At 41.5% G+C, this 57,671-nt stretch carries 63 protein-coding genes and 2 riboswitches (2 of these 65 only partly in view); of the genes, 39 read left to right on the top strand and 24 right to left on the bottom strand.

Features of this window, described 5'->3' with window-relative positions; genetic code table 11:
* The 31 genes from AAEM60_RS12310 to AAEM60_RS12160 all read left to right on the top strand — a co-directional run.
* Window positions 1-152, top strand: partial view of an acyl-CoA dehydrogenase family protein gene (locus tag AAEM60_RS12310; RefSeq protein ID WP_341357997.1) — the 3' end only. It extends 1,078 nt beyond the left edge of the window; the window shows 152 of its 1,230 coding nt (coding positions 1,079-1,230); its start codon lies beyond the left edge, outside the window; it ends in the stop codon at window positions 150-152.
* A gap of 18 nt (window positions 153-170) precedes the next feature.
* Entirely contained in the window at window positions 171-920 is a 750-nt protein-coding gene (locus AAEM60_RS12305; RefSeq protein ID WP_299739552.1) for a glucose 1-dehydrogenase, read from the top strand.
* Between the two features lie 51 nt (window positions 921-971).
* Complete coding sequence (locus AAEM60_RS12300) at window positions 972-2,570, top strand: long-chain fatty acid--CoA ligase (RefSeq protein ID WP_341356423.1); 1,599 nt, start codon at window positions 972-974, stop codon at window positions 2,568-2,570.
* A gap of 44 nt (window positions 2,571-2,614) precedes the next feature.
* The gene (locus AAEM60_RS12295) at window positions 2,615-3,178 is read left to right on the top strand and encodes a TetR/AcrR family transcriptional regulator (RefSeq protein ID WP_299737218.1); all 564 of its coding nucleotides are present in this window, start codon (window positions 2,615-2,617) and stop codon (window positions 3,176-3,178) included.
* 81 nt (window positions 3,179-3,259) lie between these two features.
* On the top strand, window positions 3,260-3,676 hold the full coding sequence (locus AAEM60_RS12290; RefSeq protein WP_299737216.1) for a thioesterase family protein: 417 nt from the start codon (window positions 3,260-3,262) through the stop codon (window positions 3,674-3,676).
* Between the two features lie 15 nt (window positions 3,677-3,691).
* The gene (locus AAEM60_RS12285) at window positions 3,692-4,768 is read left to right on the top strand and encodes a phosphotransferase family protein (protein WP_341356422.1); all 1,077 of its coding nucleotides are present in this window, start codon (window positions 3,692-3,694) and stop codon (window positions 4,766-4,768) included.
* 22 nt (window positions 4,769-4,790) lie between these two features.
* Window positions 4,791-5,567: an enoyl-CoA hydratase gene (locus AAEM60_RS12280; protein WP_299737212.1), complete on the top strand. Its 777-nt coding sequence runs from the start codon at window positions 4,791-4,793 to the stop codon at window positions 5,565-5,567.
* Between the two features lie 11 nt (window positions 5,568-5,578).
* The gene (locus tag AAEM60_RS12275) at window positions 5,579-6,559 is read left to right on the top strand and encodes an NADPH:quinone oxidoreductase family protein (protein ID WP_299737210.1); all 981 of its coding nucleotides are present in this window, start codon (window positions 5,579-5,581) and stop codon (window positions 6,557-6,559) included.
* A gap of 22 nt (window positions 6,560-6,581) precedes the next feature.
* The gene (locus tag AAEM60_RS12270; protein ID WP_299737208.1) at window positions 6,582-7,757 is read left to right on the top strand and encodes an acyl-CoA dehydrogenase family protein; all 1,176 of its coding nucleotides are present in this window, start codon (window positions 6,582-6,584) and stop codon (window positions 7,755-7,757) included.
* A gap of 21 nt (window positions 7,758-7,778) precedes the next feature.
* The gene (fabG, locus tag AAEM60_RS12265) at window positions 7,779-8,537 is read left to right on the top strand and encodes a 3-oxoacyl-ACP reductase FabG (protein ID WP_299737206.1); all 759 of its coding nucleotides are present in this window, start codon (window positions 7,779-7,781) and stop codon (window positions 8,535-8,537) included.
* A 21-nt stretch (window positions 8,538-8,558) separates the two neighbouring features.
* Window positions 8,559-9,008 (top strand): MaoC family dehydratase N-terminal domain-containing protein, encoded by a 450-nt coding sequence (locus tag AAEM60_RS12260; RefSeq protein WP_299737204.1) that lies wholly within the window; start codon window positions 8,559-8,561, stop codon window positions 9,006-9,008.
* Window positions 9,005-9,406, top strand: coding sequence for a MaoC/PaaZ C-terminal domain-containing protein (locus tag AAEM60_RS12255; RefSeq protein ID WP_299737201.1), 402 nt, complete (start codon window positions 9,005-9,007; stop codon window positions 9,404-9,406). The genes AAEM60_RS12260 and AAEM60_RS12255 overlap by 4 nt, the downstream gene beginning before the upstream one ends.
* A gap of 164 nt (window positions 9,407-9,570) precedes the next feature.
* Window positions 9,571-9,676, top strand: a riboswitch (SAM riboswitch).
* Between the two features lie 86 nt (window positions 9,677-9,762).
* The gene (locus AAEM60_RS12250) at window positions 9,763-9,918 is read left to right on the top strand and encodes a YezD family protein (protein ID WP_299737199.1); all 156 of its coding nucleotides are present in this window, start codon (window positions 9,763-9,765) and stop codon (window positions 9,916-9,918) included.
* Between the two features lie 99 nt (window positions 9,919-10,017).
* The gene (locus tag AAEM60_RS12245; protein ID WP_299737197.1) at window positions 10,018-10,716 is read left to right on the top strand and encodes a phosphoadenylyl-sulfate reductase; all 699 of its coding nucleotides are present in this window, start codon (window positions 10,018-10,020) and stop codon (window positions 10,714-10,716) included.
* Between the two features lie 58 nt (window positions 10,717-10,774).
* Window positions 10,775-11,797, top strand: coding sequence for an inorganic phosphate transporter (locus AAEM60_RS12240; protein WP_341357996.1), 1,023 nt, complete (start codon window positions 10,775-10,777; stop codon window positions 11,795-11,797).
* Between the two features lie 41 nt (window positions 11,798-11,838).
* Window positions 11,839-12,984 (top strand): sulfate adenylyltransferase, encoded by a 1,146-nt coding sequence (gene sat, locus AAEM60_RS12235; RefSeq protein ID WP_341357995.1) that lies wholly within the window; start codon window positions 11,839-11,841, stop codon window positions 12,982-12,984.
* Window positions 12,985-12,997: 13 nt separating this feature from the next.
* Complete coding sequence (gene cysC, locus AAEM60_RS12230; protein WP_299737195.1) at window positions 12,998-13,600, top strand: adenylyl-sulfate kinase; 603 nt, start codon at window positions 12,998-13,000, stop codon at window positions 13,598-13,600.
* Between the two features lie 12 nt (window positions 13,601-13,612).
* Window positions 13,613-15,223, top strand: coding sequence for a nitrite/sulfite reductase (locus tag AAEM60_RS12225; RefSeq protein ID WP_341356421.1), 1,611 nt, complete (start codon window positions 13,613-13,615; stop codon window positions 15,221-15,223).
* 13 nt (window positions 15,224-15,236) lie between these two features.
* Window positions 15,237-15,461, top strand: a complete 225-nt coding sequence (locus tag AAEM60_RS12220; protein WP_341356420.1) for a DUF3906 family protein — start codon at window positions 15,237-15,239, stop codon at window positions 15,459-15,461.
* A 13-nt stretch (window positions 15,462-15,474) separates the two neighbouring features.
* Window positions 15,475-16,251, top strand: coding sequence for a uroporphyrinogen-III C-methyltransferase (gene cobA, locus AAEM60_RS12215; RefSeq protein ID WP_299737188.1), 777 nt, complete (start codon window positions 15,475-15,477; stop codon window positions 16,249-16,251).
* Window positions 16,252-17,007: a sirohydrochlorin chelatase gene (locus tag AAEM60_RS12210; protein ID WP_299737187.1), complete on the top strand. Its 756-nt coding sequence runs from the start codon at window positions 16,252-16,254 to the stop codon at window positions 17,005-17,007. It begins immediately after the preceding gene.
* Complete coding sequence (locus AAEM60_RS12205) at window positions 16,988-17,539, top strand: NAD(P)-dependent oxidoreductase (protein ID WP_341356419.1); 552 nt, start codon at window positions 16,988-16,990, stop codon at window positions 17,537-17,539. The genes AAEM60_RS12210 and AAEM60_RS12205 overlap by 20 nt, the downstream gene beginning before the upstream one ends.
* A gap of 118 nt (window positions 17,540-17,657) precedes the next feature.
* Window positions 17,658-17,759, top strand: a riboswitch (purine riboswitch).
* A 122-nt stretch (window positions 17,760-17,881) separates the two neighbouring features.
* Window positions 17,882-18,469, top strand: a complete 588-nt coding sequence (locus AAEM60_RS12200; protein WP_299737182.1) for a xanthine phosphoribosyltransferase — start codon at window positions 17,882-17,884, stop codon at window positions 18,467-18,469.
* Window positions 18,469-19,773: a nucleobase:cation symporter-2 family protein gene (locus AAEM60_RS12195; protein ID WP_299737180.1), complete on the top strand. Its 1,305-nt coding sequence runs from the start codon at window positions 18,469-18,471 to the stop codon at window positions 19,771-19,773. Before AAEM60_RS12200 ends, AAEM60_RS12195 begins: the two co-directional genes overlap by 1 nt.
* Before the next feature lie 175 nt (window positions 19,774-19,948).
* The gene (locus AAEM60_RS12190; RefSeq protein WP_299737178.1) at window positions 19,949-21,511 is read left to right on the top strand and encodes a fatty acid--CoA ligase; all 1,563 of its coding nucleotides are present in this window, start codon (window positions 19,949-19,951) and stop codon (window positions 21,509-21,511) included.
* A gap of 172 nt (window positions 21,512-21,683) precedes the next feature.
* Complete coding sequence (locus AAEM60_RS12185) at window positions 21,684-22,541, top strand: MurR/RpiR family transcriptional regulator (RefSeq protein ID WP_299737176.1); 858 nt, start codon at window positions 21,684-21,686, stop codon at window positions 22,539-22,541.
* A 20-nt stretch (window positions 22,542-22,561) separates the two neighbouring features.
* A complete protein-coding gene (locus AAEM60_RS12180; protein ID WP_341356418.1) occupies window positions 22,562-23,941 on the top strand; it encodes a YjiH family protein in 1,380 nt (459 codons plus the stop codon).
* A 17-nt stretch (window positions 23,942-23,958) separates the two neighbouring features.
* Window positions 23,959-25,080 (top strand): amidohydrolase, encoded by a 1,122-nt coding sequence (locus AAEM60_RS12175; protein ID WP_341356417.1) that lies wholly within the window; start codon window positions 23,959-23,961, stop codon window positions 25,078-25,080.
* 13 nt (window positions 25,081-25,093) lie between these two features.
* A complete protein-coding gene (locus AAEM60_RS12170) occupies window positions 25,094-25,936 on the top strand; it encodes a GNAT family N-acetyltransferase (protein WP_341356416.1) in 843 nt (280 codons plus the stop codon).
* Entirely contained in the window at window positions 25,911-27,020 is a 1,110-nt protein-coding gene (gene menC / locus AAEM60_RS12165) for an o-succinylbenzoate synthase (RefSeq protein WP_341356415.1), read from the top strand. Before AAEM60_RS12170 ends, menC begins: the two co-directional genes overlap by 26 nt.
* A 276-nt stretch (window positions 27,021-27,296) precedes the next feature.
* Entirely contained in the window at window positions 27,297-27,491 is a 195-nt protein-coding gene (locus AAEM60_RS12160) for a hypothetical protein (protein WP_299737166.1), read from the top strand.
* Window positions 27,492-27,856: 365 nt separating this feature from the next.
* Here AAEM60_RS12160 and AAEM60_RS12155 read toward each other — a convergent pair whose 3' ends face one another.
* Window positions 27,857-28,393 (bottom strand): ribonuclease H-like YkuK family protein, encoded by a 537-nt coding sequence (locus AAEM60_RS12155; RefSeq protein ID WP_299737165.1) that lies wholly within the window; start codon window positions 28,391-28,393, stop codon window positions 27,857-27,859.
* Between the two features lie 209 nt (window positions 28,394-28,602).
* On the opposite strand from AAEM60_RS12155, the gene AAEM60_RS12150 reads away from it, so the two are divergent.
* Window positions 28,603-28,731, top strand: coding sequence for a hypothetical protein (locus AAEM60_RS12150; protein WP_299737162.1), 129 nt, complete (start codon window positions 28,603-28,605; stop codon window positions 28,729-28,731).
* Between the two features lie 579 nt (window positions 28,732-29,310).
* On the opposite strand, the gene AAEM60_RS12145 is transcribed toward AAEM60_RS12150, so the two are convergent.
* The 10 genes from AAEM60_RS12145 to AAEM60_RS12100 form a co-directional block, all read right to left on the bottom strand.
* A complete protein-coding gene (locus tag AAEM60_RS12145; protein WP_299737161.1) occupies window positions 29,311-29,769 on the bottom strand; it encodes a staygreen family protein in 459 nt (152 codons plus the stop codon).
* A gap of 65 nt (window positions 29,770-29,834) precedes the next feature.
* A complete protein-coding gene (locus AAEM60_RS12140) occupies window positions 29,835-30,602 on the bottom strand; it encodes a hypothetical protein (RefSeq protein ID WP_299737159.1) in 768 nt (255 codons plus the stop codon).
* Between the two features lie 148 nt (window positions 30,603-30,750).
* The gene (locus AAEM60_RS12135; RefSeq protein ID WP_299737157.1) at window positions 30,751-32,178 is read right to left on the bottom strand and encodes an alanine/glycine:cation symporter family protein; all 1,428 of its coding nucleotides are present in this window, start codon (window positions 32,176-32,178) and stop codon (window positions 30,751-30,753) included.
* Window positions 32,179-32,441: 263 nt separating this feature from the next.
* A complete protein-coding gene (parC, locus tag AAEM60_RS12130) occupies window positions 32,442-34,880 on the bottom strand; it encodes a DNA topoisomerase IV subunit A (protein ID WP_299737145.1) in 2,439 nt (812 codons plus the stop codon).
* Between the two features lie 3 nt (window positions 34,881-34,883).
* A complete protein-coding gene (parE, locus tag AAEM60_RS12125) occupies window positions 34,884-36,854 on the bottom strand; it encodes a DNA topoisomerase IV subunit B (protein WP_299737143.1) in 1,971 nt (656 codons plus the stop codon).
* Between the two features lie 298 nt (window positions 36,855-37,152).
* Window positions 37,153-37,560 (bottom strand): CoA-binding protein, encoded by a 408-nt coding sequence (locus AAEM60_RS12120; RefSeq protein WP_341356414.1) that lies wholly within the window; start codon window positions 37,558-37,560, stop codon window positions 37,153-37,155.
* A gap of 185 nt (window positions 37,561-37,745) precedes the next feature.
* On the bottom strand, window positions 37,746-38,645 hold the full coding sequence (locus AAEM60_RS12115; protein WP_299737138.1) for a glycine betaine ABC transporter substrate-binding protein: 900 nt from the start codon (window positions 38,643-38,645) through the stop codon (window positions 37,746-37,748).
* Window positions 38,646-38,669: 24 nt separating this feature from the next.
* The gene (locus AAEM60_RS12110; protein ID WP_044336988.1) at window positions 38,670-39,326 is read right to left on the bottom strand and encodes an ABC transporter permease; all 657 of its coding nucleotides are present in this window, start codon (window positions 39,324-39,326) and stop codon (window positions 38,670-38,672) included.
* A complete protein-coding gene (locus tag AAEM60_RS12105) occupies window positions 39,323-40,300 on the bottom strand; it encodes a betaine/proline/choline family ABC transporter ATP-binding protein (RefSeq protein ID WP_299737133.1) in 978 nt (325 codons plus the stop codon). Before AAEM60_RS12105 ends, AAEM60_RS12110 begins: the two co-directional genes overlap by 4 nt.
* 207 nt (window positions 40,301-40,507) lie before the next feature.
* Window positions 40,508-41,806, bottom strand: a complete 1,299-nt coding sequence (locus AAEM60_RS12100) for a purine/pyrimidine permease (protein WP_299737131.1) — start codon at window positions 41,804-41,806, stop codon at window positions 40,508-40,510.
* A 199-nt stretch (window positions 41,807-42,005) separates the two neighbouring features.
* Here AAEM60_RS12100 and plsY point away from each other — a divergent pair, with 199 nt between their 5' ends.
* Together plsY and AAEM60_RS12090 are read left to right on the top strand one after the other, a co-directional pair.
* Window positions 42,006-42,587, top strand: coding sequence for a glycerol-3-phosphate 1-O-acyltransferase PlsY (gene plsY / locus AAEM60_RS12095; protein ID WP_299739546.1), 582 nt, complete (start codon window positions 42,006-42,008; stop codon window positions 42,585-42,587).
* 277 nt (window positions 42,588-42,864) lie between these two features.
* Window positions 42,865-44,031: a CapA family protein gene (locus AAEM60_RS12090; protein WP_341356413.1), complete on the top strand. Its 1,167-nt coding sequence runs from the start codon at window positions 42,865-42,867 to the stop codon at window positions 44,029-44,031.
* Window positions 44,032-44,166: 135 nt separating this feature from the next.
* On the opposite strand, the gene AAEM60_RS12085 is transcribed toward AAEM60_RS12090, so the two are convergent.
* Entirely contained in the window at window positions 44,167-44,427 is a 261-nt protein-coding gene (locus tag AAEM60_RS12085; RefSeq protein WP_341356412.1) for a hypothetical protein, read from the bottom strand.
* Between the two features lie 129 nt (window positions 44,428-44,556).
* Between AAEM60_RS12085 and AAEM60_RS12080 the strand changes: the two genes are divergently transcribed.
* The gene (locus tag AAEM60_RS12080) at window positions 44,557-44,847 is read left to right on the top strand and encodes a HesB/YadR/YfhF family protein (RefSeq protein WP_299737125.1); all 291 of its coding nucleotides are present in this window, start codon (window positions 44,557-44,559) and stop codon (window positions 44,845-44,847) included.
* Window positions 44,848-44,880: 33 nt separating this feature from the next.
* Here the strand turns inward: AAEM60_RS12080 and AAEM60_RS12075 are convergent, their stop codons facing one another.
* From AAEM60_RS12075 to acnA, 7 genes are all read right to left on the bottom strand, one after another.
* Entirely contained in the window at window positions 44,881-45,189 is a 309-nt protein-coding gene (locus AAEM60_RS12075) for a hypothetical protein (protein ID WP_299737123.1), read from the bottom strand.
* Between the two features lie 68 nt (window positions 45,190-45,257).
* On the bottom strand, window positions 45,258-45,674 hold the full coding sequence (locus tag AAEM60_RS12070) for a thioesterase family protein (protein WP_299737121.1): 417 nt from the start codon (window positions 45,672-45,674) through the stop codon (window positions 45,258-45,260).
* A 167-nt stretch (window positions 45,675-45,841) separates the two neighbouring features.
* Window positions 45,842-46,069 carry a small acid-soluble spore protein Tlp gene (gene tlp, locus AAEM60_RS12065; RefSeq protein ID WP_341356411.1) on the bottom strand — a complete coding sequence of 76 codons (228 nt, stop codon included), beginning with the start codon at window positions 46,067-46,069 and terminating at the stop codon, window positions 45,842-45,844.
* A gap of 75 nt (window positions 46,070-46,144) precedes the next feature.
* The gene (locus AAEM60_RS12060; protein WP_044336998.1) at window positions 46,145-46,288 is read right to left on the bottom strand and encodes an acid-soluble spore protein N; all 144 of its coding nucleotides are present in this window, start codon (window positions 46,286-46,288) and stop codon (window positions 46,145-46,147) included.
* A 106-nt stretch (window positions 46,289-46,394) separates the two neighbouring features.
* Window positions 46,395-46,541, bottom strand: a complete 147-nt coding sequence (locus tag AAEM60_RS12055) for an FbpB family small basic protein (RefSeq protein WP_082051111.1) — start codon at window positions 46,539-46,541, stop codon at window positions 46,395-46,397.
* 136 nt (window positions 46,542-46,677) lie between these two features.
* Window positions 46,678-47,265, bottom strand: a complete 588-nt coding sequence (locus AAEM60_RS12050) for a TlpA disulfide reductase family protein (RefSeq protein WP_299737105.1) — start codon at window positions 47,263-47,265, stop codon at window positions 46,678-46,680.
* Window positions 47,266-47,417: 152 nt separating this feature from the next.
* Window positions 47,418-50,129 carry an aconitate hydratase AcnA gene (acnA, locus tag AAEM60_RS12045; RefSeq protein ID WP_299737103.1) on the bottom strand — a complete coding sequence of 904 codons (2,712 nt, stop codon included), beginning with the start codon at window positions 50,127-50,129 and terminating at the stop codon, window positions 47,418-47,420.
* Window positions 50,130-50,453: 324 nt separating this feature from the next.
* On the opposite strand from acnA, the gene sspO reads away from it, so the two are divergent.
* Entirely contained in the window at window positions 50,454-50,603 is a 150-nt protein-coding gene (sspO, locus tag AAEM60_RS12040) for a small acid-soluble spore protein O (protein ID WP_044337000.1), read from the top strand.
* Between the two features lie 166 nt (window positions 50,604-50,769).
* Here the strand turns inward: sspO and AAEM60_RS12035 are convergent, their stop codons facing one another.
* Window positions 50,770-51,030 carry a hypothetical protein gene (locus AAEM60_RS12035; protein ID WP_299737100.1) on the bottom strand — a complete coding sequence of 87 codons (261 nt, stop codon included), beginning with the start codon at window positions 51,028-51,030 and terminating at the stop codon, window positions 50,770-50,772.
* Window positions 51,031-51,147: 117 nt separating this feature from the next.
* On the opposite strand from AAEM60_RS12035, the gene AAEM60_RS12030 reads away from it, so the two are divergent.
* Entirely contained in the window at window positions 51,148-51,285 is a 138-nt protein-coding gene (locus AAEM60_RS12030; RefSeq protein ID WP_044337002.1) for a small acid-soluble spore protein P, read from the top strand.
* 57 nt (window positions 51,286-51,342) lie between these two features.
* Here the strand turns inward: AAEM60_RS12030 and selA are convergent, their stop codons facing one another.
* Window positions 51,343-52,740: an L-seryl-tRNA(Sec) selenium transferase gene (selA, locus tag AAEM60_RS12025; RefSeq protein ID WP_341356410.1), complete on the bottom strand. Its 1,398-nt coding sequence runs from the start codon at window positions 52,738-52,740 to the stop codon at window positions 51,343-51,345.
* A 100-nt stretch (window positions 52,741-52,840) separates the two neighbouring features.
* On the opposite strand from selA, the gene AAEM60_RS12020 reads away from it, so the two are divergent.
* Window positions 52,841-53,233, top strand: coding sequence for an Hsp20/alpha crystallin family protein (locus AAEM60_RS12020; RefSeq protein WP_299737095.1), 393 nt, complete (start codon window positions 52,841-52,843; stop codon window positions 53,231-53,233).
* Window positions 53,234-53,291: 58 nt separating this feature from the next.
* Here AAEM60_RS12020 and AAEM60_RS12015 read toward each other — a convergent pair whose 3' ends face one another.
* Window positions 53,292-53,531, bottom strand: coding sequence for an Rdx family protein (locus tag AAEM60_RS12015; protein ID WP_341357994.1), 240 nt, complete (start codon window positions 53,529-53,531; stop codon window positions 53,292-53,294).
* A 179-nt stretch (window positions 53,532-53,710) separates the two neighbouring features.
* Between AAEM60_RS12015 and selD the strand changes: the two genes are divergently transcribed.
* Window positions 53,711-54,763, top strand: a complete 1,053-nt coding sequence (selD, locus tag AAEM60_RS12010) for a selenide, water dikinase SelD (RefSeq protein WP_299737093.1) — start codon at window positions 53,711-53,713, stop codon at window positions 54,761-54,763.
* A 63-nt stretch (window positions 54,764-54,826) separates the two neighbouring features.
* Here the strand turns inward: selD and AAEM60_RS12005 are convergent, their stop codons facing one another.
* Entirely contained in the window at window positions 54,827-57,052 is a 2,226-nt protein-coding gene (locus AAEM60_RS12005; RefSeq protein WP_341356409.1) for an AAA domain-containing protein, read from the bottom strand.
* Between the two features lie 214 nt (window positions 57,053-57,266).
* Window positions 57,267-57,671, bottom strand: partial view of a lytic transglycosylase domain-containing protein gene (locus AAEM60_RS12000; RefSeq protein WP_299737089.1) — the 3' portion only. It continues 237 nt past the right edge of the window; only the last 405 of its 642 coding nucleotides appear in the window; its start codon lies beyond the right edge, outside the window — the gene reads right to left on this strand; it ends in the stop codon at window positions 57,267-57,269.

Below are 57,671 nucleotides of genomic sequence, written 5' to 3'. Positions count from 1 at the left end.
CAGCAGGAGTATCGGATGACTACACGTTGGCAGCTCAATGGGCAAATGCCCGTACACTGCGCCTTGCTGATGGACCTGATGAAGTACACCGCGCCCAATTGGCAAAATTGGAATTGAGAAAACACGAAAAAGCTTCTCCTGTAGAGAGCTAGGAAGAGAGTTGGATGATGATGAGATTACAAGGGAAAGTTTCCGTTATTACAGGTGGGGGCGGAGGAATTGGGCGCGCTACAGCACTAAGGTTCTCAAAAGAAGGTGCTGCTGTTGTAGTAGCAGATCTGGATGATGCAAGTGGTGAAGAAACGGTCAGACTCATTCACGAAAAAAAAGGAAGTGCACTCTTTGTCAAGACGAATGTGCGGGAAAGTGAAAGCATTCAATCCCTCGTACAAACAACGGTAGAACATTTCGGAGGTTTCGATATCCTTATCAATAATGCAGGAATCGGACAGTCGGAAGTCAGGAGTATTGATCTGGACGAAAACGAATGGGATGCCGTATTGGATACAAACCTAAAGAGCATTTTTCTGGGAATGAAGTATGCCATACCTGAATTGATGAAAAAAGATGGTGTAATTGTGAATGTATCGAGCCTTCTCGGTTTAAAGGGCCGCAAATACGTGTCAGCCTACAATTCGGCAAAAGGTGGTGTCATCCTACTGACACAAAATGCTGCCCTGGAATATGGAAAGGATAATATTCGAGTGAATGCAGTAGCGCCTGGGGTTATTGATACGAACATCATCAATGGTTGGAAGAAAGATGAGAAGAAATGGTCGGCGATCTCTCAATCAAATGCTCTAAGACGGATTGGAAATCCAGAAGAAGTCGCATCAGCGATTCTGTTTTTAGCTTCTGATGAGGCTTCCTTTATAACCGGTGCCACACTATCTGTTGATGGTGGAGGATTAATCTTTTAAGGTACATTCAGAATTAGTATATGAGTAATCTGAAATGGAAGGAATGATTTTATGACAACTAAATCTTGGCTCAGTCATTACCCTTTAGCGTATGAGACTGAAATTCCTGCGGTGGATTTTTCAATACCAGAAATGCTTCGACATACCGTTTCTTCATTCCCGGATCATCCATGTATCAGCTTTTATCAAAAACGGATCACGTATGTTGAACTTCAAGGTGCCGTCTCCATGCTTGCTTCATCCTTTCAACATATTGGATTGAAGAAAGGAGACAGGGTGGCGATCATGCTCCCGAACTGTCCGCAATATGTGATCTCTTATTATGGAATCCTTACATTCGGGGGAATTGTCACACAGGTGAATCCGATGTCGGTTGAAAGGGAATTAATCCATCTGCTTAATGACTCGGGAGCTGAGACAATCGTCGTATTGGACCGTTTTTATCCTATGGTTAAATCTATACAACAGGAAACAGAGATCAAGACGATTATCGTAGTCAGCCTCCAGAAGGAATACAGTGCTTCGGACTACTCCTTTGATGAATTTTTAAGGGTGGGGGATGGTAAAGTATCGCCCGTGTCGATAAATCCTGAAGAAGACGTGGCAGTCCTTCAATATACAGGTGGGACAACCGGTGCATCCAAGGGAGTTATGCTCACTCATAAAAACATTCTTTCAAATGTCATTCAGAGTCAACTTTTCTTTAAAGAGAGCATCGAAAGAGGAAAAGAGAGAAGCCTGAGTGTGATTCCGTTTTTTCATGTGTTTGGGATGAATTCCTGTATGAACTTTGCGGTCTATTCGGCCAATGAAATGATCTTGCTCCCCAGGTTTGAATTGACCGAAGTATTAACAACGATTAAAAACGAACAGCCTACACTGTTCCCAGGTGTGCCGACGATGTACGTGGCAATCACCAATCATCCACAGGCAGAAGAGTACGGAATTGATTCTATAAAGATTTGTAATAGCGGAAGTGCCCCGATGCCAGTAGAGTTATTGAATCAATTCGAGAAGAAAACAGGAGCGAAAATATTAGAGGGATACGGTTTATCAGAGGCTTCACCAACGACTCATTGCAACCCAGCTTTTGCAGAAAGAAAGCCGGGAACCGTCGGAATCGGCTTTCCATCCACAGACTATAAGGTAGTCGATTTAGCGACTGGTACTAAGGAGGTTCCTTTAGGGGATGTGGGCGAACTCATAATTAAAGGCCCTCAAGTCATGAAAGGCTACTGGAATTTACCTGAAGAGACTGCCCACGCCCTTCGAGATGGCTGGCTTTACACAGGGGACATCGCCCGGATGGATGATGAAGGGTATGTATCGATAGTAGACCGAAAGAAGGATATGATCATTGCATCAGGATACAATGTGTATCCGAGGGAAGTCGAGGAAGTCATTTACGAGCACCCAAGCGTACAGGAAGCTGTTGTAATCGGAGTCCCGGACTCTTATAGAGGAGAAACCGTTAAGGCAGTGGTCGTCTTAAAGTCAGGGGAAAAGGCATCTGAAGGAGAATTGGTTCGATTCTGTCAGGAGAATATGTCTTCATTCAAGGTACCAAGAATCATCGAGTTCCGTGATGAGCTTCCTAAGACGAGTGTTGGGAAAATATTAAGAAGAGCTCTGCGTGAAAGCGTGAGGTAATATGATATAATTCAGGTGATATTTGCAGATTGAGAGGATTTCAGATGAAAGAAAAACTTACAGAACATGCTGTACGCTTATTTGATGAGAAGGGGTTTACTGTTACTTCCATCCAGGACATCGTAGAATCCATTGGTGTAACGAAAGGAACATTCTATTACTACTTTTCCAGTAAGGAAGAGCTGTTAAGGGAAATTCACATGAGCTATATTGATGGCTTATTATCTAAACAGGAAAGAGTTCTTGGGGATGACCGGAAGAGCTACATGGAAAAACTATATGATATTGTCCATCTTTCCATTCTGGACATTAAAGAGCAAGGGGGCAGTGCCAAAGTATTTTTTAGAGAAATGAGGCACTTGAGCAAGGAAAGTCTGGAGGCAATTGAGCCTAAGCGGGATATGTATCGATATAATATTGAAACTCTCCTGAAAGAAGGTAGGAAGAACGGGGACTTTCATGAGGTCTTTGACGTATCGATTGTAGCTTTTGGAATTCTCGGAATGATGAATTGGAGCTACCAATGGTATAAACCTGATGGTGCGAAATCCGATCATGAAATTGCCCGGACTTTTGTCGATATGGTATTAAAAGGGATTGAGTCATAGTAAATGGGAAATCATCTACAGGATTTCCTTTCGAATTAACATACCGACTGGTTAGTATTTATGGAAGGAGAGGGCGTGCAAATGGAAACCATCATGGTAACGAGTAGATTTTGCGAAACGGATGCATTAGGTCATATCAACAATACAACTTATTTTGTTTATTTAGAAGAAGCAAGAATTAGATTCTTTCAAGCTCTCGGATTTGATATGGATGTGAAAGACTGGCGATTTATTCTGGCTTCAACCAAATGTGACTTTATATCCCAAGGATATTTTAATCAAGAGCTGAAGATCACCACCTATCTATCAAAAATTGGATCAAAGAGCTTTCAATTAGAGCATGATATCTTATGTGCGAACACCCATCAATTGATAGCAAAGGGAAATGCGGTGATCGTTTATTTTGATTTTCTTGAGCAGCAAAGCAAAATGATCCCTGAGTTGTTAAAAGAGCAGTTAAGCATTCATCTTCAATCAGAAAAGACTGAATATTCTTAATTAGGGAGGGGTAACATGACTGAAAAAACAGGATATGAAACGGTAGCGGTGCGACAAGGAGAAGAACTGAATGTAACCAATTTAAAATACTTCTTGAATGAGCATTTCCCTAACTTCATTCAAGAAGACCTATCCATAAGGCAATTTTCTGCGGGACACTCAAATCTGACGTATTTATTAAAAATGGGTGAATGGGAAGGTGTTCTGAGACGGCCTCCCTTGGGACCCGTGGCTCCAAAAGCTCATGATATGAAAAGAGAATTTAGGATTCTTTCAGAAATTCAACCACTATTCGGGGTTACACCGGAGCCGTATGTATTCTCTGATGATGAAAGGATCGTAGGCAGCCCATTTTTTATCATGGAGCGAAAAAGGGGTGAAGTATTTGATACTTCCTTTCCCCCGCATCTCCATGTAACCCCAGATGTCTGCAGGAGAATATCGGAGGAAATGGTTTCTAAACTGGTGGAACTTCATTCCATTGATCACAGAAAAACAACTCTTAATGAAATCAGTAAGCCCGAACATTTTATGGAAAGACAAGTACACGGGTGGATCAATCGTTACGAGCGTGCCAAAACAAGTGAAATTGGTGAAGTAGATCAGCTGACACACTGGTTGATAAAGAATGTACCAGGAAATGCTGAATCGACAATCATTCATTATGATTATAAATTAAACAATGCCATGTTTTCTTCTGACATGAAATCCATGGTGGGGTTATTTGACTGGGAGATGGCGACCGTTGGCGATCCCCTTGCAGATTTAGGTGTCGCTATGGGGTATTGGATACAGAATGATGATCCCGAGTTATTAAAGTTCGGTCTTGGAAAGCCTCCGGTAACGATCATGGACGGTTTTTACAGCAGAAGGCAATTTATCGAAGAGTATGCCAGGAAAAGCGGCAGGGACGTGAACCATATCCATTTTTATTTATCTTTTGCTTACTTTAAGCTCGCAGTCATTGTGCAACAAATCTATTACCGCTTTAAGATGGGGCAAACCAGGGATCCACGATTTTCTCAATTTGATCGGTTTGCGGAATCTTTAATCACCCTTGGAAATCAAGCTGCATTCGAGCGCCAGGAATAAAGACAAGGAGATGATCGAAACGATGAAAACCTCTTTACTAATTGAAACCACTGACCGGGTGCTTACATTGACATTAAACAGACCGGATAGCTTGAATTCCTTTGATGAGAGCATGCTTACGGGAATCGTCGAAGCACTCCAGCAAGCAGAACATAATGAGGAAATTAGAGCCATTGTGATTCGCGGTGCCGGGAGGGCCTTTTCTGCAGGCGGCGACGTGAAAACAATGGGGAGCGCCACATCAACAGAAGTCTATGAACATATCGGGATATTAAATACATGCATTAAAGCGATTAAGGAAATAGATAAACCGGTCATCGCCTCGGTACACGGCTTTGCAGCAGGTGCCGGATTTAATCTGGCCCTCTCCTGCGATTTGATTATCGCTTCAGAAGATAGTCAATTTGCTTTAAGCTTCTCTAAAGTAGGTCTTATATCCGATGGCGGAGGTTCGTATTTTCTTCCACGCATCATCGGTCCTCATTTAGCGAAAGAATTCTTCTTTTCAGCAGAACCTGTGGCTGTAAGAAGAATGTATGACTTAGGTGTGGTAAACCGTATTGTCCCTTCTGAAAGACTTGAAGAGGAAACAACTGATTGGGCTCAGGAATTAGCCTTGGGTCCAAGTAAAGCATATGGAATGATGAAGAAAATGATTGATCGTTCATTCACCACATCATTGAATGAAATACTTGAACAAGAACGAATCACACAAACAATGATGATTTCAACTGAAGATCATGCTGAGGGAGTTTCAGCATTTAAAGAAAAAAGAAGACCATCTTTTTCAGGGAAATAGGAGGGATTAGGATGAAAGCCATTCAGTTTAAAGAGTTTGGAAGCCCTAATGTATTAGAGAATGTGGATATAAATGTTCCGGTGCCTCAAGGTAGAGAAGTCCTTATCGAAGTTCATGCATCTGCAGTCAATTATGCTGATACAGCAAGACGGGAAGGGCAATATGTGGTAAAAACCCCACTCCCATATATTCCGGGTTCTGAAGTGGCGGGAATCGTCACTGAAGTGGGAGAAGATGTGACGAGAGTAAGAAAGGGAGACCGGGTTGTAGCCATGATGGATTCCGGAGGTTATGCAGAATTTGCCCTGACAGATGAGCGTTCGGTGATCCCCCTCCCATATGGATTGGATTTCAAAGAAGCTGCCGCCATCCCTGTTCAGGGTTTAAGTGCCTATCATATTTTGAAAACATTGGGAAGAGTGCAACAGGGAGAAGCCGTCCTCATTCATGCAGCTGCTGGTGGCGTTGGCCTGCTTGCCGTCCAACTGGCAAAACGTTTTGGAGCAGGTAAGGTGATTGCCACGGCCAGTACAGAGGAAAAGTTACGTCTTGCTGGGGAAATGGGGGCAGACGTATTAGTCAACTACACTCAGGATGGCTGGGAAGCAGACGTCTTAGAAGCAACAAATGGAAAGGGCGTAAATCTGGCATTGGAGATGGCTGGCGGTGACATTTTCTATAAAACGTTAAAATGTCTCGACTATTTCGGAAGAATGGTCATTTACGGAGTAGCAAGCGGGGAGCAGAGCAGATTTTATCCTTCTTCATTGATGGCAAAGAATCAATCTGTTATCGGGTTCTTCCTCCCTCCTCTCATGAGAGATTCCGAACTTACCCAGAAAACCCTTCATGAAATCTTTCATTACGTCGCGTCCGGGGAATTGAAAGTAACGGTTGGTCATGTGTTTCCTTTAGAAGAAGCAGCAAAGGTTCATTCACTCATGCAGGCAAGAAAAACGGTAGGAAAGGTAATCCTGCAACCAAAATTCTAGGACTTTATAGGGGGGAACCGGTATGAACTTACGGTTATCAGATGAACAAAGGATGATTCAAAAAACCATCCGTAAATTTGTTGAGAAAGAACTTATACCTTTAGAAAATGAAGTGCTAAGAAATGAACGGGAAGGAAAACCAAGTCTTTCCCCGGAAAAAAGAAATGAGCTACAGTTAAAAGCAAAGGAAGCAGGGTTCTGGGGGATCAATACACCAGAAGAGTACGGCGGAGCGGATCTCGGGCAAATGATGATGGCCATTGTATATATGGAAATCTCCAAAACCTTTGTGCCTTTCAGTTTCGGTGGTTATGCAGACAACATCCTATACTATGCCAACGAAGAACAGAAAAAGAACTATTTGATCCCCACTATAAACGGAGAGAAAAAGTCCTGCTTCGCCATGACGGAACCGGGAGCTGGATCCGATACTCAAAACATTCGGATGACCGCAGTGAAGGATGGAAATGAGTGGGTGTTAAATGGTGAAAAAACCTTTATTACGGGCGGAAATGAAGCAGACTTTGTCATGGTCATGGCGGTGACCGATAAGGAAAAGCATCGGCGAACGGGTCGGGACGGAGTAACCTGTTTTATTGCCGATCGTAGGATGGGATGGACATCTGAATACATTCATACCATGGGGGAATGGGGACCGGCCAGTCTGTTTTTTGATGACGTGCGGGTGCCTGAAGAAAATATTCTGGGTGAAATTGATGGTGGCTACAATCTTGGCCTGGAATGGATCGGGTTCGCACGGTGGATTGTAGGGGCACAAGCGGTAGGAGCAGCGGAACGCTTACTTCAAATGGCGATTGACTATTCAAAGGAAAGGGAGACATTTGGAAAGCCAATCGCGGATAGACAAGCGATTCAATGGAAGATCGCTGACTCTGCCGTGGAAATTGAAGCTGCCAGATGGCTTGTGCTAAATGCAGCATTCACGCTGGATCAAGGAGAAGATAATCGCCATGTTGCATCGATTGCCAAGCTGTACGGATCGAATATGGGCAATCGGGTAGTGGATCGGGTCCTTCAAATTCACGGAGGGATGGGCTACACAAGAGAGCTTCCCATCGAACGCTGGTATCGTGAAGCAAGATTGTGGCGGATTTATGATGGTACTGATGAAATTCAAAAACTGATCATTTCACGGAATCTATTAAAAGGGCATGTAAAAGTGGGCCAATTTGTTTAAAGGAATAGGGAGGTAATGTGAATGGGTGATAGATTTAGAGGAAAAGTAGCTTTAGTAACAGGCGGGAGCCGGGGGATCGGTAAAGCGATTGCAAAGCTCTTTGCAGAAGAAGGGGCAATGGTTGCCATCATTGACGTGAATGAAGAGGCACTTTTGGAAATCAGCGAGGAATTGAAAAAGTATGAAATATATACAAAAGTTGCGAATGTAATAGAATCCCGGGAAGTAGAAGAGGCCATAAACGAAGTCTATGAAACTTTCGGCTCCGTTGATATTGTCATCAACAATGCAGGAGTCATCAGAGACAATTTGCTATTTAAAATGACCGATAACGATTGGCAAACGGTCATGGATGTGCATTTGAAAGGATCATTTAACGTAGCAAAGGCAGCGCAAGGTCATATGGTGAAGAACAGGTATGGCCGTATTATTAATATCTCGTCTACCTCTGCACTCGGTAACCGCGGACAGGCAAATTACGCTACCGCTAAAGCAGGTCTTCAAGGTTTAACGAAAACTCTGGCAATAGAGCTTGGACCTCTGGGCATTACGACCAATGCAGTCGCCCCCGGATTCATCGAAACGGAAATGACTAGAGAAACGGCGAAGCGGATCGGAATCCCCTTTGAACAACTGGTGGAAGCGAGTCTTCAAGGAATTCCTGTAGGAAGGAGCGGGCAGCCGGAAGATATAGCGAATGCAGTGGCGTTTTTTGCGGATGAAAGCTCGTCATTCGTTAACGGTCAAGTCCTATACGTAGCTGGCGGGCCGAAAGCCTAAAGGGAGAAAGAGGTGAAGGATATGTTTGAATCTTATATTGGTAAACGCTCAACTTCCGTAGAAAATTGTGTGGAAAAAGGAGCGGTCCGTAAGTTTGCCGAAGCCATTGGAGATCTCAATCCCATTTATGTTGATAAAGAAGCAGGAAAGAGATCCAGGTTCAGGGGGAATATCCCTCCCCCCACTTTTCCCAGAGTGTTCGACTATGGAACGATTGAAGGTTTTCATTTACCGAACGTCGGGTTAATTCATGGTGAACAATCTTTTCACTATGAAAGACCACTGAAGGTCGGGGAATGTATTCAGTGTTACACGAAAATAAAAGATTACTATGAACGGAAAGGATCGGGTGGAACACTTGGTTTTCTTGTAATAGAAGACATCGGTGAAGATTCAGGAGGGAAAAGGGTTTTCACTTCCGAAGCGATTGTCATTATCACTGAAGCGGTTAAAGAGAGGTTGGGAATATGACTAAACTATCATCCTTTAATATAGGTGAAATCCTTCCCCTTGTTGAGTTAGGTCCAGTCTCGAGAATCGACTTAATCAAATATGCAGGAGCCTCGGGGGATTATAACCCCATTCATACGATCGATGAGGAGGCGCATAAACTGGGTCTTCCAGGAGTCATTGCTCATGGCATGTGGACGATGGGCAATGTCTCCAAGCTTTTTAGTGATCTTTATGAAGAAGGATATATCAAAGAGTACACCGTCCGGTTTAAAGGGATGGTTTTATTGAACGATGTCATTACATTGATTGCAGAAGTATCAGAAAAACAGGATGATCTCATACATTTTAAAGTTTTTGCGGTCAACCAGGACCAGAAAAAAGTGATCGAGGGTAAATTAATCTTTCAATTATTTTGATCACTCAGGTGAAAATAGTGTCCTATAGCGTTAATAAAGCGAATAGAAATAAAGAGAATGAAGGCTTTGCAAGAAAAATAAGCCAAAAGACATAAATCCGATAGAGAAACTCGGGTTGACTTCCTTGTAGAATATGATATTATTTAGAATATTAAAATTAATAACTCTTATCCAGAGTGGTGGAGGGATCTGGCCCTGCGAAGCCCAGCAACCTACGTTATGTAAGGTGCTAATTCCAGCAAAATGTGAAGTCATTTTGGAAGATAAGGTATCCTTACCTGAACAACTTTCCAAAATGGAGGGTTGTTTTTTTTCATTCATGTTTTTCTGGATAAGATAAAAATTGGGGGAATCATGTGACTAAAGAAAAAAATCAAGAAGCAGATTATGATGTGGTAGTCGAAAAGATCACTTCGATGTTGAAGACGATGAGTTTTGGATCGATTACAATTGTGGTTCAGGACGGTAAAGTCATTCAATTGGAGAAAAACGAGAAAGTGCGAATTAAATAAGCTGACTAGACAAACTAGAGGCGCATAACACAGATAAAGGAAATTCCTATATCTTGTTATCGCCTCTTTTTGTTTGGATGAGCGGGAAAGGGGTGTATCATGTTAACCTATCAAACTTGGAAAAAACCATCCATCAATTTTGAAATTGATCCGGTCTATAAAGGAGCGCTTAACGTCCTTGAGTGGACGTATGATCATTATGGTGAAAGTGTCGTATATGCATGCAGTTTTGGCATTGAAGGGATTGTATTAATCGATCTCCTAACCAAAGTGCAACCGAAAGCAGCCATAGTATTTCTTGATACAGGTGTTCATTTCAAGGAAACCTATGAAACGATTGAAAAGGTGAAGGAGAAGTATCCTGGTATCACCATTCATATGAAAAAGCCTGAATTAACGCTCCAAGAGCAAGCAGGAACATATGGAGATAAGTTGTGGGAGAGAAACCCCAATCAATGCTGTCAAATTCGAAAGCTTGACCCTTTAAAAGATTCCTTATCCAAAGGGAATGCTTGGATCTCAGGATTAAGAAGAGAACAATCACCTACAAGAAGTCAGGTTGAATTCATCAATAAGGATGACAAGTTTCAATCAGTTAAGATTTGTCCATTGATTCACTGGACGTGGAAGGAGATTTGGAGGTATGTCCATAAGCATAACCTATCCTATAATCCACTTCATGATCAGGGGTATCCAAGTATCGGATGCTTCCATTGTACAACACCATCCATAGACATCAATGATCTTCGCTCCGGTAGATGGAAAGGAAAAGGGAAAACCGAATGCGGTCTTCATTAAAAAGAGGTGACATTCTTTGCTTGAAACATTCGCCCTGATCATAAGCTTGTTCTTCGCTATGAACATTGGTGCCAGCGGAGCGGCAGCATCGATGGGGGTTGCGTATGGTGCAGGAGCAATAAAAAACATCAGGAATTCATTATGGATCTGCGCTGCAGGTGTCCTGAGTGGTGCTGTTCTTGGTGGTGGAGAAGTAGTTAAAACCATTAGTTCAGGGATTATCCCGCAGCATGTACTCTCCATCAAAATCGTGGTCATCATTTTGTTATCCGCCACCATATCCTTGTTCCTTGCAAATGTGATAGGGATCCCGCTGTCTACAAGTGAAGTAACGGTAGGAGCGGTTGTAGGAGTTGGAGTCGCATATCAAGTTCTATATGTGAAATCACTTTTAACAATCATGTCATTCTGGGTGATTGTCCCGGTCATTGCCTTCGGGATTACATGGGTATTCGGTATATGTTTAGTAAAACTTGAAAAGCGTGGTTTCCATTTTGAAAAAAGGTGGCTTGCGTACCTTTTGATTATCGCCGGATTCTTTGAAGCGTTTTCGGCAGGGATGAATAATGTAGCCAACGCCGTCGGTCCATTAGTGGGTGCGGGTTTAATGTCTCCTTCTCGGGGGATTTGGCTGGGTGGCTTATTCGTTGCCCTCGGAGCTATCATAATGGGGAAAAAAGTAGTGGAAACAAACGGGAAAAAAATTACACACTATTCAAAAGCCGAAGGAATCCTCATTTCTTCTACAGGAGCGATCCTTGTGATGGTGAGCTCACTGTATGGATTACCGATTCCGCTTACTCAGGTTACTTCGTCCTCGATCATAGGCCTCGGGATGGCGAAGAACGGCAAACATATGCTGCAAAAGAAAATTGTCAAAAAAATCGTCAAAATATGGGTGGTCTCTCCCCTGATTTCACTTAGTATTTCATATTTTTTAGTAAAGCTCGTGATCGATAGCGATCTATATTCGATTGTGGTTCCAATAAGCGTCATTATCGCAACTGTGGGAGCACTATCCCTCATGCGAGTGATCAATGAAGAAAGGCGATCCGTTCACGAAGACGGAGGCGGAATTTAATCTTAATTCCGATTAAAACAATATGTTAAGGAGGATAAATGATGAGTTTACAGCCCCACGGAGGAACGCTTGTTCAATCATATTTACCAGAAGAACCCTATGAGGATATTCTCCATGAGATCCCGTTAGACGAAACCGCGTTAAGTGATTTGGAACTTATTGGAATAGGTGCATACAGCCCTATAAATGGATTCTTGACTGAAGTTGATTATCAACATGTAGTAGAAAGTTTACGTTTGCGAAACGGCAGCGTGTGGAGCATCCCGATTACCTTGCCCATTGCAAAAGAAAAAGCAGGAGACGTAAAGAAAGGCTTAAAGAGCCGCCTTGTTTATAAGGGGGAAACATATGGCCTCATTGAAGTCGAGGATATTTATGAACCAGACAAACAGAAAGAAGCCCTTCTCGTATACGGAACGACCGACAAGGATCATCCAGGTGTCAAGAAATTATTCCAACGTGGAGATGTGTATGTAGGTGGGAAAATCAGCCTTATTAAACGTCTTTCCAAACCGTTCAACGAGTATACATTTGACCCAAGTGAAACGAGAAAGTTGTTTAAGGAAAAGGGATGGAAAACGATTGTCGGTTTCCAAACGAGAAATCCTGTTCACAGGGCCCATGAGTATATTCAGAAAACGGCATTGGAAACCGTGGATGCACTCTTCTTAAATCCGTTGGTTGGCGAAACAAAGGCGGATGATATCTCAGCGGGCATCAGAATGGAGAGCTATGAAGTTCTATTACAGAACTATTACCCTAAAGATCGTGTGTTTTTAGGAGTCTTCCCTGCTGCCATGAGGTACGCCGGTCCAAGGGAAGCCATCTTCCATGCACTGGTACGAAAAAATTATGGATGCACGCATTTTATCGTCGGGAGAGATCATGCCGGTGTTGGTGATTATTATGGTACCTATGATGCACAGAAAATATTTGATCAGTTCAATGAAGAAGAGATAGGGATTACCCCTCTCCGCTTCGAGCATAGTTTTTACTGTGAGAGATGCGAAGGGATGGCGACTACGAAGACTTGTCCTCATGATAAGAGCGATCACGTTATTTTATCCGGGACAAAAGTGAGAGGAATGCTCCGTAATGGGGAGGTTCCCCCTTCAACGTTCAGTCGCCCTGAAGTGATCGAAGTGTTAATTAAAGGCCTAAAGCAAGAAGCTAGACAAACGTCTTAAGGAGGATACCGGGTTGAATGAAAAATCAGAAAACGTCGTATGGCATGAAACCGCAGTAACGAAACAAGAGAGACGAAAAAAAAATGGACATCAAAGCTTTATTTTATGGTTCACGGGTTTATCCGCCTCAGGGAAATCGACTGTCGCCAATGCATTGGCTCACTCTCTTTTCGAACAAGGACATCAGGTCTATGTTCTGGACGGTGATAATGTCCGTCATGGATTAAACCATGATTTGGGATTTAAGGAAGAAGATCGCAAGGAGAATATTAGGAGAATTGGCGAAGTGTCCAAACTTTTCATCGACAGCGGTCAAATTGTGCTGACAGCCTTTATTTCACCATACAGGGAAGATCGTGCTCTCGTACGAAAGTTAGTGGAGATTGATGAATTTATCGAAGTTTATGTGCATTGTTCTTTAGAAGAATGTGAAAAGCGCGATCCGAAAGGCTTGTACAAAAAAGCACGTAACGAGGAAATCACTCATTTTACGGGAATCAGTGCTCCTTATGAAGCACCTGAAAAACCGGAAGTGGTACTGGATACAGAGAAACATTCAATTGAAGAATGCGTGGAGTACTTACTAACTGTATTGAATCAAAAACAACTTATATAAGGGGAGAAAATCATGGCATATTCAAAATCATGGGAGTCAAATGAAAAATTGAACAAAACGGAACAATGGAAACTGGAGAAAGACGGGTTGTCTATCTTTGAAGATATTCCTTACTATGCGGAAAACGGCTTTTCTTCGATTCCGAAAGAAGAGTGGGATAAATTTAAATGGGCAGGTTTGTATTTACAAAGACCAAAGGAAGACGGCTATTTCATGATGAGAGTGAACGTTCCCTCGGGAATCCTGACACATGAACAGGCTTTGGAGCTCGCTGCCATTTGTAAAGAGTATGGAAGAGACGTCTATGACATCACCACCCGACAGGCGATTCAATTTCACTGGTTGAAGATTGAACAGATTCCGGACATCTTCAAACGTCTGGAAAAGGTCGGATTGTCTTCTGCCGGTGCATGTGGTGATATCACACGTAATATCGTCGGGAACCCTCTTGCAGGGATCGATCCTGATGAACTTTTTGATACAAGGAGTATTGTGAAAGAAGTGTATGATTTCTTCCAGCATAACGAAGACTTTTCTAATTTACCGCGAAAATATAAAGTAGCCATCTCCGCAAATATCAATAATGCGTCGAATGCTGAAATCAATTGTGTTTCCTTTGTTCCTGCGAAAAAGCTGATTGACGGTAAAGAAGAAGTCGGCTTCCATCTGAAGATTGGTGGAGGATTGTCCGCAAGACCATTCCTAGCCCAAGAGTTGGATGTATTCATCCTTCCACACCAAGTGAAGGAAGTCGCAATAGCCGTCACCACGATTTTTCGCGACTTCGGTTATCGGGAGAAAAGACATTTGGCCCGGTTAAAATTCCTAATGGCAGATTGGGGACCGGAGAAATTCAAAGAAACCTTGTTACAGTATGTTGAACTTTTACCTGCGGGAGAAGATGCCGTGGAAGGATGGAATGCAGGATATTTCTACGGAGTACATCCACAGAAACAGGAAGGACTCAATTATGTGGGGCTGAATGTTCCGGTTGGACGCTTAAATTCTGATGAAGTATATGAGCTTGCGAGGATTTCCAAGAAATACGGGAATGGAGAACTGAGAAACTGTAATTCTCAAAATCTCATCATCCCCAACATTCCAGATGAACATGTTAATGCTTTGCTTTCTGAGAAAATCTTTGATCGCATTTCAACAAGTCCACTATCCTTCATCGGGTATTCCGTATCATGCACAGGCATCGAATATTGTAATCTCGCTTTAGTGGAAACGAAGGAAAGGATGAGGCAAATCGCCAACCAATTGGATCGGGAACTTTCATTGGATGTCCCTGTCAGAATCCACATGGTGGGATGCCCGAATTCATGCGGCCAACGACAAATCGCCGATATCGGGCTACAAGGAATTAAAATGAGAACAAAAGATAAGAAGATGATCGAAGCATTTGAAATATACGTCGGAGGAACTCTTCAAGACGGTGGAAAACTGAATGAAAAGTTAAAAGGGAAAGTGGAAGCAGGCAACCTGACAGGAGTGGTAAAGCAATTGCTCCTTCATTTTAAACAAACAAAAGAACCGGGAGAAGCCTTTTTTGACTATATCAACCGGGTCGGTACCGCTCCCCTTCAAGAATCGTTAGATCAATTACTTCAGGAAGCGTAAGGAGGCATGCTGGATGAACTTGTATCGATTTGAAGTGACTACTCACGACTTCGTCACGATTGTCGTAGTAGCGGCTGAATCAGATGAGAAAGCCTTTGATCTAGTAGAAATTGAATTAGAGAAGTATTTTTTGAAAAAGCCTGATGTGGTAGACATCTCTCTTTACGAGAAACGTAGAATCCGTGGGAATGGTGCAGGGTTTGTTCTGCATGAACAGGAAACAATCTTAAAACCTTAAGGAGGAAAAATGGATGGGGAAGGTTTACTTGGTGGGAGCGGGTCCTGGAGATCCTGAATTAATCACATTAAAAGCATTGAAGTCAATACAAAAAGCAGATGTCATTTTATATGACCGTCTGGTGAATAAAGAGCTTCTCTCCTATGCAAAGAAAGGAGCCGACTTAATTTACTGCGGGAAACTGCCAAACTATCATACGATGAAACAAGATACGATCAATCATTTTCTCGTGCGTTACGCCACCAGTGGCAAGGTAGTGGTGAGATTAAAAGGGGGTGATCCCTTCGTTTTCGGCAGAGGTGGAGAAGAAGCAGAAGCCCTTGCAAAAAAAGGAATTTCCTTTGAAATCATCCCCGGGATCACTTCCGGCATAGCAGCGGCTGCCTACGCAGGAATTCCCGTTACACACCGGGATGCCAGTTCAAGCGTCGCCTTCGTTACGGGACATAAACAAAATAATCTACAAGAAGATGAAAAGTGGGAAAGTCTGGCCAAAGGAATCGATACACTCGCTATTTACATGGGGGTCGGCAATCTCCCATATATTAAAGAAAAGCTCATTCAAAACGGTAAGTGCAAGGAAACGCCTGTGGCACTGGTCCATTGGGGAACAACGGAAGTGCAAAGAACCGTAACAGGCACGCTGGATACGATTATCGATATTGTAAAAGAAGAGAAAATTGAAAACCCGAGCATGATCATAGTCGGAGAAGTGGTCCGTTTCCGGGAGAAGATTCAATGGTTTGAAGAAGCCTTTGATAAGAAATCGATCATGAGTGAGGCACTGTAATTGACAGGCGCGGTCTTATACATTTGTCATGGAAGTCGTATTGGGAAAGCCCGTGAAGAAGCCATTGATTTCATTGAAAGATGCCAGAAACATGTTAAAGCGGATATTCAGGAAATAAGCTTTCTGGAGCTTGCATCACCTTCTATTGAAGAAGGGTTTGAAACATGCGTGAAAAAAGGAGCTTCACACGTTTCCGTCGTTCCGCTTCTCCTTTTGACAGCGGTTCATGCGAAAAAAGATATTCCAGAAGAAATTCAAAAGTGTCAAGAAGCCTATCCTTGGATTACGGTAACGTATGGTAATCCTATTGGGGTTCACGATAAGATGGCTGAAAGTGTGATAAAGAAAATACACGATGCTGCTTCAATTGACTCTTCCACCGTTGCCGTATTGATAGGAAGAGGAAGTTCAGACCCCGATGTTACAAAGGATTTAGGAGCCCTGGCTGAACTTGTACAACGAAAGACAAAGTTAGCAGGTGTAAAGACCTGTTACTTAACAGCGGCCTCACCAAGCTTTTCAGAGACCTTGGAATCTGTCAGGAATACAGAGAAAAACGTCATTTTTATTCCCTACTTGCTGTTTACCGGGTTACTTATGAAAGGAATTGAAAGGGAGATCAGCCGAACCGAAAATGAGCATATCATTCTGGGGAATTATTTAGGGTATGACCCTCTTGTGGAAGAAGCATTCCTGGACCGGGTGAATGAAACCCACTTAGTTAAAGGAGAATCACATGCTGCCAATCATGATTGATGTGAATGGAAAACAAGTATCGATTGTAGGCGGAGGGAAAGTGGCGTATCGTAAACTCTCTGTATTTTTAGAACAGGGAGCAAGGATAACAGTCATCAGTCCTGATGCTGTAGATGGAATTCAAGCATTACATGAAGACAATAGAATTTTATGGGTTAAAAGAGAAGTGGAACCAGATGATTTACGAGATGCTTTTATCGTCATCGCAGCCACGAATGAACGATGGGTGAATGAACAGGTTAAAATCCATTCTGAGGAAAACCAACTTTTATGCGTGGTGGATGACGGTGATGGCGGAAATATGCAGATGGTCTCCTTTAGGCAGAAAGGTAATTTGACGATTGCCGCCTCAACAGGCGGAGCAAGTCCATTCTTAGCTAAAAAGCTTACCAATCAATTCTTCCAATCATTTGATGATTCCTATATAGAAAGGCTTGCTTTCATTGCCTCTAAGAGAAAAGAAATCAAGGCATCAGACTTGACTGATGGTGAGAAAAGGAAGCTGTTACAGGAACTTTCTGAACGGGTGTAAAGTGGATGAAACTTTATGCCCGTTCACTCGTTTTACGAACATTTTTATAAATTACGTGCATATTGTTAAGAAATGAATCTTTACAAACTGTCAAGTTCCCGTTATACTATCCAATATCAAATCAATATTCGTTTTCACTCATATAATAGCGAGGATATGGCTCGCGAGTTTCTACCGGATTACCGTAAATGATTCGACTATGAGTGAGCAATGGATTGTCCGACAACACGGACGCTCTTTGCCTAACCCAAAGGTCATTGTCTCACTCTAGCCAGAGCACAATAGCCTTTGGGTTTTTTTGTAGACTTCCAGGTTCTATTACATTAAAGGAGCGTTTTGATTATGAATTTATTAAAAAACAAGATTGAAGATGAAGGTGTCGTCCTTTCAGATACTGTATTAAAGGTAGATTCATTCCTGAATCATCAAGTGGACCCTGAATTGATGATGGAGATCGGGAAAGAATTTGCACGCCGTTTTAAAGATCTGGGAATTACGAAGGTGTTAACCATTGAGTCGTCCGGAATTGCTCCTGGCGTGATGGCTGCTCTTCAATTGAATGTTCCACTTGTATTTGCACGAAAGCGTAAATCATTAACCCTTTCAGAAGGGGTTCTTACATCAACGGTTTACTCCTACACGAAGCAGGAAGAGAACACAATCTCGATTTCCAGTAAATACATAGGAGAAAATGACCGTGTCCTATTGGTTGACGATTTCTTAGCAAATGGACAGGCGGCCTTGGGATTAATCGATTTAGTTAAGCAAGCAGGCGCCCATGTTGCCGGCATCGGGATTGTCATAGAAAAGTCCTTCCAAGACGGAGGAAAGCTCGTTCGTGAAACAGGATACAGAGTTGAATCATTAGCGGAAATCCATTCCCTTGAAAATGGCAAAGTGACATTTAAGCAAGAGGAGGTGCGGGTATAATGAAAAATCAGCCTATTAAACTGGCGTCACTCGGGATTCAACATGTTCTCGCTATGTATGCCGGAGCGGTCATCGTTCCACTGATCGTAGGAGGAGCATTAGGATTAACGGGAGAACAGCTGACTTATCTGGTATCCATTGATATCTTCATGTGTGGGATCGCCACCTTATTGCAAGTATGGAAAAATCGTTTCTTTGGGATAGGACTTCCAGTCGTACTCGGATGTACGTTTACGGCTGTAGGGCCTATGATCGCGATTGGTGGACAGTATGGTATTTCAGCGATCTACGGTTCGATTCTGGTTTCAGGTTTATTCGTTATTGTAATCAGTAAGTACTTTGGGAAACTGGTTCGTTTCTTTCCTCCTGTAGTGACTGGCTCTGTAGTAACGATCATAGGGATTACCTTGATTCCAGTAGCCATGAACAATATGGCAGGTGGACAAGGGAGTGCTGATTTCGGTTCATTGGAAAATTTGTCTCTTGCTTTTGGAACGTTGTTCTTTATATTAATCCTTTATAAATTCTTTACCGGTTTTGTCCGCTCTGTTTCCATTCTACTGGGATTGATGGCAGGAACAGCCGTTGCATTTGTACTAGGCAAAGTAGATTTTAGTGCAGTTGGGGATGCCTCCTGGTTTCATATGGCAAAACCTTTCTACTTTGGAATGCCGACGTTTGAAATAACGGCAATCCTAACCATGATACTAGTAGCAATGGTGAGTTTAGTAGAATCTACAGGAGTTTATTTTGCTCTGGCTGATATTAGCGATAAGAAGGTTTCAGAAGAAGATTTATCGAAAGGATATCGTGCTGAAGGATTAGCCATAGTTCTTGGTGGGTTGTTCAACGCATTCCCCTATACCGCATATTCCCAAAACGTAGGCTTGGTCCAGCTTTCAGGAGTGAAGCGAAACAGTGTGATTTATGCAACAGGAGCATTTCTCGTGATTCTTGGGTTGGTACCCAAGATTGGTGCTTTGACGACAGTGATTCCTGCTTCAGTATTGGGCGGTGCGATGGTGGCCATGTTTGGAATGGTCGTAGCTTATGGGATTAAGATGCTTAGCCATGTGAATTTTGCATCTCAGGAAAATCTATTGATTATCGCCTGTTCAGTCGGAATGGGATTAGGAGTAACCGCTGTTCCGGAATTATTTGCCCAAATGCCATCCAGCATCCGAATCTTGACGGACAACGGGATTGTTGCTGGAAGTATAACAGCCATTGGACTGAATATGTTTTTTAACGTGTTTTCTAAACGCAAGCTAAATGTTGTGTTGAATGAGCAGAAAGCTTCGTAATCATTGTTGTAGAAAGAACGTCACCTTTGCACGATTGGAAGGTGACGTTTTTATTTGCGAATATATTTCTGAATTATCAGATATCAAAGAAGGGTATACATACAACTGTCTCGAACATAAATGAATAGGGAATGTTGCAATAAGGGGAAATACCTTAAGTTAAAGGGGGAGAAATATGTACGCAACGACAGGATCCATTTTTGATCAAACGGTAGAGAAATTTCGGAACAAGGAGGCGATTGTAGAAGAAAAAACAGGTACCCGGTTAACCTTTGCACAGTGGCAAGATGAAGTTCACCGTGCAGCCAATGCGTTACTAAAGGCAGGTGTGAAAAAGGGAGATCGGGTTTCGACATATCTATTTAATACGCTGGAGTTAGCAACTGTGTACTTTGCGTGTGGGAAGATTGGTGCGGTGATTAACCCAATTAATTTTCGCTTGAAGGCTCAAGAAATACACTACATTTTGAAAGATGCCGTACCAAAGGTCGTGATATTTGAAGAAGCCCTCACCCAACCGATTGAGCGGATTTCTCAAGACTTCCCACAGACCCTTTTTTGGTATGTTGGAGAAGATGCCCCTACCTTTGCTCAAAGCTATAAAGAAGTTGTGAATGCATGTTCGAATGACTTAATAGACATCCCTGTTGAAGAAACGGACGCATATGCGATTATGTATACGAGCGGTACTACCGGGAGACCAAAGGGTGTGCTGCACAGGCATAGGGATATGGCAGAGCAAAGCTTGATTTGTACGTCTGTTATGGGGCTGACACCAAATGACATAGGACTTGTTACAGCCCCTATGTTTCATTGTGCCGAACTTCATTGCTGTTTCCTTCCACGTGTTCAAGCAGGAGCGAAGAATATTATCGTTCATCAGTTTCAACCGCAAACCGTATTAGAAGTGATTGAACGGGAAAAGGTCAGTTCCTTTTTTGCTGCGCCAACGATGTGGAACATGCTTCTGCAACACGGGGTAGATGATTATGATACTACTTCTTTACGTATCGGTCTCTATGGGGCAGCACCAATGGCACCAGTCCTTGTCAGGGCCCTCCATGAGAAAATGAAGATTGACTTGATACAAGCCTATGGTCAGACCGAGATGGGTCCAGCGGTTACCTTCCTTCTTCAGGATGAGCAGTTAACCAAGACAGGCTCCGCAGGAAGGGCTGCCTATAACCATGAAATACGGGTAGTCAAACCGAGTGAAAACGGCCCTTCTGAACCGGATGATCTTTGCAAGCCTGGTGAAGTCGGGGAAATCATTGTTCGCGGTTCCTGTACAATGCTTGAATATTTCAATCGCAAGGAAGCGACGGAAAGAGCATTGTATAAAGGCTGGTATCATTCCAGTGATTTAGGTTATATGGATGAGGACGGGTATCTATACGTCGCTGATCGGGTGGATGATATGGTCATATCGGGAGGAGAAAATGTGTATCCCCGTGAGGTAGAGGACGCTCTGCACGCTCATGAAGATATTGTAGATGTCGCCGTGCTAGGTCAGCCTCATGAAAAGTGGGGAGAACAGGTGATTGCCGTTGTTGTATCCAAAAATCCTTCATTGTCTCCTCAAGATCTCGATTTCTTTTTGAAAACGGGGGATCTGTTGGCCGATTATAAGCGGCCACGTGAATATATATTTGTAGAAGAACTTCCTCGGAATGCAAGTGGTAAGATTCAAAAGTTCCTGTTAAGGGAAAGTTTTCCTTCGAAAGAAAAACTAGTTTAAATTAATGTAAGAAAGGTAGATTTGGATTGTAAATATCCATTCTACCTTTCTTTTTTTAATGAAGTGACCGGTAAAAATCTGAATAATAAAATTTTTCATTGAATATGAAGTATATAATGCAATATACTATAAAAAATGAAGGATTTCCTTCAGTGAACAGAAAGGAGTAGTCATGGATCAAAAATCAATTGCACGAATCATTAAAGATAATTATTCCTCCTTATCTGCCGGGCAAAAAAAAGTGGCTGAGTTGATTCTTAAGCATCAAGGTGAAGCAGCGATACTCACGGCTTTTCAGATGGGGAGGAAAGTTGGTGTAAGTGAAACTACTGTGATTCGTTTAGGATATGCTTTAGGCTTTAAAGGATATTCCGAAATGCAGGAAGTGGTGAGAAGGGATTGGTTAGAGAAGGAGCAGGTAAATGAAAATGAATCATTTCCTTCATTCTCAAACGAAGGTGATGAGGAGAGTGTATTCAGTAAGGTCATTGAAAAAGAAAAATCCGTGCTGGAGCAGCTAATGAATCAATTAGACGTGAAAGAAATATGGAAAACGATTGATCGCTTAATTCAATCAGAGCGAGTTTATATCGGTGGGTTTGGAAGTTCTTATGGAGCAGCTTATTGGATGTATTATACGTTAAAACAATACAGGGCAAATGTATTCATTTCTAGTCCAACAGGGTTTGTTCCTGAAGATATATGTGATTTGAACCAAGATTCTACTGTCGTTATGTTTTCGTTTCCCCGGTTCCGTACAGAATCTTTTGAGCTTGTGGAGAAGGCAAAATTACAAGGTTCTTATGTCATTGCGATCACCAATAGACAATTATCACCTCTCGGACAGATTTCTGATCTGACACTGACGACCGAAGAAGGGATGAATTCAGGACATCATTCGATTGGATCTGTCGTAAGTTTAGTTGAAATCATTTTAACCGGTCTTCAACATCGAGATCAGGACAACATAAGTAGTCGGCAAAGGAAGCTGGAGCAATTATATACAAATCAGGGGTTATTTATTGAATAGAACAGAGGGGTGGAGAGTTTATGAACGGGGTATCACAAAGGAATGAAAAGATAGAACCGAAAGCATTTACTACCAGTGACATGTGGAAATTTCTGATTCCATCATTGATTGGAATCCTATTATTTATTGTACCTATTACAACGGAGGATGGCATCACGATTCCTGTCGCTTATTTAGCTGGACAAATCAATGTATATCTAGGTGAAGTTATCCCTGCAATGACTGTATTGATTATGGCGCTATCTGTCATAGGGTCACTCCTAGCGATAACGATCAAACCAGCTTTTATTACAAAGAGTCGTTATTTGAGCACTCTTTTAATCATTAGTCCCTTTTGGCTCGCTGCACGTATCCTTGGAACAGTGTTTGCTGTGATGACGATTTATCAATTAGGACCCGGGATGGTTTTCTCAGAAAATACGGGTGGGCTCTTGATCTATGATCTGATTCCTATTCTATTTTCCACTTTTCTTCTGGCTGGTTTACTGCTTCCGCTCCTTCTTAATTTTGGATTATTAGAGTTCTTTGGTGCCTTATTGCTGAAAGTGATGAGACCTGTTTTTACATTACCAGGACGCTCTTCACTCGACTGCCTGGCATCATGGGTGGGAGACGGCACAATAGGCGTTCTTCTGACGACCAAGCAATATGAGGAAGGGTATTATACAAAGCGTGAAGCGGCTGTCATTGCCACTACATTTTCGGTTGTTTCCATTACGTTTACGATTGTGGTCATTTCTTACTTGAACTTAGAGCAATATTTCCTTCACTATTACGCAACGATTATCTTTGCCGGGCTTGTAGCGGCACTGATCATGCCACGTATACCACCATTATCAAGAAAACCGAATACGGGATATGAAAGAACCGAGTTAAAGAACGAAACAGGGATTCCATCCGATTTCTCCGTTGTTAAATGGGGCTTTCATCAAGCAGTCACGAAGGCTAAAAAGAATAATGGACCTGTTTCTGTCGTGAAAGAAGGGGTTCAGAACGTATTGGATATGTGGCTTGGGGTCTTACCAATCGTTATGGCGATAGGGACAGTCGCATTAGTGATAGCAGAGTATACACCTTTCTTCACCTATCTGGGAAAACCTTTCGAACCAATCCTTACCATCATGCAGGTTCCTGAAGCAAGTGAAGCGGCCCAGACCATGGTAGTCGGGTTTGCCGATATGTTCCTTCCTGCTGTCATCGGTAGTGGAATTGAAAGTGAACTTACCCGGTTTGTCATTGCATGTGTATCTGTTACACAATTAATCTATATGTCTGAAATGGGTGGATTGCTTCTTGGTTCGAAGCTGCCTGTCAGTATCATAGATTTGATCTTGATCTTTTTAATCCGGACATGCATCACTCTACCTATTGTCGTAGTGATTGCCCATATAATTTTTTAATAGGAGGAAGAAACACAATGAACTTTGTAGATGAACATCATGATGAGATTCTAAAAACCTATCAGGAGCTTCATCAATTGGCAGAACCGAGCTGGATGGAAGAAAAGACATCCAGCTATTTAAAAACAAAACTTTCAGAGGCGGGCTTTTCTGTTAAAACGTACGAAGGGCATTACGGATTTATTGCAGAATTAAAGGGTGAGCAGTTAGAGGTCATTGCTCTTCGTGCCGATATGGATGCATTGCTTCAAGAAGTGGATGGAGTGGTTAAACCGAATCATTCTTGTGGTCATGATGCCCATAGTACGATGGTTTTGTATACAGCTCTTGCTCTAGCGAAGAAACCCCTGAAGCATACGGTTCGCTTCATCTTTCAACCCGCTGAAGAAAAGGCAGCGGGGGCACTGAGAATGATAGAAGAGAATGTTCTGGAGAATGTTAAGTTTCTTGGGGGTATCCATCTTCGACCTGAAATAGAGGTCCCTTATGAAAAGGCCGCCCCCGTCATCGTTCACAGCTCTACTGCAACGCTAAAGGGAACCATTAAGGGAATACCTGCACATGCAGCAAGACCTGAACAAGGGAATAATCCCCTGGAGGCAGCGTCTTTATTGATTCAAGCGATCAAGCAGATCAGGTTGAATGTCAACAATCATTATTCCATTAAGATCACGGAGCTTCACGGAGGCGAGTCATCAAACTCGATTCCGGAAAATGCACATTTCACCTTCGATTTAAGAGCTGAATCGAATGACACCATGACAGCATTATTGGAAAAGGCAGAACAGGTGATTTCATGTATACAACAGGAGGCGGATACCGCCATCACCTATCAAGTGGAAGAATATCTACCAGCTGCTGTGAAGGATCCACGGGCAAAGGAGCTTGCCCGTGACGCCATTCGTTCGGTTCTTGGAGAGGAGAATGTGGTATCAGAATGTATCTCTCCCGGAGCGGAAGACTTTCATTTTTATTCCATCATTCATCCTGAGTTATGTTCTACTATGATTGGGCTGGGATGTGGTCTTTCACCAGGATTGCATCATCCTTCCATGCGATTTAATCAAGAATCTCTGGTTTATGGAACAAAGATATTGATACAGATGTTAGTAGTAGCTGATCGGCAAGACTGGGAATGAGGAGGTAGAGATCGTGAAACATGAAGTGCAAGCATCATTGAAGATCCGGACACTGCACTCTGTAGAGGATCTAGAAGATGTCAGAAGATTAGAGTCACTTGTGTGGAGTTTTGAAGATTCTGTACCGGTTAATCAGAGTGTAGCCGTGGTGAAGAACGGCGGGTTCATTCTTGGAGCCTATTATCAGGAGAAGCTTATCGGCTTTCAATATAGTTTTCCAGGTTTTGATGGAAAAAAGGTGTATCTTGTATCCCATAGTTTAGGGATCCATTCCGACTTCAGGAAATTCGGGATTGGAGAAATGCTGAAAAGAGCACAAAAAAATACGGCTGCTGAGATGGGGTATGATGTCATTACCTGGACGTATGATCCGTTGGAAACTGTGAACGGTAACCTGAACTTACATAAACTTGGAGCTGTTGTGCGTACGTATATCCCCAATATATATGGAGAAATGTCCGATCAATTGAATGCAGGAATAGCGACGGACCGGTTTCTTGTAGAGTGGCGGGTACGTCAATCGAAGAGTAATAGCGTGGCAGGAAATGATCTACATTTTGCTTCTGCTATTGACTTAAAAGAATGTGAGCTTGGTTGGCTTGTAGATAAGGTGAATTTATCCCTCACCCCTAATCACATTTCCGTTTCGGTTCCGGGCCATTTCCAGGAGATTAAAAGGGCTGACCTTTCACTTGCTATGGATTGGCGAAAAAAAACAAGAGACGTCTTTTCTCACTACTTAAATCATGGCTGGATCGTAACAGACCTCGTTAAAGATAAAGAACACCACGGGCAATACCTATACCTCATAGAGAAAGGTGATCATCATAATGGAAATCAAACGAATCATTCTTAGACAGATCAAGATGGATTTACTGAATCCTTTTACGACGAGTGTAGGGACAGAAACGGATAAAACGATTATTCTCGTTGAAGTGAAATCAGCATCAGGGATATCAGGATGGGGGGAGTCGGTCGCGATCACCCAGCCGATCTATAACGAAGAAACGGTGGAAACCAACTGGCATATGATGAGCGAACACTTGATTCCTCTTCTTCAGGGGGAAGCGGTCCAACATCCTGATGAGGTGTCCTGCAGATTTAAAAAAATCAGAGGCAATTATAATGCGAAAGCGGCCATCGAAGGTGCTGTTTGGGACCTATATGCAAAGGAAAACAACCTCCCGTTAGCAAAAGCACTAGGGGGAACAAAAGACAGAATCGAAGTAGGAGTAAGTGTAGGTATTCAGCAAACCGAGACCCTTATGTTAAAACAAATTGAAGATTATTTGAAAGAAGGTTATAAGCGGATCAAGGTGAAAATTCAACCTGGATGGGATATCGGGATCATCCGGTCGATTCGACAGGAATTTCCGAAGATTCCACTCATGGCAGATGCAAACTGTGCTTATTCCCTAAATGACATTGAAATCCTCAAAGCTCTGGATGATTTCGATTTAATGATGATTGAACAGCCGTTGGATCATGATGATATCATTGATCACGCTAAGCTGCAGTCTCAACTTAAAACGCCTATCTGTTTAGATGAGAGTATTCACAGCTTTGAGGATGCAAGAAAAGCCATTGAACTCGGAAGCTGTAAAATCATTAATTTGAAAATTGGACGTGTAGGAGGACTTACTGAATCAAAGAAAATCCATGATCTATGCGTAGAGCACGATATACCTATGTGGTGCGGGGGGATGCTTGAAGCAGGAATAGGAAGGGCTCACAACATTGCCATCACGTCACTGGGGAATTTCACCCTGCCTGGCGATACGGCACCATCTTCTCATTATTGGAAGCGGGATATCATTCAACCTGAGGTGGATATGGAGGATGGATATATAGTTGTACCTGAAGCGCCCGGTATTGGATACGAACCGGACTTGGACCAGATCGAAGCGTTGACTATGTATAGTAAAGTTTTTCATTTTTAATGAGATCAGTCGAATTTCAAAACAGATACCAAGATGCGAACACTTGTTCTTTTGTGTATTATTAGGCAAGTTGGTGCGGAAATGGCCGTAAAATCGAGAAAAACAAAGATATTAAAAAGAGTTAACTTGAAAATATATAATAAACTACACGAAAAAAATTGAGCATGGGGAGCCCCATGCTCATAGAGAGTAATTAACCCCTTTATAAGATAAAACGATCAGTGGAATAGGGGCTTTCACTTAGAAATTACGGTTGCATTTAGGACAATTACATTTATGGTGATGGTGATGATCCTTCTTATGGCATCCACAATGGTGTTCATGCATTTTACCTCCGCAATCACGATGATGGTGATCTTTTTTATGACATGTACAGTCATGTTTGTCCATTATTTTAAAACATTTCACTTCTTGTTCTTCGAATTCTTTTCTTCTTGGCTTGTCGCAAACATCATAGTCATCATCGCATGAACAGTGGATGAACATCAAGTTGTCCCAAAAACGGCAACGATGAAAATCATCTCTTCTGCTTCTTTCACACTGATTAAAAAATGGGAACCACATACTAAATCCCCCTAACTTCTATAAAATTGTCAAGGTAGACCTCGACTTACTCTATACTATGCAACTTTGTCCACTGTGCTTGGGCAGGAGTCATAATTTCTATGTGTTTTAATCAGATAAGGAGGGAGCAGATGTTCAGTTGTTTAATGAAGAGAAGAAGAATAAGAAGTAAGAAGAACTTTAGAATTTGCTGTAAGAATAATGGATCGTCGGTGTAAGAATGGTGTATTTTGATAATACACAACATCAACGAAGAGGATAAAGTATGTCTTTTATTTTGTGTAACGGTTGGCATAACTGGAAGCGACGAAGGCATCGGGTTTAATTTTCGGTTCCACACCCATTGCTTCCATCCTTGCGACCATTTCCTTAACAAACTTGCTTGTTTTATTCTGTTTTCCAGCCCCGATATCAATATGTCCTTCCATTGAAAATGTAGCTCCTTCATAAAGATATGGAAGGATTATATCAATTAACTGATTTTTTCTTTCCTCAGTAAATAACGAAACAATTTCCTCGGATAAAGACAATTCGTAGGAAATCCGCTCATGCAATTGCAGCATTCTCCTAGGGATTAACACTTTTCTAATGCATGCCCACACACCATTTCCTTCATTTAATATCACAATTCCTGTTATGAAGGTGGTATGTGATTGATGAACTTGAGAATCAGTCCCCACCATTAATCGATAGTTACCATTTGGCTCTAATCGCATGAACTTCAAAATATGTTCAAAGACCTTGTCAAATGACATCCCAATTTCCTGTAGATTTTGAAATGAGAAGTAATCATCATTACAGTTTTTCATCTTGTCAAATCACAACTTTCTTAACCAATTTGTGAATGAAGAGATTAGATCTTATCCATATCCTATGATAAGAATTTATTAGCGTGTGAGGAAAAAGATGCAGGTAAATTTGTTCCTTAATGAGGCGTTTTAGCGTTTCAACAATATCGAGGAAATTAAGTTGAAATGATAAACGCCTTTATGAACTACAAGACAAATGAGATATGGGGATGATTTTATGGAATGATAAAGAATTTAACGAAATCGAGGTGAAGAATCTGTGTCGCACGGCATCAGCAGTGGAGGGGGAGAAAGTTATCGATTACTCAACGTTCGTTTCTAATTTTAAGTTAACATAATATCTATTATCGGTACCTAAATGAAATAACCGATTTCTGTCTCGTATCACAAGTATACTGTTAATAATGAGACAGAATTGAAAAATGAGATCGATTTGATCTACAGTTTAATTTGTCCTTTAATAACCCTTTGTTTAATGCTAATTATTTTTATCCTAAACTTCGTTTTATTTCATGATAAGTTTAGTTTGATCAACGGTTTCATTTTTTATATTAAAATCTACTTGATTTCTGAATCACTATTTTTATTTTTCTCTTGCTATTATCTGAAAATTCATTGTTGATTTTAAGATTGTTTACTATTTCAATTTGCTAAACAGTCACTTTCCAAACCACCTGTTTGTTAATCCATTCAATTTTAATTAGTTTACATAATATGACGATTGTCTATTTTATTGCGATCAACCCTATTTTATTATAAGCATGCAACTTCATGGTTGTTCCTGCATGATTTCATAAATATCATTACCTAAGAATTCTCAATGCCTACCTCCTCTAAAAAAATGTAACTTCATGGCAGTACAGTTCAAAGAAAAAAGCATAAAGAGTCTAACTCGTGAACCTCTTTATGCTTGAGTACTATTTCAATAAATATTGTCTTGGTGTCCCGAAATAAAGTGTTTGATGATATTCCGGGAATACGGATTCAAAGCAGATGATGATGGGTGCATCAAGAAGCCATGGATAGTACGTATAAAACCCTTTATCCCCGTTCACCATTGCTGCTAAGGCCAATGGCAGCTCCTTTTTGAAAATCATAAACCGTACATTGGAAAGTTGTTGATCAAATTCCCCCCCACTCACATACACGGTTCCTGAAAGAGTGTATTGACCAAGGTCTCTTCTCCATTCTCCTAACACTTCGTCCCTCATGGATGGATTGATCTTCTCCAAATCATAGTGACAACCAACGCTCAAAAATAGTTCACCCGTCGTATCAGAATGAGTCAATGTGTATTTTCGGTTATCAATGGGGTTGAAGATTGAAGCTGGTGGCAAATATGTCACAGCTAGCTTTTCAGGCTTGAATTCACTCATGCGTAAGCCTCCTTTACAAAAATGGGCTTACAACAGAGTATGATAAGAGCCTAGAAATGGTTCAGTTATTTATTTGCTTTCCACTTTATCTTAATCAGGTTCCATTGTTCATTTTCATAATACCAATAAGACGTAGCCGTTCCGATGCCATCCGCCTTATAGGCACCGCTAATTTGCTGATATCCTTTTAATCCCTTACCAGGTTTGCCAATGATTTTCGTCGGCTCAAAAAATGCATACGGTAAAACCATTAATTCCATAGGTTCATTTAAGATTCCATCCGTGTAAATCCCCAATCGATCGTAGTCTTCTTTTCGATCACCTAAATCGACTGTGTAGGATTGATTCGTATCTACAAAGGTAATAGATGCTTGGTAATCATCTTCAAACTGAGCTTGAATCGTTAAAGGCTCAGGTAATCCGATGTCGACAAGTTTATTATCTGCTAACGTATGGAGGGCTTCATTATAGAGTCCGCCGCTTCCCCCTGTTGCTGATGAGTACAGAATATCCTTTATTCCATCATGATTTAAATCAACGAATTGGATTTTCGGCTCATAACCACCTTCATAATCAATTCGAATCTTACTTCCTTCAGACGTTTGAATATCCGCCCAAATTTGTTTCAGAAACAGGACATCAGGAGAAAACGGAATCGCCTTGAGCGTAATCGTATCCTTTTTACCATCGCCGGTTACATCTTTTTTATAAACATTGACAGTCAGTTCATTCACAGGCTGTTTTTCCATTGGCTCACTGGAAAAGTTTCCTGCAATGGCATGGAGGGACATAACAAAGAAAGCACCGAATGCAAATAGTAATTCTTTTCTCATGATTCTCTCTCCTCTTTAGAAAATTATTCACTTTTATTTTCACCAAAGAAGGAAAATCTATGTAATCATTATCGTTTCTATTCTCATCTTTCTTTGCATAAAACAAGTTAAAAAGGACCAACCCATGATAGAGGTTGGTCCTTTCTTGCTATTTTTGTTCTGTTGTCGTTTCAGGTTTTGCTTCCCAGCTCTCAATTCCTTTTAACCCTTTGATAGAGTTGGAGTAGAAAACAGGATCTTTCCCTAGTTTCTTCTGTTCACGGTAATCCTTTAGTGCAGATATGGCGATCTTAGCTAATAGCGTGATGGCGATTAAGTTGATGATCGCCATTAGACCCATAAATAAATCTGCCAGGCTCCACACAATATCCAGTTTGACCACCGCTCCGAAAATCACCATGCCAAGGACGGCCATTCGGTAGATAAATAGAGTGACAGGGCTGTATTTGATAAACTCGATATTTGTTTCTCCGTAGTAATAGTTTCCGATAATCGAACTGAAGGCAAATAGGAAGATAGCGACAGCGACAAATGTATCTGCCCATTCCCCAACATGGAAACTTAAGGCTGCTTGTGTCAGCTGAATGCCATCGATTCCTGTTGTGTATTGATCAGACAGGATGATCATGAAGGCTGTTGCTGTACAAATAAGCAATGTATCAGTGAAAACACCAAGAGTTTGAATAAGTCCTTGTTTAACGGGGTGAGTGACACCAGCAGATGCTGCTGCGTTCGGTGCACTACCCATTCCGGCTTCATTTGAGAATAAACCACGTTTGATTCCCATCATGATGGCTGCACCGACCCCACCACTTGCAACTTCCCGGATACCAAATGCATTTTCAAAAATGATCACAAACATATTTGGCAGCATGGTGATATTGGTGATCAGAATATAGAAAGCTAGAATCAGATAAAGAACTGCCATGATCGGAACCACAATTTGAGTTACACTGGCGATTCGTTTTACTCCACCGAAAATTACAAGGGCTGTTAATACGGCCAGGATGATACCAACAGTCATACGATCAAATGCATACGCTTCTTCCATAGCAAGTGAAATCGTATTGGATTGTACTGAGTTAAATACAAGTCCAAAACAGAATGTGATGATAACGGCAAATAGGATCCCCATCCAACGGGCATTCAATCCCTTTTCCATATAGTATGCCGGACCACCTCGGTAGCCGTCTTTTCCGTCTTTCACTTTGTAAATTTGAGCAAGTGTACTTTCCACGAAGCTGGTCGCTCCTCCTAGAAGGGCGATCAGCCACATCCAAAATACAGCTCCTGGACCACCGCCTGCAATCGCTGTTGCAACCCCAGCCAGGTTACCTGTGCCGACACGGGATGCGGTACTGATCGTGAAAGCCTGGAAGGAAGAGATGCCTCGTTTTCCTTCTGCTGAAATCGTGGTCTTATCTGTTAATAACCTTCCCATTTCTCCTAAGTAACGGAATTGTGCGAATTTTGTTCGTAGTGAGAAGTATAAACCGAGACCGATCAGCGCTACAATCAGTATGTATGACCACATGTAATCATTCAAGGTACCTACTAAACTTGTGAATAACTCCATAATTGTTCCCCCTAGATGTTGTATTTATGACAAAAAATGTATGAATCTATGTAAGTTTACCCATTCAGACACTTTCTTAATCTATCAAAAAATAAATGCCTATTCAACTGATAAATTCATCTTTTCGAAATAATATTAATTGTTGTACAATTTTTTGCTGGTATTGTACAACAATCACGAATGATTATACATTGATTATTCACGATTGTTTCCATGCGGATATAAAAAACGACCAGAAGCAGTTCTGGTCGTTTCAATACATGCTATTCTTTTGTTTCGGGTAGTAGTGATTCTGCCCACGTTTCACAAACAGATCCGCTATCCCCTTCATCAATCACAAATGATCCATTTGAATATCGGTCATTCGGTCTAAGGTCTGAAAGGAGCACCTCTTCTGCTTTTCCTTTTTTCGTGATCAGGCCTACTTTATCTGTGTCTTTAACTACTTCTATACTTACCACGCGATGTGGATTTGATTTCAATTCCCGCAGCATGATGACTCCACGCTTGGCACGGGATGTTTTTTCGAATTCTGCTAATTTCATTTTCTTCACTGCCCCACGCTGGGTAGCTAAGAAAATGTAATCCTTCATTGGATCTTTTATGATTTTACCTGATACGACATAATCGTCATCCTTAAGGTTGATCCCTTTCACACCAGCCGCACGCGGTCCGACGATGTTCACATCTTCTTCCGAGAACCAAAGTCCATAACTTAAGTGTGTTGCTATGAATATATCGTGTGATCCATCGGTTAAGTGCACATCGATCAGCTCATCGTCCCCTTTTAAATTGATTCCTACAAGAGGACGTGAGTAACGCTGTGCTTTGTACTGAGGAAGCTCGGATCTCTTGATCATTCCGTTCTTCGTTACAAACAATAAATAATGGGATGGATCAAATTCTTTAATCGGTATTGCTTTTAGAACCTGTTCATCGCGATCAATCGGTACGATGTTCCCCACATGCTGACCAAGGTCTTTCCAACGAATATCCGGGAGCTCATGTACAGGGCAATAGATGTAATTTCCTTTGTTCGTGAATACTAAAAGTACATCCGTCGTATTCATCTCATATTGACCAAGCAACCTGTCTGTTTCTTTCATGGCCAGATCCTGCCCGTTTGAAGCAGAATAGGAACGGAGACTTGTTCGCTTCATGTAACCATCACGGGTAACGGTAACCATGACATCCTCACTCGCGATCAGTACTTCAAGGTTGATTTTAATTTCCTCTATCTCATCCTCAATTTTAGTGCGGCGAGCATCAGAGAACTGCTTTTTGATGCCTTTTAATTCTTTTTTGATTACACTGTAAAGCTTGCCTTCACTTTCCAGGATAGCCGTTAACTCAGCAATCGTTTTCGCTAATTCTTCCGCTTCTGCCTGCAGTGCTGTTATGTCTGTATTCGTTAAGCGGTATAGCTGTAAGCTGACGATTGCTTCTGACTGTGCTTCCGTAAATTGAAATTGCTGGATTAAATTATCCTTCGCATCTCGTTTATCTTTCGAAGCACGAATCGTTGCAATTACTTGATCTAAGATTGAGAGAGCTTTCATTAAGCCTTCGACAATATGCTGGCGATCCTTCGCTTTGTTTAGATCATGCTTGGTACGATTTGTCACAACTTCTTTTTGATGTTGAATATAAGCATCCAATAGTTCACGAAGTCCCATCAGCTTAGGACGTCTGTTATGTATCGCAACCATATTAAAGTTATAGGCGATTTGAAGATCACTGTTCTTATAAAGGTAGTTTAAGACGCCTGTGGCATCTGCATCTTTCTTTAACTCAATGACAATGCGCATCCCATCGCGGTCTGTTTCATCACGAACTTCTGCAATTCCTTCCACTTTGCGATCCACACGGAATTCATCCATTTTCTTAACGAGGTTCGCTTTGTTTACTTCATAAGGAATTTCCGTTATGACGATCTGTTGTTTGCTTCCACGGATGTTTTCAATATCAGCTTTTCCACGAACAACCACTTTTCCTTTTCCGGTTTCGTAGGCTTTTTTGATACCGTCTACCCCTTGAATGATACCACCTGTTGGAAAATCAGGTCCTTTTAAGACCGTCATTAAATCATCCACTGTGCTTTGTGGCTTTTCCATTCGCATGATTGTCGCATCAATGACTTCATCAAGGTGATGAGGTGGAATGTCAGTTGCATATCCTGCTGAAATACCGGTAGAACCGTTTACTAAAAGGTTCGGAAAACGTGACGGCAAAACAGTCGGTTCACTGGATGTATCATCAAAGTTTGGTACAAAGTCCACGGTTTTCTTATCTATATCACGCAAGAGCTCCATGGAGATTGCAGAAAGCCGTGCCTCTGTATAACGCATGGCAGCAGGCGGATCTCCGTCAATGCTTCCGTTATTTCCGTGCATCTCGACTAAATATTTTCGCACTTTCCACGTTTGACTCATACGCACCATGGCATCATACACAGATGTGTCACCATGTGGATGATAGTTACCTATAACGTTACCGACGGTTTTTGCTGATTTACGGAATCCTTTTTCCTGGGTGTTCCCATCTACATACATAGCGTAAAGAATACGTCTCTGTACAGGTTTCAATCCGTCGCGTGCATCTGGTAATGCACGTTCCTGGATAATATATTTGCTATAACGTCCAAATCGGTCGCCAAGTACCTCTTCCAGAGGTAAGTCTTGATATCTTTCTACAGTTGTCATGTATTACCCCTCCTCTGCGACCGTAATGTTTTCATTTTCTAGAATGCTTCCATCTTCTTCCAATCCAAAAGCTACATTACTTTCAATCCATTTACGGCGCGGCTCTACTTTATCTCCCATAAGAGTGGTCACGCGACGCTCAGCTCTGGCAGCATCATCAATACGCACCCGGATCAGTGCACGTGTATCAGGATCCATCGTCGTTTCCCACAGCTGATCGGCGTTCATTTCTCCAAGACCTTTGTAGCGCTGGATCATATAGCCTTTACCAACTTTAGAAATGGCTCCTTGGAGCTCTTCATCCGTCCATGCGTATTCAAGCTTTTGTTTCTTCCCTGCCCCCTTACTTACTTTGTAGAGAGGAGGAAGTGCAATATACACTTTCCCTGCTTCTAATAATGGTTTCATGTAGCGATAGAAGAAGGTTAACAGCAGAACCTGGATGTGGGCACCATCCGTATCGGCGTCGGTCATGATGACAATTTTGTCATAATTGATATCGTCGACGTTGAATTCAGGACCGACCCCGCCACCAATTGCATGGATGATTGTATTGATTTCTTCGTTTTTGAAGATATCCTGCAGCTTTGCTTTTTCCGTATTGATGACTTTCCCCCGAAGTGGTAGAATCGCTTGGAATTTACGATCACGACCTTGTTTCGCAGAACCTCCTGCCGAATCACCCTCCACCAGGTAAAGCTCGTTACGCTGAGGGTTTCTCGATTGAGCCGGTGTTAATTTACCAGATAGAACGGTTTCAGAACGCTTACGTTTCTTTCCGTTGCGTGCATCTTCCCTTGCTTTACGTGCCGCTTCGCGGGCTTGAGCCGCTTTAATGGATTTTTTAATAAGAAGGGAACTTGTATCAGGATTTTCTTCTAAGAAATAGAGAAGATGCTCGGAAACAACTGCATCCACAGCTGAACGTGCTTCACTTGTGCCAAGCTTTCCTTTCGTCTGCCCCTCAAACTGAAGGAGATGCTCCGGTATACGTACAGAAACAATGCTCGCCAGCCCTTCACGAATGTCGGTCCCTTCAAGATTTTTGTCCCGATCTTTTAGAATCCCAACTTTACGAGCGTACTCATTAAAGACACGGGTCATCGCTGTCTTTGCTCCGGCTTCGTGGGTACCTCCGTCTTTTGTACGAACATTGTTTACGAAAGACAGAATGTTTTCCGAGAAACCGTCGTTAAACTGAAAAGAGAATTCCACTTCAATGGTATGGTGTTCCCCTTCAAAGAAAGCAACGTTATGAAGCACATCTTTTTCTTCGTTAAGGTATTGAACAAAGGCCTGTATGCCACTTTCGAAGTGAAAGACTTCCTTCTGATCATGACGCTCGTCAATGATTTCAATTTTTAATCCTTTTAGCAGGAAGGCAGATTCCCTTAGACGCTCACATAGCGTTTCGTAATTATACGTGGTATTACTGAAAATCTCCGGATCAGGTTTGAAATGGATACATGTTCCTGATTTTTTCGTTTTCCCAATCTTCTCAAGAGTGGTTTCCGGTTTTCCACCTTTTGTAAAACGTTGCTCATACTTCGTTCCATCTCTTTCAATCGTCACAATAAGCCATTCGGAGAGGGCATTTACGACTGAGGCACCTACACCATGCAATCCACCACTGGTCTTGTAACCACCTTGTCCGAATTTCCCACCGGCATGTAGCACAGTCAAAATAACTTCGGGAGTCGGCTTTCCTAGTTTATGCATACCAGTTGGCATCCCCCGGCCTTTATCTTGCACTGAGATGCTATTATCCTTATGTATCGTAACAATAATCTCACTTCCGAAGCCAGCTAATGCTTCATCCACCGAGTTATCGACAATTTCGTATACTAAATGATGCAAACCTCTTGAATCTGTAGAGCCTATATACATTCCAGGTCTCTTCCGGACGGCTTCTAAACCTTCTAATACTTGAATGGCATCATCATTGTAATCCATGGTCTTATTCTGGTTGGCCACGAACATTCCCCTTTCAAAACTTCTCTAACCGAAAACAATTACTTGTACGGTATTATTGGTTATGTATATATTAACTATAACACAAGAACGTTTGTTCGTTTACCTGTTTTAATCATTTCTGAGGTAAACCACTATGCTATATTGTAGCGTTTTATTTGATTTTCGCAAATGTAATTACTGTGACAGGTCTAAATTGCGCCTGTATTTCTTTTGTGTTGCCCTGTTTTTTTCAGTGGTAATTGAGAACCATCCATCCGAAAAAAAACAAGCGGTAAGAGCCGCTTGTTACGAGTGAGAATTATTTGGTTAAAGCATGTTCAACCTTAATACAGCGATCCATAATGACTGTATACCCACGTTCTTTCAAAAAGCGATAAGCCTCTTCGTTCATTACACCAAGTTGCGCCCAAAAAACGTTAGAATCGATTTCATCAAACTCTTTCGCGATCTCAGGCAAAAATTCTGAGCGGCGAAATACATTGACAATATCAATCGTCCCTTCCACCTCTTTCAGGGTGGGAACTGCTTTAACGCCTAATGCCGACTCAATGGTTGGGTTTACAGGAATAATCTCATAGCCTTGATCCTGCATGGCTTTGGATACCATATAAGATGTTCGTGCTGGATTATCACTTAATCCAATCACCGCAATGCGTTTTGATTGTTTAAGAATGTTTCCGATTTCTTCTCGGGATGGGTTTTCCATGGGTGATCACAACTCCTTCATCGATCCTTATCCATTCATTCTTTGACTGTTCCTTAAGTCCTATTCTTCTTTTATACCATATTTCCCTTTAACTTTTCAAAATTTTATAAAATTATTCTAAAGAGAACAAAGTGTCAGATGGACAAAAGGAAGCTCCTTAATCCTACCTGACACGCTTAAACATCTTACTCTTCAATTAATCCTTTGGAAATAAGAAATTCCCGTGCGACTTCTTTTGGGTCTTTTTTATCCATATCCACTTTGGCATTCATCTCACTCATCTCTTCTTCAGAGATTTGTCCTGCTAATTCATTCAGGACTTCCTCGACTTCAGGGTGCTCTTCCAGAACTTCCTGACGGATGATTGGTGCGGCATCATATGGTGGGAAGAACCCTTTGTCATCAGTAGTCGTTTTCAGGTTGTAACGTTGTATTCTTCCATCGGTAGTAAAGGCCGGAATAATATCGACGTCTCCGTTCTTCACTGCTTCATACATAATGTTAGGATCGAAGCTTTCTTTCGCTTTGAATTCGTATCCGTAAGCTTCAGCAAATGCATCGTACCCATCACCTTCACGCTCATAGAATTGATGAGGCGCACCAAAACTTAAATCTTTCGATAGGGGTACAAGGTCAGAGAATGTTTTGGCATCGAATTCCTGGTCTTGAGTATAAGCAAGAGTATACGTGTTTTCGAATCCTAGTGGTTTTAACCATGTCACATTAAACTTTTCCTCGTATCCTTTACGTACTTGAGACAGAATTTCCTCAGCTGAAGCCCCTTCTGCCGCTTGCTCTTTTAGAACCGCTTCCAGTCCAGTTCCTGTGTACTCGATATATACGTCGATATCGCCTTTTTCAAGAGCGGGTGTCAGAATCGATACTTCCCCCAATCCTTCTTCCACCTTAACATCGAGATCTGTTTTCTCTTTGAGAAGCTCTGCCATCATTTGAGTTAAGATAAACTGCTCGGTCCACATCTTGCCTGAAACCGTAATCGTGTCTTTCCCCCCACCATTTCCGCAACCAGCGATCACAATGGATAGGGCTATTAATAGAATAAATGGTTTTAGTTTATTTTTCATTCTTACTCTCCTTTGAATTATGGTTTATTTCCGTGCTTTTAGTCCTTTAGGTGTTGTCATTCTTTCGAGAAGCTTTAATAAAAAGTCGAAAGATAATGCAAGTAATGCAGCTGGAATGGCTCCCGCAAGAACTAAAGAATTATTCCAAGTAGAAAGTCCCCTGTAGATGAGGTCGCCCAGTCCACCTGCTCCAACAAAGGTTGCAAGGGTCGCAACTCCAACCGTCAAGACAGTCGCTGTTCGGATACCGGCCATTATGAAAGGCAGAGCGAGTGGAAGCTCCACTTTAAACAGAAGCTGTGAGCTTGTCATCCCCATCCCTCTGCCTGCTTCTATGACTCCCTCATCGACCCCGATGATCCCGGTGTACGTGTTCCTCAGTATCGGTAAGAGTGCATACACAGTCAGGGCAATAATCGCTGTAATACTGCCTGTACCTAATAGGGGAATGAGAAAACCAAATAGGGCAAGGCTAGGGATCGTTTGGAAAATGGCAGTTATTCCGATAAAAAATTCAGCCGTTTGTTTTTTTCGTGATATGTATATACCCAGTGGCAAAGATATGGCAATCGCAATGAAGATAGATACGAATGATAAATATAGATGCTCAAATAATCCATTTAAGATTGCATCAGAACGGTTTGATATCGTGTTGATAAACAAGAACGAGAATGAATTCATACAGAACGTGCCTCCTTTTTCCCTTCTGAGGCTACTGCACGAAGAATCCCGCTGGCCGTTACGCTGCCGACATTCCTGCCGTCTTTTGTAACCATAAGATAATGTTTTTCTGACATTAGAAGTATTCTTGCAGCTTCTTGGATGGACGCGTCATATGGAATCAATGCGTATTCTGATTCTTCCAAGAGCAAATAGGTTGTGTTTTCCTCCATGATGTCAAAAACACGCTTTTGGGGCTGTTGAACATTAAGTCTGTCCTCTCCGATAAATGCACGAACGAATTCGTTCGCAGGATCTTTTATGAGCTCGGATGGGGTAGCGATCTGTTCAATTTTCCCATCGCGCATAACCGCAATTTCATCAGCGATCTTCAACGCTTCGTCAATATCATGTGTGACAAACACAATCGTTTTATGTATCGCATTTTGGATGCTTTTCAATTCATCCTGAAGCTGCTCCCGGCTGATCGGATCAAGGGCACTGAATGGTTCATCCATTAGAATGATGGGCGGTTCCGCTGCCAGGGCACGAATAACGCCAACCCGTTGCTGCTGTCCCCCGCTTAATTCAAGTGGATATCGTTTACGGTATACTTGAGGATCCAGTCCGACAAGGTTTAGAAGCTCGTCCACTCGACCTTCGTATTGTTCCTTCTTCCATCCTTTTAATCGTGGAATCAGACTGATGTTTTCTTCTATTGTCATATGGGGAAGCAATCCAATTCGCTGAATCACATAGCCAATATTACGCCTGAGCTCCACTTCATCGGTTTCAGAAGTATCCTTTCCATTAATCAGGATCGTTCCACTGGAAGGTGAAATAAGCTTATTGATCATTTTCATCGTGGTCGTTTTCCCGCATCCGCTTGGACCAATCAAGGCGACAAGCTTTCCTTTTGGTATCGTCAGGTTGATTCCCTTTATGGCTTCTGTACCATCTTCATAGACTTTTGTGACGTCCTTAAATTCAATCATTTTTCCACCTGCTTTATGAACTGAGAAATTTTTCTATACATAGAAGGGATACCCTCATTATACAAAAGGTAACCATGTTGTCCAAGAAATTGCGTTAGTACTTTTAGTTTATGAATAAGGTGGAATCTACATACAAGATACTTTTTAAAAGAAAGGCGGAAAAGTCCGGCCTTCAGAGCATGGGACAAGACAATAAAAACCAGCAAACTATTGTTTACTGGTTTCAGGATGTTGTTTGTGCTTTAACAGGATATATTGTTCTACGATAATTGCTGTGATGGTTCCGAGTATCAATCCATTGTTTAATATTGAGGCCACCACTACAGGCATGTCTTTAAAAGCGGATGGGGGAACAAACATGGCCCCTACACCCACAATGAGAGAGATACCTGCGACAAAATGGATTTTATCGAGGTCCTTTTCTTTCCGATATTCACCAAGAGCAAGGCCGACCATTTTGATGAAAATGACCGTGGTCACAGCATAGCCAACTGGAGCGGGCAGGCTTGCGAAGAGATTCATAACTTTTGGGATCAGACTGATGATAATGATCATAGCACTTCCAAGAATAAAGGGGATAATGGAGTACATTCCCGTAGCGGCAACAAATCCGGCAGACCCGGAAATGGGAACAGATCCAATTGCTGAAAATATTCCACCGAACAGCTGATTCATTCCGGAAGCAAAGCCGCTCTTTGTATATCTTTCATACGTCGGATGTCCCTTTGCCTTCATTACCTCTTCCATTACTCGAATGGAAGCAATCATATTGGTTGTTAACAAGAATGTGATAAAGATCGATGTCACAATGACACCCGTATCGAACACAGGCGCACCAAATACGAACACATCAGGTAAAGAAAACCAGCTCTCAGAAACAGTAGTGCTTTCACCTAGGCCCATAAGAATAAAGATTATCCAGCCCGAGATGAGGGCAAGAATAATGGAGTATTGTTGAATCCACTTTCGTTTATGGCCTGAGAAGTATAATGCCACTATTATGGTCAGGACGCTCCCGAGTAAGACATGGGGTTGTAGAGATTGTCCTTCATGCTGTATACCGAACATTCCCTTGATAAAAGATCCGCTCAATTGGAGAATCAATAGCATTAAATAAATAAACGTGATCGTTGGTGTAAATAAAGATGACAACTTTTTTAATAGTCCTGTTGCAGAAAGAATAAAGAAAATCACACCACTGACAATCATCCCGCCCTGTAATACGGCGAGCACCTCTTCATGACTGTGGTAAAGGGTTCCTGAAAACCCTGCATAGATGGCGAAAACTCCCCACCATAGTCCAGCGGGTCCTTCGTTAATGGGAAGTTTATGACCAATTAATGCTTGAATAAGACTCGCGGCTCCTAACACAAAGATGGTCCGCTGAATAAATCCTGCCGTGTCTGCGGGTGACAATTGAAACAGGTCAGCTATGGCAATGGGAGCGGCAATTGAGCCTGCAACCATAAAGGCCACCCATTGAAACGCCGATAAAAGTAATTGCATACGTGTACACCTTCATTTCAACTATGTAAAGTGTGTCTATTTTAACATACTTCACTCCTTCTTAATCAGATTTATGAGGAATAAAAGATATTATCTACTTTTATGAACAGGTACTAATTTTTTTGCTTATTTTCTCCCCAACCTTTGGAAAACATGTTAAAATAAGAACGGACTAGTTATATTAAAAGGAGCAGTGATGATGATTTTTGCCCTTATACTCGTATTAGCATATTTGTTAGGCTCCATTCCCTCCGGTTTACTGATCGGGAAGACGTTCTACGGAAAAGACATTCGTGAGCACGGAAGTGGAAACCTGGGCGGAACCAATACATTCAGAACCCTGGGTGTGAAAGCCGGTATGATTGTAACAATCATGGATATTTTAAAAGGAACGGTTGCGACTCTCCTGCCATTGCTATTTGAAAGTGATGTACATATGTTATTAGCAGGGGTCTTTGCTGTTATCGGCCATATGTATCCTGTGTTTGCAAACTTCAGAGGAGGAAAAGCAGTAGCAACCTCTGCTGGTGTTCTTCTAGGCTATAATTTCATCTTATTTTTCATCTTACTGGCTGTATTTTTTATTTGCTTATATGCTACTAAGTATGTGTCACTTTCTTCAATGCTGGCAGCAGTACTTGCCTTTGCGTATTCGATCTTCACTGGTGATATCCCACTTATAATCGTCGTAGGAATTCTGACCATTTTCGTTGTTTACAGACATCGGGCGAATATAGTACGAATAAGAAATAAAACCGAACCAAAAATTAAATGGCTGTAGTAAAAAAGCGACCAAAGCACCAGGATCTCTTTATTTTATATGGAGTTCCTTGCTGCAGTGGTGGCTTTTTTTCATGCTTTGATAAAGTAAATAGGTATACCCTTTGATTCGTATGAGAAAGATGATGGATATAAAAAGGCAAGTAATATCAAGGATTAACGAAATAGTCTAAAAATCACAAAAATATGATAATATTCTTCAATATTTTCTTAAATATGCCCCGCTTTCCCCTATTTTTTTGTAAAATAGAGGTAGATTTAAATAAAGGATGATGAATATGAATAAAAAGCGATTAATGGCAGGGTTATTCCTTTGTATACCTTTACTCTTAGTGATTGGATATCTTGTAGATAAGCAATACTCAGACTGGAGAACATCTGCAGAAGGATTGCAGGAGGAGAACCTTTACTCTTTGCTGCATACGACGAGAGAAGTTCAAGCCTCAGGGAAATCGATGAAGTCCAGTGCTTCAATTGCCGCCATCGGAGATATCCTTCTCCATGATACAGTGTATAATGATGCCAAAGATGAAAACGGGTATAATTTCACCCCTATGTTCTCACCGATCAAGGACATGCTGGCGGCCCCTGATTTTCTGATTGCCAATCAGGAATCAACTCCGGCTGGTGTGGAGCTTGGAGTCTCCAGTTATCCCCTTTTCAATAGTCCTAAAGAGATTGTGAAATCTTTACAGGACGTGGGGGTCGACGCCGTCACGACTGCCAATAACCATTCATTGGATCAAGGTGAAAAAGGGCTTCTAAGTGCAATCGACTATTATGAGAAGATATCCATGCCGTATGTGGGTGCGTTTAAAAGTCAGGAAGATAAGGAACGGATTCGTACCTTCAAGGTAAATGGAATCAAGTTTGCCCTGCTTTCCTATACATATGGAACAAATGGAATACCGGTTCCAAAGGGGAAAGATTATTTAGTCAACCTGATCGACGAACAAAACATGATACAAGAAATTAAGAAAGCCAAAAACATGAACATTGATTTAGTCGTATTGAGTTTACATTGGGGAAATGAATATCAACGCTTCCCTACTGAGGAACAGGAAAGACTGGCAAATGTCTTAACCGAAAGTGGGGTTGATATCATTTTTGGTCATCATCCACACGTCCTGCAGCCAATCCAAACGTATAAAACGAGTGATGGTCGTGATGCTGTTGTCATTTACTCATTAGGGAATTTTCTTTCGGGACAGAAAGATGATTTCAAAGACATTGGAGGAATGGTTACGGTGCAAGTAGAAAAAACGATGAACCCGGGCGGTTCTAAGATCACGTACCCTACCATTGAATTTCAGCCAACCTTTGTGTCAGAGAATCATTACAATAATTACAGGATTTATCCTCTTGATTTTGCTAATAACAACGGTATGATCAGGTATTCAGAAGAAGAAATGGTCTCACATATGGTGAATGGCTTACCTGAATAAGAAAAGGCAAGGTGAACTTGTGGCTTCAAGCCATGCTGCTTTGAAGATACGTCCATAATAACCTATTCCAATGTATTAACCTGAATTTACTCAGCTGCAAAAAAACGAGCTTCCACAATGGGAAAGCTCGTTTTTTTAATGTCCACCGAATAGCAATGAATTAAAGAAAATGCCACCAAGGGCTAAAACAGCCAATAAGGCATTGGCCATCAAAAAAGTTTTGCGGCTCGCCTTAAAGTATAGGGTGACCATACCATAGTAAATGAGTGCAGCAATGATAATAAATGTACCGGCTTCTATCTGATATTTGGCTTCGTGCAATTGCAGAAATGTTAATACACTTAATCCGGCAAAGATAAATGCACCTATGTAATACAATAATGATTGTGTATTCATTTGTCTCATCCTTTATGCGTAATAGTAGATGTTCCGTCTTCTATATGTATATAATATGAAATGAAACCTTCTTTGTAAAGTTACAAGAAATACTCTGGGAGAATACCTGTAGAGAAAGGAGACTCATCGATGAAGATACATATTTCAAAAGAAGCTCTTACGTGGTTTAAAGACGAAATGCTTGTAGAGGAAGGCGATCAAGTTCGTTTTTATGTGCGCTATGGAGGTTCCAGTCCTCTGCATGATAGTTTTTCATTAGGAGTGAATAAAGACGAACCGGTGGATATTGGCGAACGAGTCGAAGTCGAGAACCGGGAATTTTTTATTGAAGAAAGAGATTTATGGTTTTTTGATGGTCATGATTTGTACGTTAAGTTTGACGATAAACTTAAAGAACCTTCATATGAGTACAAAAAATAAGAAAGCATGGAAGGCTGGCATATGCCAGCCTTTTTATGTCCGGTTCAGAAAACGTGCAATATGGTCGTGTAACCCCTCTGTAAGGAGAATATGATATTGAATGTCTCCCAAAAGATCAAAATGAGGAAATCCGTCTTCCCTCTGATGAATCCATTCTTTTTTTAAACCATACTTCTTACCCCATCCAGTTAATGTATCGATGTCACAGCAGCCGACTTTCGTTACAGATCGTGCATGGGGAAATCGATCATCAAGCCAGTAATGAGTGAGAAATGCAATCTCTCCACGCTTTACACGCTCTTTCCATGCATGTAATTCATGTTTTGTTAACCCGAATGCCATGGAGGATCTTCCTTTCTGTCATGCTTCAGTATGGGAGTTTTAAAAGGGGCAACTCCTCTATGTAGAAATTACTTCTTAGCTTTTTCATATGCTTCGTGCCAATGTGGGAACATTTTACGAATCGAAATCGGACGGAAGTTTTCCTGCTTGACGCAAACATGTTTCGATTGTCCCGTGATGGCCAGCTGGTTCTGACCATTATAAATTTCATAAGCATAGGTAATGCGAAGCCCGTCATATTCCTCAACCCACGTTTTAATAAACGCTTTTTCCCCGTAACGAACCGGTGATTTATAGCTGACATTCAGATCGATAACAGGAGAAAGAATCCCTTCTTTTTCGATATCAGCATACTTAAAGCCGAGATCTTCAATTAGTTGCGTTCTTCCTAATTCCATCCATACAAGATAATTGGCGTGATACACAACACCCATTTGATCCGTTTCTGCGTATCTTACCTCGATGGTTTTTTCAGCAATTTGCATCTTTACACCCTCTTCATCTAATCAGTATCCTTCCTCATTTTAACATAGATGGAGAAAGCATTGAACAAATTGGTTCCGGAGTGAATTGCTTCTGGTGCCTTTATTATGGATGAAAGAACCCGAACGGAAAGGTCTCATTTGAGCCCTTTCCGTTCGGGTTGCAGGTGTTATTGCTCAGTTTGATGAGCTTCGTCTTGAATTTCGTTTCGGAAAGCTTGCAGGCTTTCCCGGCGACGTTCATTCTTATCTTTAATAGACTGAAGCTGCTCTTCACTATCTGTGAAAGCCATCGACTCCTCAGCCTTCTCCATATTCTCAATCGTATGCTGAACCATACCTTGAAGCTTTTCTACATTATCACTACGATCATCTAGATTCGGTTTATCCCATGCCATCCTGCATTCCTCCTGCTATTCGTGTTGAGGGACGGACCTTAGGGCCTATCCCTTTTCATTTTTCGTCTGAAGCGTTTATTCACCCTTTGTCTGGATGACTTGTGCATGCTTACCAGATTTATCTTGCATTTGTTTCCCTTTGTTGCCGCCTGCAGCTCTTGATTGAGTTCCTATATGGTTTGGTGCAAAATGATTCGGACTTCCCTTTGAATTACTCATAACTTCCCCTCCTTACTAGTATGATTACCAAAATGGGAAGGAAGAAAAGACGTAATAATTGGCAGTATTATTTTCTGTGGGCAAAAAAAATAAGCCTCGTAATTCCTTACTCGGCTTTGCCTATAGGGCGCTTAATTTCCAGTCTTGCATCGATTCGTTCTTCAATGGCATCCATGGCATCTTGATCTAGAAGGAGCTGCTTTTTGTTTTCTTTCACAAGATCTGCAAATGATTTCTTCCTTGGTCTGCGCAATCCAATCGCCTCACTCTCCAGTGTGATTTGTTATAAGTAGTATATCCAAATGTCAGATATTTTAAACAAAGGTCACAATAGATGATTGAGTTTGGTTCAAGAATTCACTATATAGAGTCTGCTGGAGGTCCGTCCTTCACTTGATTAGCGCGGTGAAGTCTGCAAGGGTGGTAATGGCTCCAATTTGTTTGTGGGTGATGGTTCCTTGTTCGTTGATGACGAATGTGGTTGGGACGGTTAGGATGTCGTAGGCGTTGTTGATTTTGTCGTCTTTGTCTAATAGGATCGGGAAAGTGAGTCCCATTGCTTTTTGGTATTCTTTTACGTTGTATTGGGGATCGATATTGATTGCCAGTACTTCAACGTTCTGCCCGTATTTCGTATAGAACTCCTGCATGATCGGCATTTCTTCTTTACAGGGTGGGCACCATGTAGCCCAGAAGTTAAGAATCACTTTCTTTCCCTTTAATTCAGACAATGTGATCGTTTCCCCGGATAAGGTATCCAATTTAAAGTCGATGGCTTTGTCTCCCACATTTGGTCCAGGATAGTTCTCTACTGGAGTAGTTTCTGACACCTCCCCCTCTTCTATATCAATTAACTGATCATATGCCTCAGCTTGCGGGAACGTATTTTCTGAAAAGTAAGTGGGCTCTGACTTATTCTCAATATAAAACGTGAAGACTAATAATGCTACAAGCAAAATGCCGAAAATGGATTTCAAAGGAGTGTGCTCCTCTCATAGGAATGATATTACTATCATCTTATGTTAGCTTGTCTCTGATTAGTCATGGAATTTAGAATGAGCTTCTAAGCTAGTCAGTTGCTGAGGGTAATTAAAAAAGCCCCGGGAAGACCCGAGGCTTAAAGGTTACATTATGACTGTAATTTATTACGTAGAACCATTTGTAGAATTCCACCATGGCGGTAGTAGTCAACTTCTACATCGGAATCAAAACGAGCTAATACTTCAAACTCTGTTTTAGTACCATCTTCAGCTACAGCTGTAACTGTTAAGATATCACGAGGTTTAACATCGTTTGTAACATTGACAGAAATCGTTTCTCTACCCGTTAATCCTAGAGATTCAGCGCTGTCACCCTTCTTGAATTGAAGTGGAAGCACACCCATCATCACAAGGTTTGAACGGTGAATACGCTCATAGCTTTCTGCGATAACCGTTTTAATCCCAAGAAGATTTGTACCTTTCGCTGCCCAGTCACGAGAAGATCCCATTCCGTAATCTTTTCCTGCCAGTACAACCAATCCAGTACCGTCTTGTTGATACTTCATGCATGCATCATACATAGGCATCACTTCATTTTCAGGCCAGTATGTTGTGAATCCACCTTCTGTACCAGGAGCAATTTGGTTACGGATACGAATGTTTGCAAACGTACCGCGCATCATTACTTCATGGTTACCACGACGAGAACCGTAAGAGTTGAAATCACGAGGCTCAACATTATTCGCGCGCAGGTATTTCCCTGCTGGAGTGTCTTTGCCGATAGCACCTGCAGGAGAGATATGGTCAGTTGTTACAGAGTCACCAAATTTCCCTACAACACGCAGTCCATTCAACCCTTGGATATCTTCAGGAGTTGGAGCTAAACCAGTGAAGAATGAAGGGTTTTGAATGTAAGTTGAAGTTTCATCAAAGCTGTAAAGCGGTTCATTGCTTGTTTGGATTTCGTTCCAACGCTCATTCTCAGAGAATACATGCTCATATTCTCTACGGAATAATTCAGGTGTAACTGTTTGCTTCACTACGTCTTTAACTTCATCTTGAGAAGGCCAGATGTCTCTGAAGAACACATCATTACCGTCTTTGTCTTTACCAAGAGAATCCTTTTGAAGATCGATATCCACTGTACCAGCTAACGCGTATGCCACAACCAATGGTGGTGAAGCCAGATAGTTTGCTTTCACTAATGGATGAATTCGTCCTTCAAAGTTACGGTTACCTGATAGTACTGAAGTTAACAATAGATCAGCATCTGATACTGCTTTTTCAATTTCAGGACGTAATGGACCAGAGTTACCGATACATGTTGTACAACCATATCCTACAAGGTTGAAACCGATATCTTCAAGGTATGAAAGTAATCCGGAGTCTCTAAGGTACCCTGTTACAACTTTTGATCCAGGTGCAAGTGATGTTTTCACGTAGTCTGGAACATTCATTCCAAGCTCTACTGCTTTCTTGGCGACCAGGCCTGCTCCCAGCATTACGTATGGGTTAGATGTATTTGTACAGGAAGTAATGGCTGCGATCCCGATTGCACCGGTAGGCATGGAAACATCTTGACCATCTGCCGTTGTATACTTTGCTGTTTTATTGATTTCAGACTTATCAAGTCCAAATCCTTGTACGCCTTCTTTAGCTGTAATGGATTTGTGGAACATTTCTTTCATGTCAGAAAGTGGAATTAAATCCTGTGGACGTTTTGGTCCGGAAAGATTTGCTTCTACTACTGATAGATCGATTTCCACAACATCTGTGTAAGTAGGCTCTTCTTTTTCAGGTGTAAAGAACATTTCATTTTTCTTTAAGTATTCTTCAACCATCTTGATATGCGTTTCGTCGCGACCAGTTAAACGAAGGTAATCCAATGATTCTGAGTCAACTGGGAAGAAACCGCATGTTGCGCCGTATTCAGGCGCCATGTTGGCAATCGTTGCACGATCTGCAAGTGGAAGAGTGGCTACTCCTGGTCCGAAGTACTCAACGAATTTACCTACAACACCCTTTTGACGTAGAACTTGGGTTACTTTAAGAGCTAAGTCAGTAGCTGTTGCACCGTTTGGAAGTTCGCCAGTGAATTTCACACCGATTACTTCAGGGATTGGGAAATAAGAAGGCTGACCAAGCATTCCTGCTTCTGCTTCAATTCCACCAACACCCCAACCAAGTACACCGATACCATTGATCATTGTGGTATGAGAATCAGTACCGACCAATGTATCTGGATATGTTTCGAAGTCACCTTCTGTTGTTTCAACAGCGTGGACAACATTGGCCAGGTATTCTAAGTTAACCTGGTGAACGATTCCTGTTGCTGGCGGCACGGCACGATAGTTTTCAAATGCTTTTTGAGCCCAGCTTAAGAATTGGTAACGCTCAGCATTACGTTCAAATTCAAGGTCCATATTTGTTTTTAATGAATCAGCTGTACCATATTTATCTACTTGTACGGAGTGATCTATTACAAGATCAACCGGAATTTCAGGATTGATCTTTTGTGGATCTCCACCAATATCAGCCATTGCTTTACGTAAAGACGCTAAGTCAACTACTGCTGGTACACCAGTGAAATCTTGAAGGATGACACGGGAAGGTTTGAATGGAACTTCCGCATCTTTCACTTCAGTTGAGCCCCAGTTTGCTAAATTTTCAACGTGGTCTTTGTTGATCACGCGTCCGTCAAATTGACGAAGTACAGACTCGAGCAATACCTTTACACTGTAAGGTAAGCGATTAATCTTTGTTACTCCTGCTTCTTCAAGCGCTTTTAAACGATAATAATGATAACGTTTTCCTTCTAGTTCGAAAGAAGATCGTGCATTAAATACATCGTTCTTTGCCATTTCGATTCCCCCTCTAAACTACATCACACAATAAGTCGAAAAGTTTTCGTTCTAAACTAACGAACTTTTCTCACATTTACATCTTAATACAAGCGATTACATAAGTAAATAACAATAAAGTTATTGTTTTTGATAAGTTTTTCTTATCTAAAATAATAAACTCCTTTGGGTTTCTAGAAAAATATTGGTATAACAACATTTTTCCCCATGTCAAAACGTGTCAGCTGCCAGAAAATATTATTTTGAAAAAACAAATCTGTTAGCCTTTCCCTCTAATAACGGGTGGATGATGGTGGCATTCTATCCTTATGGAGGTGTTCTACAATGGCTAAACGTAAAGCTAACCATGTAATTAACGGCATGAATGCGGCAAAAGCACAAGGAAATGGTGCCGGTTACAATGAAGAGTATTCAAATGAACCATTAACTGAAGCTCAGCGTCAGTTTAATAAAAAACGCAAAACCAATCAGTAATTCAAATGTAAGGTGATGAAACTAACAGGGCTTATATACATAAGCGAATTAGTTTTGTCACCTGCATTTATGTACATGCCTTCCTCTCTTCTCCCCTACCCTATTTGTTTCAAAATAAAACCCACACTGCTTATTTAGCAGAGTGGGTTTTTTTCCGTATTATTTCTTACGATTGCCCATTTACTTCATTGACGATCGAAGACAAGTCCGATTTGAATTGTTGAAGTTGGGCTCTTTGTGTCTCTGATGCTACTTCAAGTGCATTCTCGATTTGTTGATACGCTTCGTTTACTTCATTCTTCAAGTGAGCCAGCTGTGACCCATAACTAGCTCCATCTAGTACTAGTTCATTAATTGTATTCTGTATTTCAGTAACGCTTTGTTCAGCAGCTTGATAGGCTTGTTGCTTGTTTTTATGGTAAGGCAGGGATAATCTCTCCTTATTCTGAAATTAGCTTTTTTAGTATGGTCAAAATAGTTAAAAATCATACCCATGAATAAACTGTTTTCCAACATAGCATTCTAAGAACAGGAGGGATGCTTTATGAACAAAAATGATGGTAAAGATATGCGTAAGAACGCTCCAAAGCAGTCAGGACAGCCGGAGCCTTTAAGTGGATCACATAAAGTGAAGAATCGTAATCACACTCGACAAAAACAACATAGCCATCACGATATGTAAGCAATAATTAAGGTAGTGCGGAATTGTGATAACACAATACGCACTACCTTTTATGGTCTATTGCAGATTCTTTAATGCATGGATAATGTCCGATTGTTCAATGGAGGAGACAGTCCGCAGATCAAGGAGGACGGACCCTTCTTGAATTCTTGTTATGATGGAAGGGTTCCCCTTTCTGAGTTTGTCATGAATTTCTTGAGCAGACAGAATGTTATGAGAAACGGAAACAAGATAAGTATCTAATTCAACATCCGGCATCGTTCCCCCACCAATTTGGCTTTTTCCTTCGATTATCTCGAAACTGAAATCCACTTCCAGTGAATTTTCTATGAAATGGTGGGATTGCTGGAGGATATCTTCTTTTTTCCGGGTGATGGCTTCAATGGTCGGATTTTTATCCTGGACTTCCCCTTTTATATAATGCAAGAGAGTCACCTCCAAAGCTGCCAATGTCATTTTATCTATGCGGAGTACACGAGCGAGCTGATGCTTTTTAAGTTGATCGATCCATTGTTTTTTCCCTGCAATGATACCTGCCTGGGGCCCTCCCAATAATTTATCTCCACTAAAGGATACAAGGTCCGCCCCTTTTTCAATGACTGTTTTTACTACAGGTTCATTTCCGATTCCCAGTTGTCCGAAGTCGTAAAGAACTCCACTCCCTAAATCTTCATAATAAAGAATGTGTGGAAGCCGATGGGATAACTGAACAAGTTCATCGGTGGAAACGGATTCTGTAAATCCTTTTATTACAAAATTGCTTTGATGAACCTTCATGATCATGGCTGTCTCTTCACTCAATGCTTCTTCATAATCTCCTAAGTGAGTTTTGTTCGTCGTTCCCACTTCAGAGAGCAGAGCCCCGCTTTCTTCCATGATGGAAGAAATCCGAAATGATCCGCCGATTTCCACGAGCTCCCCTCTGGAAACAATCACTTCTTTATGTTTGGCAAGGGCAGAGAGAATAAGGTAAACAGCCGCTGCATTGTTATTCACAACCATGGCTGCCTCCGCACCGGTTAGATCACAGATGAATCTCTCGGCATGTGTGTGCCTAGACCCTCTTCTTCCCCCTTCAATGTCATATTCCAAATTACTGTAGTGACCTGCAATCTCTTTAACATGATCAATGGAGACTTGTCCCAATCGGGCCCGACCTAAATTCGTATGGAGGATTGTTCCAGTTGCATTGATGACTTTTAGAAGAGAAAGGGAATAGGTTTCCTTCATCAAGGCATCTGCCTGTGCAAAAATCTCTTCGATAAAATCGTCTGTGAATGGATGAGGTCCTTGCCATTGTTCATTCAGCAGGGACTTACGACAGTTTGTAACCGCCTTTTTTAATAAGTCCGTCCCTCTTTCCTTGGTAAGTTGATGCTTGTTGAGGAGAGTATGGAATTGAGTGGCTTGTTGGAGTTCATGGATGGGTGGGATGTTTCTGACGAGTTGTTTCATTATTAACCCTCTTTCATTCTTTATACTGATTATAACACCCTCACCAAATAAATTAGAACGAATACAATGTGTAAAAGAAGAAGTTGGGGGTCAGGTGTAAATGAGTAAGGAAAAGGAGGGTTTCTATTTAGAGAACTGGGAGGAGAATATGAAGGATTGGTTGTTGGATCCTGCAACGGTTCAATTGGATGAACAAGAGTTTAGAGTAGAATTTCTGGATACAACGGAAGCATTCATTGTAGAAATTGAGACAGAAAATATTTGTCCAGAGGAATTGATCATTAAGAAAAATGATACTCAATTGCTTGTATCGATATTGATGAAAGACGAAATCAAGGTGAGAAATCGCACCATACGTTTTCCCTTTTGTTTAAAACAAAGGGCGATCACCTATTCAATTGAGCATCATACAATCGAAATCAATGTTCCTAAAAAAGAATGCCCCACCCCCTCATCCTTCGTTATTCGAGTCCAAGGGTTATCTCATGAGTAATCATACTCTCTAAATAGATGAGAAGGTCTGAGGTGAAAACTCAGACCTTCCTCCATGATTATAAGGAATCGATCGAAGAGATGATACGGTTGACCTCCGGGAAAACACCTGTATCCAGTTTGGAATAAATCTTTTTATCCCCTACTGAAATTTCAAAGGCGCCACCAGAGGATGGTATTAACTTTAATTCTTCAATGTCTGAGCGAAAATGGGTAAACAGTTGTTCCGCGAAACTCGCGGCTTTAGGTGCATAGTTTCATCTCATGCAAAATTCGATTGTAATCGAAACTTTTTTCATCATGAGCTTCCTCCCTTTTCTTGAGCATTTTTTGTAGGATCCCCTCTTATTATAGAGGAATTTTATGTGCAAATCATCTTATTCCCCGCCTGATTTCTAACCGCCCTTCAGTTCTCCTTTGCTCAATTGTATTTTTATCCTGTACAATTAGAATATTCATACATAAAGGGGTGAAGTGAATGAGCAGGGAAGAAATTATGCGTTTAACAGAACTTTCTTCAAAAGCTGGCTGAGGCTGTAAAATTAGTCCTAGTGACTTGACGCAAGTTTTGCGTCAGCTACCCCCTCAACCATTTACCGAAGCATTATTAGTAGGAACCGAATCATCAGACGATGGTGGTATCTATCAACTGACAGATGAACTTGCAATGGTACAAACCGTAGACTATTTCACCCCGATTGTAGATGACCCTTACCAATTTGGTCAAATCGCAGCTGCCAACGCGCTAAGTGACGTCTATGCAATGGGTGGAACGCCGAAAACCGTTTTAAATATCGTAGGCTTTCCAATTAAAAAGCTTGGAAGTGAAGTACTTGCTGAAATCTTGTCAGGTGCACAATGTAAAGTAATCGAAGCGGGTGCTGTGACGGTCGGTGGCCATTCCATCGACGATCAAGAGCCTAAATTTGGGTTAAGCGTAACGGGAATCGTTCACCCGAAAAAGTATTGGACGAATAATGGTGCCAAAGAAGGAGACGTTATTGTTCTTACAAAACCATTAGGAGTAGGGATTTTAACGACAGGCATCAAACGGCAAGTGGTGACAGAAGATCAAAAAAAAGATGTGATCGAAGTCATGAGCACGTTAAATAAATTAGCTTCAGAAGTATTACTGGCCTACCATCCGAATGCAGTGACAGATGTAACAGGCTTTGGTTTATTGGGCCACGCCTATGAAATGGCTAAAGGCAGTAATGTGTCCATCCAGTTCTCATACTCCTCCATTCCCCTTTTAGACGGGACGAAAGAATTAGCAGCCCAAGGGGTCATTCCTGGTGGATCCAAAGCGAACCATAAGTGGCTTGAAGAAAAAGTTTTCTATGATCCGGGTCTCAAACAGGAAGATCAATGGATCGTATGTGACGCGATAACTTCAGGGGGATTATTAGTGAGTTTGCCTGAGGATGAAGGAGAAAAGTATATAGAGGAATTACGTCTTCACTCGGTATCAGCAAGCATAATTGGTAGGGTGCGAACGAAACAGGACTGGAGTATTCTGGTTGAAAAATAAGAAAGCGGTGACTCCTTTTGAGAGAAGTAGATTTCTGCTACTAGCTTTCTAAAGGAACACCGCTTATTTCTCTTCATTCATTTTGAGGAATTGTCCAATTATTTTCTTTGACAAAATTCTAACATGATAAGGGAATCGGTTATTTTCTTTTGAGTAAGAATTGAACCAGATGACCTTATCATCTAACACAATGAACGGTATGATCGTTTTGGATTTTTCAAATTTGATGCTCATTCCCGAGTGCAAAGGGCTGCCGTCTTTACATAAGAGTATGACGTTTTTCTCCCTTGATACAGTTATTAATACGCTCATTATATCTCCCGGGATATCTTTGATATGCTCCACATTCACTACGATTGTTTGTTTTGCTGCGTGAAGATCCTTCACCAGTTTACGGTGATCGTTCAAATCAATCCACTTCATTTTTTTAGTTGAAAGAGGAGTGAGTGTTGAACTTGTTTCCTTATGCCCCTTCTTTTGAAGGTGCTTGATGAATTGATGAACCGGTTTGGATGAATGAGTCTTCTCCTGGATAAATTGATCGTTTCCAATAAGAACAAACTTCCCCCTCGCCCGGGTTATCGCAACATTAAGTAGTCTATCGCTTCCGTTTCGGGTTAGTAACGCCCCAGGCTTTCCATGGGAAACCCCATCCACGAGATCAAATAAGATCATGTCATTTTCTGATCCTTGAAAACCATGAACTGTAGCGGCATATAAATCAGTTTGAGAATGTGTGCTCTTTACCAATTCATCTAGTAAAAGGTTATACCAATTCGCTTGAATACGGTAGGGAGTTACTATCCCGATAGATTGAATTCCATCCTCGATTGCTTGCAGAGTAAGTTGGATCGTTACTAAGCTTGATAGGACATTCCAACGTGAGCCTTTTTGAACCTCTGCCCATTCAGTCCCTTCTTTCAGTGAAAATAATACCGCTCCATGTGATGGGAAAGGATTTTTATTCGTAATCTCAGCTCTCTTCAATCGTACCGAATGGTGATCGCCTACCTTAGAATGGTAGATATATTGATTGGTAAATGCCGAAATACTGGGATGCATTCGCCGCTGTTCTGGAAGTAATAATAACTGAGGGTGATCCTGTCCCCTATCAACGGCATGTGCAACCTGAGCCGCATGAAAGATGTCTTCCTTCAGCCATTTGGTTACCATCGGATGGAAGGATGTAGAAATAGGTGGGAGCTGTTTGAAATCCCCGCAGATTATGATCTTCTTTCCCAGGGATGCAGCGAATGCTACCTGAGGTATATAGGCCATACTTGCTTCATCAACAATAACAAGGTCAAATTCTTCTTCATAAAGAATACCATCAATCGCAGCTTTTGAGAGAGTCGTCCCGATGACCTTTGCATCAATAACAAGCTCCCCTTCTCTTCGTTTAAACTTTTCTTTGATTTTTTGATAATGAACCTCAAGCTGTGACAACCGTTCTGAATCATAACTTGAATACGTTTTAGCCAGTTTATTTTTTAACCTTTTCCGGTAGGTTTCGACCTTTCCTTTTTCCTCTGCAAGGGTGGGGTCTAGTTGTTCTAATAATTGAAGTACGCTTAAATCTGTAATATTTTCACTATACACTTTCCGGTTGGTCCCATAACGTAAAACTTCTCCTGCTTTCCACCGATTATGGCTGCTGAGGAAGTGGTGCATTTCCTCTATTAAGACATCAACTGCTGCATTACTATGGGAAAGAAGCAGCACTTTTTTTCCTTCTGAATAATGATAAGCGGCTACTCTGGCGAGCGTATAGGTCTTTCCTGTTCCAGGCGGTCCCCATACATACGTAACAGGATTATACTTACTGCGTACGTATGCTTCTTGTAAAGGGTTTTTAAAAGTAGATTTCGGATGTCTTGTGTCTTTCGGTGGATTCATCACATTCTGAATACGCAGTGTTTTTCCATGGCGCTCTTTTGCTTCGTCCAATCGTTCTATTAGCTTTTCTAATATTTCCCATGGTTCGTGCAATATTTGACCATAAGAAATAGTGTCTCCAAGGAATCGTTCGAGCTCAATAATGCACTCTCGTTCCTCTGAACTAATCACCACACCTGTGATTGTAGATTGCTTTCTCTTGTAAACTACGCTCCCTCCTTCTGGTAACGAAGCAGGATAACTAAGGGTGAACCAATAAATATAGGCATTTTCTTCTTTGCGGATACATCGGCCTTCTTCTATCAAAACGCCTGTGTTTTCCCGGTTTTTTAGTTGTAGAATTTCCATATCAAGAGCGGTTTTCCATTCTTCTATCATTTCGATTATTTTCAATTAAATCACCTTTATCATCCGTAAAAATCACGAACCTTATCATAACAATTTATTAAGTGTGTGTATACGATCAAGGACTTATTGGAAATTTTTATTGGTGGCAGAGGGACTCATAAGAGTATGTTCATCAATTGGCGTACCAATTCACAAAGGAAAAATTAAAAAAAAAAAACCGAAATAGAATCCGGTTCTTTTTTTAAAACAGATTTAGAAATCACATAGCCTTGTCTGACTCCTCTTCTTCCTTTTCTATAAATCGGTCTGCGTAGTATAGAACATCTTCAACATATTTGTCACTATGATTATAGGCAAATACGGCTTGTTCAATTTTCCCATCTGCTGCTCCATTTCGTGCTAAATAGTTGGCAGCACTGAATACTGCATCCTCAATTTGAAAAGGATCGGCTATTCCATCTCCGTTTGCATCAACCCCATAGCCACCGTACTTTTCAATGACGTCAGGGTCTGTTTTTTGGTCTGAAGGGATGTTTCCCTTTCCCAGACCTGAGCACGTTGGATGGGACCAGCCCACAAAGGTACAAGGCATAAACTGCATGTGTCCCTCTGCACCTGCTGGGGAGACAAGAGTCTTCATGGTTGAAAATTTCGTTTCAACCCG

Source organism: Rossellomorea sp. y25, from assembly GCF_038049935.1.
GTDB lineage: Bacteria > Bacillota > Bacilli > Bacillales > Bacillaceae_B > Rossellomorea.
This window is presented reverse-complemented; position numbering and strand designations above follow the sequence as displayed.

Excerpts from the sequence above, each read along its gene's own strand:
- AAEM60_RS12305 (WP_299739552.1), top strand. The coding sequence starts at position 171 with ATGAGATTACAAGGGAAAGTTTCCGTTATTACAGGTGGGGGCGGAGGA.
- AAEM60_RS12300 (WP_341356423.1), top strand. The coding sequence starts at position 972 with ATGACAACTAAATCTTGGCTCAGTCATTACCCTTTAGCGTATGAGACT.
- AAEM60_RS12295 (WP_299737218.1), top strand. The coding sequence starts at position 2,615 with ATGAAAGAAAAACTTACAGAACATGCTGTACGCTTATTTGATGAGAAG.
- AAEM60_RS12290 (WP_299737216.1), top strand. The coding sequence starts at position 3,260 with ATGGAAACCATCATGGTAACGAGTAGATTTTGCGAAACGGATGCATTA.
- AAEM60_RS12285 (WP_341356422.1), top strand. The coding sequence starts at position 3,692 with ATGACTGAAAAAACAGGATATGAAACGGTAGCGGTGCGACAAGGAGAA.
- AAEM60_RS12280 (WP_299737212.1), top strand. The coding sequence starts at position 4,791 with ATGAAAACCTCTTTACTAATTGAAACCACTGACCGGGTGCTTACATTG.
- AAEM60_RS12275 (WP_299737210.1), top strand. The coding sequence starts at position 5,579 with ATGAAAGCCATTCAGTTTAAAGAGTTTGGAAGCCCTAATGTATTAGAG.
- AAEM60_RS12270 (WP_299737208.1), top strand. The coding sequence starts at position 6,582 with ATGAACTTACGGTTATCAGATGAACAAAGGATGATTCAAAAAACCATC.
- fabG (WP_299737206.1), top strand. The coding sequence starts at position 7,779 with ATGGGTGATAGATTTAGAGGAAAAGTAGCTTTAGTAACAGGCGGGAGC.
- AAEM60_RS12260 (WP_299737204.1), top strand. The coding sequence starts at position 8,559 with ATGTTTGAATCTTATATTGGTAAACGCTCAACTTCCGTAGAAAATTGT.
- AAEM60_RS12255 (WP_299737201.1), top strand. The coding sequence starts at position 9,005 with ATGACTAAACTATCATCCTTTAATATAGGTGAAATCCTTCCCCTTGTT.
- AAEM60_RS12245 (WP_299737197.1), top strand. The coding sequence starts at position 10,018 with ATGTTAACCTATCAAACTTGGAAAAAACCATCCATCAATTTTGAAATT.
- AAEM60_RS12240 (WP_341357996.1), top strand. The coding sequence starts at position 10,775 with ATGAACATTGGTGCCAGCGGAGCGGCAGCATCGATGGGGGTTGCGTAT.
- sat (WP_341357995.1), top strand. The coding sequence starts at position 11,839 with ATGAGTTTACAGCCCCACGGAGGAACGCTTGTTCAATCATATTTACCA.
- AAEM60_RS12225 (WP_341356421.1), top strand. The coding sequence starts at position 13,613 with ATGGCATATTCAAAATCATGGGAGTCAAATGAAAAATTGAACAAAACG.
- AAEM60_RS12220 (WP_341356420.1), top strand. The coding sequence starts at position 15,237 with ATGAACTTGTATCGATTTGAAGTGACTACTCACGACTTCGTCACGATT.
- cobA (WP_299737188.1), top strand. The coding sequence starts at position 15,475 with ATGGGGAAGGTTTACTTGGTGGGAGCGGGTCCTGGAGATCCTGAATTA.
- AAEM60_RS12205 (WP_341356419.1), top strand. The coding sequence starts at position 16,988 with ATGCTGCCAATCATGATTGATGTGAATGGAAAACAAGTATCGATTGTA.
- AAEM60_RS12200 (WP_299737182.1), top strand. The coding sequence starts at position 17,882 with ATGAATTTATTAAAAAACAAGATTGAAGATGAAGGTGTCGTCCTTTCA.
- AAEM60_RS12195 (WP_299737180.1), top strand. The coding sequence starts at position 18,469 with ATGAAAAATCAGCCTATTAAACTGGCGTCACTCGGGATTCAACATGTT.
- AAEM60_RS12190 (WP_299737178.1), top strand. The coding sequence starts at position 19,949 with ATGTACGCAACGACAGGATCCATTTTTGATCAAACGGTAGAGAAATTT.
- AAEM60_RS12185 (WP_299737176.1), top strand. The coding sequence starts at position 21,684 with ATGGATCAAAAATCAATTGCACGAATCATTAAAGATAATTATTCCTCC.
- AAEM60_RS12180 (WP_341356418.1), top strand. The coding sequence starts at position 22,562 with ATGAACGGGGTATCACAAAGGAATGAAAAGATAGAACCGAAAGCATTT.
- AAEM60_RS12175 (WP_341356417.1), top strand. The coding sequence starts at position 23,959 with ATGAACTTTGTAGATGAACATCATGATGAGATTCTAAAAACCTATCAG.
- menC (WP_341356415.1), top strand. The coding sequence starts at position 25,911 with ATGGAAATCAAACGAATCATTCTTAGACAGATCAAGATGGATTTACTG.
- AAEM60_RS12160 (WP_299737166.1), top strand. The coding sequence starts at position 27,297 with ATGGTGATGGTGATGATCCTTCTTATGGCATCCACAATGGTGTTCATG.
- AAEM60_RS12155 (WP_299737165.1), bottom strand. The coding sequence starts at position 28,393 with ATGAAAAACTGTAATGATGATTACTTCTCATTTCAAAATCTACAGGAA.
- AAEM60_RS12150 (WP_299737162.1), top strand. The coding sequence starts at position 28,603 with ATGATTTTATGGAATGATAAAGAATTTAACGAAATCGAGGTGAAGAAT.
- AAEM60_RS12145 (WP_299737161.1), bottom strand. The coding sequence starts at position 29,769 with ATGAGTGAATTCAAGCCTGAAAAGCTAGCTGTGACATATTTGCCACCA.
- AAEM60_RS12140 (WP_299737159.1), bottom strand. The coding sequence starts at position 30,602 with ATGAGAAAAGAATTACTATTTGCATTCGGTGCTTTCTTTGTTATGTCC.
- AAEM60_RS12135 (WP_299737157.1), bottom strand. The coding sequence starts at position 32,178 with ATGGAGTTATTCACAAGTTTAGTAGGTACCTTGAATGATTACATGTGG.
- parC (WP_299737145.1), bottom strand. The coding sequence starts at position 34,880 with ATGACAACTGTAGAAAGATATCAAGACTTACCTCTGGAAGAGGTACTT.
- AAEM60_RS12120 (WP_341356414.1), bottom strand. The coding sequence starts at position 37,560 with ATGGAAAACCCATCCCGAGAAGAAATCGGAAACATTCTTAAACAATCA.
- AAEM60_RS12115 (WP_299737138.1), bottom strand. The coding sequence starts at position 38,645 with ATGAAAAATAAACTAAAACCATTTATTCTATTAATAGCCCTATCCATT.
- AAEM60_RS12110 (WP_044336988.1), bottom strand. The coding sequence starts at position 39,326 with ATGAATTCATTCTCGTTCTTGTTTATCAACACGATATCAAACCGTTCT.
- AAEM60_RS12105 (WP_299737133.1), bottom strand. The coding sequence starts at position 40,300 with ATGATTGAATTTAAGGACGTCACAAAAGTCTATGAAGATGGTACAGAA.
- AAEM60_RS12100 (WP_299737131.1), bottom strand. The coding sequence starts at position 41,806 with ATGCAATTACTTTTATCGGCGTTTCAATGGGTGGCCTTTATGGTTGCA.
- plsY (WP_299739546.1), top strand. The coding sequence starts at position 42,006 with ATGATTTTTGCCCTTATACTCGTATTAGCATATTTGTTAGGCTCCATT.
- AAEM60_RS12090 (WP_341356413.1), top strand. The coding sequence starts at position 42,865 with ATGAATAAAAAGCGATTAATGGCAGGGTTATTCCTTTGTATACCTTTA.
- AAEM60_RS12085 (WP_341356412.1), bottom strand. The coding sequence starts at position 44,427 with ATGAATACACAATCATTATTGTATTACATAGGTGCATTTATCTTTGCC.
- AAEM60_RS12080 (WP_299737125.1), top strand. The coding sequence starts at position 44,557 with ATGAAGATACATATTTCAAAAGAAGCTCTTACGTGGTTTAAAGACGAA.
- AAEM60_RS12075 (WP_299737123.1), bottom strand. The coding sequence starts at position 45,189 with ATGGCATTCGGGTTAACAAAACATGAATTACATGCATGGAAAGAGCGT.
- AAEM60_RS12070 (WP_299737121.1), bottom strand. The coding sequence starts at position 45,674 with ATGCAAATTGCTGAAAAAACCATCGAGGTAAGATACGCAGAAACGGAT.
- tlp (WP_341356411.1), bottom strand. The coding sequence starts at position 46,069 with ATGGCATGGGATAAACCGAATCTAGATGATCGTAGTGATAATGTAGAA.
- AAEM60_RS12060 (WP_044336998.1), bottom strand. The coding sequence starts at position 46,288 with ATGAGTAATTCAAAGGGAAGTCCGAATCATTTTGCACCAAACCATATA.
- acnA (WP_299737103.1), bottom strand. The coding sequence starts at position 50,129 with ATGGCAAAGAACGATGTATTTAATGCACGATCTTCTTTCGAACTAGAA.
- sspO (WP_044337000.1), top strand. The coding sequence starts at position 50,454 with ATGGCTAAACGTAAAGCTAACCATGTAATTAACGGCATGAATGCGGCA.
- AAEM60_RS12030 (WP_044337002.1), top strand. The coding sequence starts at position 51,148 with ATGAACAAAAATGATGGTAAAGATATGCGTAAGAACGCTCCAAAGCAG.
- selA (WP_341356410.1), bottom strand. The coding sequence starts at position 52,740 with ATGAAACAACTCGTCAGAAACATCCCACCCATCCATGAACTCCAACAA.
- AAEM60_RS12020 (WP_299737095.1), top strand. The coding sequence starts at position 52,841 with ATGAGTAAGGAAAAGGAGGGTTTCTATTTAGAGAACTGGGAGGAGAAT.